This is a genomic window from Lentzea kentuckyensis (assembly GCF_002150765.1).
GTDB classification, from domain to species: Bacteria; Actinomycetota; Actinomycetes; order Mycobacteriales; family Pseudonocardiaceae; genus Lentzea; species Lentzea kentuckyensis.
On the sequence record NZ_MUYM01000136.1, the window covers coordinates 55852 to 113522 of the forward strand.

The window sequence follows — 57671 nt, forward strand, 5'->3', positions numbered from 1 at the left end:
GACGCCGTGGGTGTACGACGCGGCGACGTTCGAACGGTTCCGGCGCGCGGCCGTGCTGCACTACGAGCTGTTCCCGTACCTGTACGCCCAGGCGGTGCGGGCTTCGCGCGACGGCACCCCGATCACGCAACCGATGGCGTTCCGGTTTCCGGGGGAAGAGGCCGCGTGGAGGGCCGACCAGCAGTTCATGGTCGGACCCGACCTGCTCGCGGCCCCGGTCACGGCGGATCGCGCCGAGGCCGACGGTGCCGCCGGGAAGCCGACCCCGGTCGACGTGTGGCTGCCGCGCGGTGAGTGGATCGACCTGTACTCCGGCGAGCGGGTGGCCGGTGGGCGGACTATCACGCGGGAGACCACTGTGGACGAGTCCCCGCTGTACCTGCGGGCGTCGTCCGCGATGCCGTTCAACTTCCGGACGCCGGACATCTGGTCCAAGCCGTGGGGCGTCAACGACCTGGACCGCACGGACCGAGCGGGCTGGCTCGTCTCCCCCACCGCGTCCGGGAGGTTCGGCAACCTCCAGGTCGACTCGTTCGGCAAGCACCTCCTGGTGCGGCTCAGCGGCGCGCCGAAGGAGTCGCAGCTCATGGTGCCGGCAGGGGTGAAACGGGTGGTGATCGACGGCAGGGTGCTCGCACCCTCGACCGTCGAGGAACTGCGCGGGAAGGCGACGGGCTGGGCGGCACTCTCCTCAACGCCCGGCACGTTCGGCGGCACGGTGCTGAAGCTCGAACCCCGACATGGCTCCAGCACCGTGCTGCTATCACTGTGACCGACTCCTCGACGAACTCACCGCCATCTGCGGAGCAGGGGCAATAGAACACTGACAGGATCCGCACAGGCGGCTCACAGGAAATGGCCGCAGTCTTGTGTCCATGACGAACGACCACGACCGCGGCCTCCAGTTCGACCTCGCCACGCTCATCGGGCGCCGACGGGCGTTGTCGCTGCTCGGCGGCGCAGGCCTCACGCTCGTGGCCTGCGCCCCGTCCACCACCACGGCGACTTCGACCACCACGAGCTCAGCGGGGACGACCGCGGCCGGCAGCCCTATGGAGGCGATTCCCGAGGAAACCGCGGGCCCGTTCCCCGGCGACGGCTCCAACGGCCCGAACGCGCTCACCCAGAGCGGCATCGTGCGGTCCGACATCCGGTCCAGCTTCGGATCGTCGACCCGCACGGCCGAGGGCGTGCAGCTCACCGTCGAACTGACCGTCCAGAAGGAGGACGGCAAGCCGTACCCCGGCGCCGCCGTCTACCTGTGGCACTGCGACATCAACGGCGACTACTCGATGTACTCCGACCGCGTGCGGAACGAGAACTTCCTGCGCGGGGTCCAGGAGGCCGACAGCTCCGGGAAGCTGAAGTTCGTCAGCATCTTCCCCGGCGCCTATTCGGGGCGCTGGCCGCACATCCACTTCGAGGTCTACCCGAGCCTCGCCGAGGCCACCAAGGCGGGCAACAAGATCACGACCTCGCAGCTCGCGTTGCCGGAGACGACCTGCAAGGAGGTCTACGGCACGACCGGGTACACGCAGAGCGTCCGGACCATGTCGCAGACGACCTTGAAGCAGGACATGGTGTTCCGCGACGGCACCGAGCACCAGATGGCGACCATGTCGGGCAACGTCTCGTCCGGCTACACCGCTTCACTGGTCTTCGCTGTTGAGGGCTAGCCAGAGTTCCGCGCGCAGGCCGGGTGAGTCCAGCGACCGGTTGAGGGCCTGTTCGGCTTTGCGCACGCGGTTTCGCAACGTGTGCCGGTGCACGCCCAACGCCGTCGCCGCCGGATCCCACGCGCCGTTGTGCCCCAACCAGACCTTCAGCGTCTCGCGGGTTTCCTCGTCCAACGGCCTCAGCAGCGCGTCGGCGAACCCGTCCGGGAGCCGCACCGCGCTTCCGGCGAAGTCCTCGAACGTCCGGATGCCCGCCGCACGCGCCTGGCGGGCCTCGCGGTAACCCCGCGCGACCTCGGTGACGTCCACTTCGGACGATGAAACGCCGTCGAACTCCTTTGCCAGCACGATGATCTGCCCCTCGTACTCGGCCCAGAAGCCGTGGTCCGGTGGCGTGTCGGTGAGGAACACCCGGAAACGCTCTGGCAGGCCGTCGACCGGTTGTCCCGCGAGCAGCAGGCGGAACTGGCAGGTGCGGAGTTCCTTGGCGGTGGTGTCGACGTTCTGCACGAGCGCGAGGGTGAGCAGTGACGCCGCGGTGTTGACGATGCCCGGATCCGGCTTGGCTGCGCCGACCGCGAGCACGCCTCGGGTGCGGCTGCCGAGGACCTGGAGGAACACGTGCACGCCGTCGAGTTCGAACGCGGCGCTGGCCAGGCCACCGGCGGACTTCAGGCGGACGAGCTCGGCCGTCAGGTCCGGGATGAGACGCGGGTTGTGCGCGTGGACCGGAACGCCTGCCTCGTCGAGGAGCACGGCCCAGCCGTCGATCCACTGGCCGAGCCTGCGCACCACTCCCCCGACACCTGCCTGGACGGCGGCCCTCGTGAGTGCGCGCTGGGCCTCGCTCGTCCTGGTCAGCGCCGCGTACTCGTCGGCGGCGAGGGCCTTCGACACCGCCTTGCTGATCGCGATGAACGGCACCTCGCGCGGCACCTCCACGAGTCCCAGACCAGCCTGCTCCGCCACTTCCACCAGCTCGGCCGGCACCACGTCGTGGCCGAGCCCGACGCCGAAGCCGAGCCCGACCACGCCCGCCCGGACGAGCCGGTCCACGTAGTCCCCGTCCAGCGGCCGCAGCCCCGTGGTCAGCAGGAGCTCGCCGCCCTCCAGGAACGGCGTGGGATCCGCGAGCTCGGTGCCGTGCACCCACCCGACCGGCTTCGACAGGTCCCCGGCGAGCACAGGGAGCCGCAACGTCCTGGCGAGTTCGTGCAGCGTGATGGGCATGTGCCAGTTTGTACAACGTGAACCGGGTAGAACGCCATTTCAGACACTGCGCACCGCCGTGACCAGGGCCATGCTGAGCACATGACCCGACTGCGCACCGCGATTCCCGGTCCCAAATCACTGGAGCTCCAGGCGCGGCGCAAGGACGCCGTCGCCGCGGGGGTGGGCTCCACGCTGCCCGTCTACATCGACTCGGCCGACGACGGCCTGCTGATCGACGTCGACGGCAACCAGCTCATCGACCTCGGCTCCGGTATCGCCGTGACGAACGTCGGCAACCCCGCGCCCGCCGTCGCCGAGGCGGTGCACGCGCAGATCGACAGGTTCAGCCACACCTGCTTCATGATCACGCCGTACGAGGGCTACCTCGAGGTGTGCGAGGAGCTGAACAGGCTCACCCCCGGCGACCACGAGAAGCGCTCGGTGCTGTTCAACTCCGGCGCCGAGGCCGTGGAGAACGCGGTCAAGATCGCCCGGCACGTCACCGGCAGGCAGGCCGTCGTGGTGTTCGACCACGGCTATCACGGCCGCACGAACCTCACGATGGCGTTGACCGCCAAGAACATGCCGTACAAGCACCGGTTCGGGCCGTTCGCGCCCGAGGTCTACCGGGTGCCGGCGTCCTACCCGCTGCACGACGGCCTCAGCGGTGCCGAATCAGCTCGGAAAGCGATCGCGGCGATCGAGAAGCAGGTCGGCGGGGACAACACCGCCGCTGTGGTGATCGAGCCGGTCCAGGGCGAGGGCGGGTTCATCGCGCCCGCTCCCGGTTTCCTGCCCGCGATCGCCGAGTGGTGCCGCGAGCGCGGTGTGCTGTTCGTCGCCGACGAGATCCAGACCGGCTTCTGCCGCACCGGTTCGTGGTTCGCCTCCGACCACGAGGGCGTGGTGCCGGACCTGATCACCACGGCCAAGGGCATCGCCGGCGGACTGCCGCTGGCCGCCGTGACGGGCCGCGCCGAGATCATGGACGCCGTGCACGTCGGCGGGCTCGGCGGCACCTACGGCGGCAACCCGGTCGCGTGCGCCGCCGCACTCGGTGCCATCCGCACCATGCGCGAGCGCGACCTCAACGCCGCCGCGCGCCGTATCGAGGAAACGGTCGTCAGCCGGCTCAAGGCCGTTGCCGAGAAGACCGACATCATCGCGGAAATCCGCGGCCGTGGCGCGATGCTCGCCATCGAGTTCACCGAACGCACGCCCGATGTCGCCGCACGCGTGGCAAAGGCGTGCCACGACCAGGGTGTCGTCGTGCTGACGTGCGGCACTTACGGCAACGTGATCCGTCTGCTGCCCCCGCTGGTCATCCCGGACGACCTGCTCGCCGAAGGCCTCGACGTGCTCGAAGGAGCTCTGCTCGCATGATTCCCTTCCACACCGCCGAAGACGTCGAACGCGCGGTTGCCGCTGCCGCAGCTGTTGCGCCCGAACTCGCCGCGTTGCCCGCACACCGCCGTGCCGCCGCGTTGGACCACGTGTCGCGCCGGCTGGCCGAGCGCGCCGAGGAGTTCGCGCAGGCCATCAACGACGACTCGGGCAAGCCGCTGAAGTGGGCGCGCATCGAGGTGACCCGCGCGATCTCCACGTTCCGCTGGGCCGCCGAGGAGGCCCGCCGGTTCTCCGGTGAGCTGCAGCGCCTCGACACCGACCCGTCCGCAGAGGGCCGCCTGGCGCTGGTCCGCCGGATGGCGCGCGGTCCGGTGCTCGGCATCGCGCCGTTCAACTTCCCGCTGAACCTGGTGGCGCACAAGGTCGCCCCGGCCCTGGCCGTCGGCGCGCCGATCGTGCTGAAGCCCGCGCCCGCCACCCCGAAGGTCGCGTTCCTGCTGGGCGAACTGCTGGCCGAGACCGACCTCCCGGACGGCGCCTGGTCCGTGCTGCACCTGTCCAATGAGGACACCGCCCGTCTGGTCGAGGACCCGCGCCTGCCGGTGGTCTCGTTCACCGGCTCCGGCCCGGTCGGCTGGGGTATCAAGGAACGCGTGCCGCGCAAGCACGTGACCCTCGAACTCGGCGGCAACGCGGCCGTGATCGTCGCCCCCGACTGGCAGGACGTCGAGTACGCCGCGCAGCGCATCGCCACGTTCGCGATGTACCAGGCGGGCCAGTCGTGCATCTCGGTGCAACGCGTCTACGTGCACGCCGACGTGTACGACGCCGTCTCGGAAGCCGTGGTGCAGCACGTGAACAAGCTCGACGTGGCCGGCGACGTCGGTCCGTTGATCAACGACGCCGCCGCCGACCGCGTGGAGGCGTGGGTGCGGGAGGCGTCGGCGACGGTTCTGACCGGCGGCACGCGTGACGGCCGCACCTACGCGCCCACCGTGCTGACCGGCGTGCCCGAGGACGCGAAGGTGAACGCCGAGGAGGTGTTCGGCCCGGTCGTGACGCTGACTCGGGTGGACAGCGTCGAGGAGGCCTTCGACCGCGTGAACGACTCCCGCTACGGCCTGCAGGCCGGCCTGTTCACCAACGACGTGCGACTGGCTTTCCGTGCCTCACAACGGCTCCAGGTCGGTGGCGTGATCATCGGCGACGTGCCGAGCTACCGCGCCGACCAGATGCCGTACGGCGGCGTGAAGGAGTCCGGCATCGGCCGCGAGGGCCTGCGCGCGGCCATGGAGGACCTCACCGAGCCGCGCGTGCTGGTGCTGACCGGATTGGAGCTCTGAACGGGAGTCATCCGATGAATGGGTCGTTCCTGACCTTGCCTGGAATGATTCCCCGGTGGCCGTCACCATCAGGGATGTCGCTCGCCAAGCTCAGGTCTCCGTCTCGACGGTCTCGCGCGCGCTGAGCGCGCCGGGCCTCGTCAAGGAGACCACCCGGCAACGGGTCCTGGACGTCGTGGCGGGACTCGGCTACCAGCCGAACCGCGCGGCGCGCAGCCTGATCACCGGCCGCACCGAGAACCTCGGCATCGTGGTGCCCGACCTCGAGAACCCGTTCTTCCCCGCCGTGTTGCGCGGCGTGCAGACGCGGGCGGGCGAGGCGGGCACCTCGGTGTTCTTCTGCGACAGCAGGGAGGACCCGGACACCGAGGCCGAGCTGGTGCGGACGATGGCCGCGCAGGTCGACGGCGTCGTGCTGTGCGCGTCGCTGATGTCCGACGAGCAGATCGTCGACCTGGCGAACCTCACGCCGTTGGTGCTGATCAACCGCATCGTGCCGGGCGTCTCGTCGGTGCTGATGGACAGCGCCTCCGGCATGGACCAGGTGGTCGCGCACCTGGAGTCGTTGGGCCACAAGCACTACGTCTACCTCGGCGGGCCGGACGCGGCCTGGTCGAACCGCCGCAGGATGCAGGGTTTGCGCGGCCGGGCCCAGCTGCTCGGCTCGTTCGAGGCGAACTTCGGCGGCGGGGTCGCGGCCGCGGAGCAGGCGCTCAGGACCGGCGCCACGGCGTTCATCGCGTACAACGACCTGATGGCGCTGGGCGTGCTGAGCCATCTGGCCGAACAGGACGTCAAGGTGCCACAGCAGATCAGCGTGACCGGCTTCGACGACATCCTGTACGCGGCGATGTGCTCGCCCGCGCTGACGACGGTCCACATGCCGACCGAGGAGGCCGGAAAGGTGGCCGTGGACCTCCTCGCCTCGCGCCTCGACGGTGCCCCGGCCGAGTCCCGGGAACTCCCGACAAAGCTCGTGATCCGCGCAAGCACCCGCAAACATCCGATGTTAGCTTGACATGGTCCAGACCAAGGAGAATGCTCGTCCTCGCTGCCGCCGCCATGCGCTCGTAAAAGGAGCACGTAGTGAGGACAGCACGCTTCCTCGGCATTCTCGCCGTCTCGTTGGCACTCATCGCCCCGGCGAACGCCACCGCCGCCGCGCCGCCGGCGGACTGGTCGAAGGCCGTCGTCGACTCGACCATGAAACGCTTCACGCCGGACAAGCTCGGCGGATGGGGCTACACGCGCGGTCTGTACCTGTACGGCCAGTACCTCGTCTACAAGCGCACTGGCGACAAGAAGTACCTCGACTACATCAAGGCCTGGGTGGACCGCTTCGTCAAGTCCGATGGCAGCATCGACAACAGCTTCACCAACCTCGACGCGATGCGCTCCGCCACCCTGTTCATCATCCTGCACCAGGAAACGGGACAGGCGAAGTACAAGAAGGCGGCTGACAAGGTCCGCGCCAAGTTCGCCTCGTACCCGCGCACGGCCGATGGCGGCATGTTCCACGCCACCAGCAAAGTCGGCCAACTCTGGGCGGACGGCGTGTACATGGCACAGCCGTTCATCGCCATGTACGCCAAGGCCTACAACCAGTCGTACGGCTACGACGAAGCCGTACGCAACATGAAGACCTACTTCGCACACCTGAAGTCGGACGACGGTCTGCTGTGGCACGCCTACGACGCCGACGGCTCCGAATCGTGGGCGAAGAACCCCGGCAAGCACTCGGCCGAACACTGGGCCCGCGCCATCGGCTGGTTCGGCATGACCGCGATCGACCTGCTGGAGATCCTGCCCGCCGACCACCCCGGTAGGACGGACCTCATCACCATCGTGAAGCACCTGGCCGTCGGCTACACCCGCTACCAGGACGCCGCGACGGGCCGCTGGTGCCAGATCGTCGACAAGTGCTCGAACTCCAAGAACTGGACCGAGACCTCAGCGTCGTCGATGTACACCTTCATGCTCTCGCGCGGCGTGGAACGCGGCTACCTCGACGCGTCCTACCAGGCCGTGGCGGCCAAGGGCTACCAGGGCGTCCTGGCGAAGGCCTCCGTCGGCTCGGACGGCCTGACCAACATCAAGGACATCTCCGAGGGCACCAACGTCGGCAATGCCGACTACTACTACGGCCGCCCGCGAAACACGAACGATTTCCACGGTCTGGGCGCGTTCCTCATCATGAACGAACAACTGGCGCGAACCAGCTAGTCACTCGGGCCGCGAGGGAGTCCTCGTCGACTCCCTCGCGCGGCCAGTTCGAGTGCGCTCTAGTCGTACCCGCGAATGTGGCCATCCTCGTCGGCGAGAATCTCGTGGCGGTCCATGTCCGTCTCCTTCCGAAGCACTTCCGTGGTGGCTGACATCACAAACCGTAGAGGCTCAGCCGCGTCCTGTGGAGTGAATTTCCACCGCAACCGGGGTAGTCGCCGCTAACCCAAGGGGGTCGTAGGGGTGTCCCAGATCACTTCGCCACCTTGTGTCCTGCATCACACACTTGGACGATGTCACGGCTACGCAGCGCCTATCAAGACGCCCCATTCACCCCAAGGTCTTGCCCCGCATAGCCCATTTGGGGGACAAAACCTGTCATGCGAACGATGCTCACCGTAATCGCCGTGACGACCGCTCTACTGGTCCCGGCCACCCCCGCACTGGCCGCTGACCCCGTCGCAATGACGGTGGAACTTCTCAACTCCTACCGCGCAAAGCACGGCGCCGACCCTCTCTCCCTCGATTCCGAAGTGACTCATACCGCTCAGGAATGGGCAGATCACCTCCACGAGACAGACGGTTTCGAACACCGTCCGGACAACCCCTACGGCGAGAACCTCTACTGGGTCAGCAGCCGCACTCGCGCAATCGACGCGGTCGCGACAAAGGCGCTGCAAAGCTGGTACAGCGAATCCAGCGGTTACGACTACACGAAGGAGATGACGCCGTCCAACATCGACTACGGCGTCCTGCACTTCACCGCGATGGTCTGGAAGTCGTCCACGCGCGTGGGTGTGGGCCTGAAGCAGGGCCGCAACGGCACCTACGTAGTCGTGAACTTCGCCGACCGCGGCAACACCCTGAACCACTTCGTGGCGAACGTCCCGCCACCCGTCAGCGCAACCCGGCAGTCTCCGTGACCGCCCGCAACGCCGCCACCACGGCCGAGAACGGCGGCAGGAACGGCTTCTCCGCCGGCACCTCACCGAGCCACCCGACCAGCCCGCGATCGATCCGCGAGGGCGGCAACGGCACCAGCGTGCCCAGCCGGTGCGTCAGAGCGCCCCGAGCCCGCAACCGGATCAGGTTCACCTGCGACGCCTCGTCCGCGGACGACGTGAGGATGAGCCACCTCCTGGGAGCGCCGGGCAACACCACCACCGGGCCGCCGAGCATCCGGACCGACAGGTAGTGCCGCACCTCCTCGCCGATCCCTGCCCCGAGCTCCACGGCGGACACCTGGTGGTCCGTGGTCAGCAGGAGGCGGTTCTCCGAGCGCAGGACCAGCCATCCCCAGTCCGAGTAACGCTCAAGGGCACTCGAGAACGTGTCGAGTTGCGGCAATACTCCCTTAGGCGAGTTCATCGATCTCACCCTCACTTTTTCCGTGCGATGTAACTCCGATCACACGATTTGACTCTCCGCCGTTATGAACTCACTATCGGGCCGCCATCGGCACACTCGAACGGGGCTGGAGAGAGTGACTCACCTGCGGGAACGGCACGTCACCATGATCGCGCTGGGAGGTGTGATCGGCGCGGGCCTGTTCGTCGGAACGGGCGCGGGCATCGCACTGGCCGGTCCGGCAGTGCTCATCTCATTCGGACTTGCCGGAATTCTGGCGCTGCTCGTCATGCGCATGCTCGGCGAAATGGCCGCCGAGTACCCGAGCGGCGGCGCGTTCTCCGTGCACGCCGAAAAGGCGCTGGGTCCGTGGGCGGGCTTCACCGTCGGCTGGGCCTACTGGGCGACCGTCGGCGTGGTGCTCGCGGTCGAGGCGACCGGCGCCGCGAAGATCGCCGCGGGCTGGGTTCCGTCCGTGCCGCAGTGGGCCTGGGTGCTGATCTTCATGTCGGCCCTCACCGCGGTGAACCTCACCAACGTCCGCAACTTCGGCGAGTTCGAGTTCTGGTTCGCCGGCCTCAAGATCGCGGCGATCGTCCTCTTCCTCGCGCTCGGCGCGGCCGCGATCGCGGGCCTGCTCCCGAACGTCGACTCCCCCGGTCTGAGCAACCTCACCGACTTCATGCCCCACGGCTGGGGCGGCGTCGTCGCGGGCTTCATGGCCGTGGTGTTCGCGTTCGGCGGCCTCGAAGTCGTCACCATCGCCGCGGCCGACGCCGAAGACCCGAAGCACGCCATCGGCAAGGCCGTGCGCACCTCCATGACCCGCCTGCTCGTCTTCTACCTGGGCTCGATGGCCGTGGTCGTCACCCTGCTGCCGTGGAACGACTCCGAGGTGGGTGCCAGCCCGTACGTGGCGGTGCTGAACCGGCTCGGCATCCCGGCGGCCGGGCAGATCATGAACGTGGTCATCTTCGTGGCGCTGCTGAGCGCCATCAACGCCACCCTCTACGGCGCCGCCCGCATGCTCTGCTCGCTGGCCGAACGCGGCGAGGCCCCCAAGGCGTTGCTGAACAGGAAGAACGGCGTCCCCCGCAACGCGGTGCTGGCGTCGGTGGCGTTCGGGTTCTTCTCCGTGCTGCTGAACTACCTGTGGCCGGACACCGTCTTCCTGTTGCTGCTCAACGCCGTCGGCTCCGCCCTTCTGGTCGTCTGGGCGTTCATCGCCGTCTCCCAGATCCGCCTGCGGCGCACGATCGAGAATCCGACGGTCCCGATGTGGGGCTACCCGTACCTCTCCTGGCTGGCCCTGGCCGCGATCGCCGCGATCATCGTGCTGATGCTCAGCGACGAGCAGGCCCGCGGCCAGATCCTGTCCACGGGCGTGCTCGTCGCCGTCATCGCGGCGGTCGGGCTCAGCAGGTCAGCTTTGCGCCGGCGAAGTCTCCCCGATCGAACCTGACCCCGTCACCGCTGTCGTTCACGACCAGCCGCAGGAACTCGGCTCCCTGCAACGAGCCTGAGAGCGACACCGCGTCGTCCTGCCACGTCCGCAGGCCGCTGGAGGCGACCAAGGTGGCGTCCGCCCAGACCTCGAAGATCGCCGAGCCCTGCTTGTTCACGTCGCGCTCGTCGTCGATGCCGACGTCCGACGAGAACGACGTGCACTGTCCGCCCACGTAAAGGATCAGCTCGGCGTTGGCGTGCGCGCCGAGTCCCTTCTCGTACGTCTTCCCGTTGATGGTCAACGTCTTGCCGTCACCGCCGACGTACCCGCCGTTGGACCTGTCCCGCTCGACAGGCCCATAGCCACTGCGTTCGGTGGTGAACTTGACGTCGCTGGCCCACAGCGAGGCACCGGACGGCGGCGCGACCGGCACCAGCACACCGGAGTTCACCGGCCGCGACAGCCTTCCGTGCCCGACCCACGTGGCATTCAGCGCGCCGTTCACCACATGCGCTCCCGGCGTCACCCCAGCGGGCGGCGTCACTCTCCACTTGCCCTGCACCGACTGTGAGGTCAGCAGCACCGGCGCGCGTTCCGAAGACAGCTTCTCGACCTTCCACCCCGCGGGCGCGACGAAAGAAGTGGAAGCGTTCAGCACCGGGATCGGCGCCTGGTTGGTCGCCGTCACGGTGGCCACGAACGGCTCACCGGCCGGGGTGATGGTGCTCGGGATCCCGGGAATCCGAGCGGTGATGTCCAGTTGGGCGTCGATCGCGGGCTCGTACCGGTACCAGTCCTGCGACGCCTTCACCCGGAAGATCGCGGTGCCGTGCGGTGGCAGGGCGGCCGAGATCTGGCCGGCGGACTGGAAGCTCTTGTGCTGCCCCAGGTCCCGCACGGTGTAGCCGACGCTGCGCGGCAGTCCGAGGTCCCGCGCGGAGGTGGAGATCGTCGCGTTCACCTCGGACTCGTTGAACAGCGCCACCGCCTTGTCGCCGTTGGTCAACGGCTTGACGAACACCCAGTGCCCGTCCTTCTGCGAGATCACCTTGCCCTGGACGCCGAGCCGGTCCTGGTTGATCGCGATGATCTCCTTGTTGCGCAGGATGTCGAAGTGCTCCTGCGACACCTTGCGCAGGTCCGCGCCGATCAGCAGCGGTGCCGCCATGATCGACCACAGCGCGAAGTGGCTCTGGTACTCCACCGTCGTCTGCTGGCCGTTGCCGACCTCCAGCATGTCGGGGTCGTTCCAGTGGCCAGGCCCGGCATAGGAGTCCAGCGGCGCGTTCAGCTTGAGGATCTCGACGGTCTTGGACCAGGTGTCGTTGATGTCACCGGTGGTGCGCCACAGATGCCCGACGCCCTTGCCCCACTCCCACGGCTTGTTCTGGCCCCACTCGCAGATCGAGTAGACGATCGGACGGCCGGTCTTCTTCAGCGCGTCACGCATCTTCGTGTAGCGCTCAAGTGCGGGACGGCCCTCGTTGTTGCAGTTGTCGTACTTGAGGTAGTCGACGCCCCAGTCCGCGAACGTCTGCGCGTCGATCTCCTCGTGGTCCAGTGCGCCCGGCATCGTCTTGGCGCACGTCTGGGTGCCCGCGCTGGTGTAGATGCCGAACTTGAGGCCGCGGGCGTGGATGTAGTCCGCGAGCGCCTTCATGCCGCTGGGGAACCGGGTCGGGTGGTTGCGCAGCCGTCCGGTCGCCGGGTCGCGGGTGGCGTCGGCCCAGCAGTCGTCGACGTTGACGTACTGGTAGCCGGCGTCCTTGAGCCCCTTGGTCACGAAGATGTCCGCCATGTCGCGGATCATCTGCTCGCTGATGTTGCAACCGGTGGTGTTCCAGTTGTTGAACCCCATCGGCGGCGTCAGGGCCAGGGTCGGGTCGGCATCGGCTGTGGCGGATGGGGCGGGGACGACCACGGACGCTGCGACGAGCGCCAGCGCGGTGAGCAGTGATCTCACTTCGGCTTCTCCAGGGTGATCGCGAAGACGTGCAGGCGCGGCCCGCTCGTCCTGGGCAGAGTGACGGCGGAGAGTTCCTGGGCGGGGTCCAGCTCGATGCTCTGGTGGAAGATCGACACCTGCTTGGCGACCGGACCGGCGGGCGTGTGCATCAGCGTCGTGGCAACGGGTTCCGACTCGCCGAACTGCGGCCGCTGCTGCCACGCCGTCACCCGGAACCTGGCGGGCACCGCGCCGCCGGCGTACGTGACCGCGCCGTCCGCCTCGACGTTGCCGGTGTCCGCGGCCGCGAGCAGGTGCAGCTTCACGTACTTCCCGGCCGGCACGGCGAGTGTCTGCCCGTTGGCGATGATGTTGTTCTTGCTCGCCTCGTCGCCGTTGTGGAACTCGAACAGGATGCTGTCGTCCGTCACCGACCCGGTCTGCGGCAGCTGGGCGGCCGGGTAGGTGTCGCCCAGCCCGTCGAAGTCGCCGTCACGGCTGGTGAACTCGTTGGACAGCCCGTCGTTGTCGAGCGCCGCGCTGATGTCCACCGGCACCGCGCTGCCACCGGGCGGCAACGCGGGCAGGCCCCAGCGCCTGGCCGGCTCGGTGATCCGCACCGGCGCGATGGTGAAGTCGCGTTCGCCCCGCGCGTGGATCAGCGCTTCCTGACCACGCCGCAGCTCCAGCTCGACCACACCGTCGCGGACGCTCCACCGGGAGCAGCCCCGCACGGTCAGCGGCCCCTCGATGCCCGTGCGGACGCGGCACGGCTCGCCCGCCTCGCTGCGCACCCGGACGAACCGCGTCCTGCCGCCCCTGCGCACCGCGCTGACCAGGAACGCACCCTCGGTCCGAGTGTCGTGGATGGTCACGTCCCGCCAGCCGGCGGGCACGGCCGGGAAGATCCGAATCAGCCCGCCCCAGCTCTGGATCAGCATGTCCTGCAACGACTTCGCCGCGGAGAGGGGCGTTTCGATCACCGGGCCCGCCTCGAAGTACATGGTGTTCGGCTGGGCGAACCGGGTGACGAACTCGCGCAGGTAGCGCAGCGCGTCGTCGCCGCGGGTCATCTGGGCCGCGATCGAGGCGGCGCCGGTGAACGTGAAGCCGCGCAACGACCCCTCGAAGCTCAGCCAGTGCTTCAGCGAGCGTTCGATCAGGTCGCGGCGTTCCGGCTGCTCCCAGTTGACCTCGTGCAACGGGTAGACCGCGAGCATGTGCGAGTAGTGCCGGTGCGACTTCGCGAACGGCACCCCGGCGCCGATCATGAACCCGCCCGCGTCGGCCGGGTACTCGACGAGCTGGTCGAGCACCTCCCGCCACTTCGGCGCGAGCGGATCGTCGATCTTGAGCAGCCGGGCGCTGTCGATCAACGTCCGGCACGACCACCGCAGCAGCGCGAGGTCGAAGTTGCAGTCCGGCGCGACGCCGTACTCGGGCGAGTAGGTCGGCAGCAGGTGCAGCCTGCCGTCGTTGCCCTTGCGGAGGAAGTGCAGGTAGTAGTTGGTCGACCGGCGCAGCACCGGGAAGACCGTGTCGCGCAGGATCCGCTCGTCCATGGTGTGGCGGTAGTTCAGCCACGCGTTGTGCAGCAACCACGGCAGGTTGCCGATCTCCGGGTCCGGCGACGGGTGCAACGGCGAGCCGACGAACCCGGCGTCCTGGAACGTCGGGTCGGTGCTGCGCCGCAACCCCATCGAGTCCGCGCGGAACTCCGGTCTGAGCGCGTCGACCAGGATCTGCTGGTTCTGCGCGATCGTGCGCGGAATCGGGTCCAGTTCCAGGTGGTTCGACGCCAGCACGGCCCAGTACTCCAGCTGGGCGTTGAGGTTGAACCACACCGACGGCCACGGCGTCGGTTCCAGCCACGGCCCGGTGGTGGGCATGATCGGGGCTTCTCCGCGCGCACCTGAGGCGAGCTTGTACAGCTGGATCCAGTAGAAGCTCTGCATCAGCGCGTCCGGCACGGATACGAAGCTCTTGCGGTAGAAGGCATGCCACCACTTCTGGTGCTGGTGGCGCAGCAACTCCGGGACAGGCGCTGTGGTGATCGCGTCCCTGACCGTCGCCTCGGCGGTGCGATCGGGGAACGAGTGGTCGACGGACAGCAGGAAGTCCGTGCGGCCGTGGAACTTCCTGACGCGACAGGCCGTCGCCGTCTGGCCGCCCGCGACCATCTCCTGGGTGACGAGCGTGAGCCCGTTCTCGGTGCGGGTGACCGGCTTGGGGTTGAGCGGGAACGTCGCGGGCGGTGGTTCCCTGATCGTGCGCGGGCTCAGCGCGTCGAGGGCCAGGAACTCCAGCGTGGCGCCGTTTTCCCCGCCGCTCGGCCGTACTTCCAGGTGCAGCAACGACTTCTCGGCGTGCACGAACAGCCTGAGCGCGAGCTCGCCCCGGTCGGTGATGACCTTGCCGCGCAGCTCCGCGTTCCACAGGTCGAGCCTGAGGTCGACCCCGGTGATCCGGCCGACCGGCGTCAGCAGCAGGCGCCCGACCGGCAGCCGTGCCACTCCCCACTCGTTGCCGAACTGCGGCCGGTGGTCCTGCACCTTCGCGTGGTCGACCGTGAACCGGACGGCGTTCGCGCCGGGCTCGCGGTAGCAGGCGGTGGCGAGAAAACCGTTGCCCAGAAAGGGACCCTCGTACCAGGCGCGCGGAATCCGTTGCCAGACCAGGTCCTGCTGACCGAGGAACCGCTCCCAGTCGATCCTCGTGGCGCACCCGGTGATCCCCGGATCCGCACTCGCCGTGATCGGCAACGCCGTGAGCGCCGCCCCTGCCACCACTCCACCGAGCAACCCGCGCCGCGACAGATCCACAGAACACCCTTCGGGCCTGCGGCGGCAGCGACCAAAGATCGGAGGTGTAACTACGACCGCAGCCTATGACGCCCCTCAGAGTGGGTCAAGCTTAGTCAGCCGTCGGATGAAAGCGTTTTCCGCGCGATTCAAGACGGACCTGTGGTGTTCACGCTCTCCCAGCGCGCATCATGACTGCGCCGCCCAAGTTCTGGAGGATGCCATGTCTGTGCGTTCCTACCCGTTCGGTCCGGTGGACGGGCTCGAGATCGACCCGCTGTACGGACGACTGCGCGACGAAGAACCGCTGGCCCGCGTCAAACTCCCTTACGGGGAAGAGGGTTGGCTGCTCACCAGATACGACGACGTGCGATTAGCGCTCAGCGACCCGCGGTTCAGCCTCGCGCAGGCCGCGGTGCGGGACACCCCTCGGATGGGCCCGCAGCGAATGGGCGCGATCCTGACCGACCTCGACCCGCCGGACCACACCCGGTTGCGCCGGTTGCTGGCGCACGCGTTCACCGTGCGCCGCGTCGAACAGCTGCGGGCGAACGCACAACGGCTGGCCGGCGACCTGCTGGACGAGATCGAGAAGGCGGGCCCGCCGGCGGACCTGGTGACGGCGTACGCGGTGCCGTTGCCAGGACTGATGGTCTGCGACCTGCTCGGCGTGCCGTACGCCGACCGCGACCACTTCCAGGACCTGGCCGCCGCGTTCATGTCGATCACCGCGATGTCCGACGAGGAGAAGCTGGCGAAGGTCGGCGAACTCGCGGCCTACCTCGCCGGGCTCGCCGACCAACGCCGTGAGCACCAGGAAGACGACCTGATCAGTGCGTTGGTGGTGGCGCAGGAGGAAGGCGACCGGCTGACCGCCGAAGAACTGGTGCAGCTGACGGTGTTGCTGCTCGGCGCGGGCTACGACTCCACCGCCGCGCACATCGCCAACTCGGTCCACACACTGCTGCGGTTCCCCGACCAGGCCCGGTTGCTGCGGGAGAACCCGGAGCTGATGCCCGGCGCCGTCGAGGAGTTGCTGCGCTGGATCCCGGCCCAGGAGATCTCCGACATCCTGCCCCGGTACGCGCTGGAGGACGTGGAACTCAGCGGCGGCACCGTGAAAGCCGGCGAGGCGGTGCTGCTCGCGAAACACGCCGCCAACCGGGACCCGCGCCAGTACGCCGACGCCGACCGGTTCGACGTGACGCGCAACGCCAAGGGACACCTGACGTTCGGGCACGGACCGCACCACTGCATCGGCGCGCAGCTGGCACGGATGGACCTGCAGGTCGCACTGACGGCGATCCTCGACCGGTTCCCAGGACTGCGCCTGGCCGAGGACGTGCGGTGGCGGACCGGCTTGGCCATGAGGGGCCCGCTGGCGCTGCTGGTCACGTGGTGAGGCCGCTCAGGCCGAGCGGCTCTGCGGCGCCAGCAGTTCGTTGATGGAGTCCAGCGAGATGCCGAGCGCACCGGCGAGCGCGGCGATGGTGAAGAACGACGGCGTGGGAGCACGTCCGGTCTCGATCTTGCGCACCGTCTCGGCCGACAACCCGGCGCGGGCCGCGATCTCGACCATGCTCTCCTCGCCGCGGGCGTCCCGCAGCAACTGACCGAGCCGCCTGCCGCGCTCCCGCTCCGTCGACGTCAGGGGAATGCGCACCATGACTGCGGATTCTACGCGAATCACGCAAGTCGGCATGCGTGAGGAAAAGTCCGTTGCGACGCCAGCCGATCCCGACATAGGTTCGACGTACACAAGAGAGGAGGTGGTCCAAAGTTGTATAGCTACAGGACTCGTGAGGTGGCTGTCCGCTAGGACCGCCTTTGGTGACGCCTAGTCGTAAACCCAGGCAGCCACCCGACCCCCGGACTTCGAGCGCTGGTCCCGCTCGGCCTGCTCGCGCAGGAGCCGTCCGGGGGTTGTCCCGTTTCCGGCCCCTCAAGGACCGCTTCGGGACCGCTTCAGGACTTCTTCAGGGCCGTCAGATCGGCCACGAACGCGTCGAACGCCTCGCTGAAGTTCTCGGCCCGCACCACCGCCGACGGGTGTACGGTCACCCCGACCCGCAGCCCCTCGTGCTCCAGCACCTCACCGCGGTGCTCGGTCAGCTTGAACGACGGCCCCAGCAACGCCTTCGCCGCCACGGAACCCAGCGCGACGATCAGCTCCGGCCGCACGACCCGGATCTCCTCGCGCAGCCACGGGAAGCACGCCACGACCTCACCCCGTCGTGGCGTCTGGTGGATCCTGCGCTTGCCTCGCTCGGTGAACCTGAAGTGCTTCACCGCGTTCGTGAGGTAGACCTCGTCGCGGGAGATTCGAGCGGCGGCGAACGCCTTGTCGAGCAACCGCCCGGCCGGGCCCACGAACACGTGACCCTCGGTGTCCTCGCGGTCACCGGGGCACTCGCCCACCATCATCAGCCGCGCGGGCACCGGTCCCTCGCCGAAAACGGTCTGCGTGGCGTCCTGGTAGAGGTCACAGCCACGGCATTCGCGCGACGCAGAACGCAACGCCGCCCAGTTCCTCCCCTCGGGGACGAACTGGGCGGCGTCAGCGGTCTTACTTGTCCGAGCGGAAGGCATCCTTGACCTTCTCGCCGGCCTGCTTGATGTCGGCCTTCGCGCGCTCGGCGCGGCCCTCTGCCTGCCACTGCTCGTTGTCCGTGGCGTCGCCGACAGCTTCCTTCGCGCGGCCCTTCATCTCTTCTGCCTTGTTGCTGAACTTGTCGTCGGCACCCATGGATCAGGCTCCTTAAGTACGTGGTCAGCTACGTCGATTGGTTACCCGGCGAGCACCGTCCGAAACAGTTGATAAGGTGATCACTCGCGGTTGAGAACCCAGCCGCAAGCCGATGAGACGGCTTGCTCTGGGTGTGTCCCGCCTTGTCGAGAGCTCCCGAGCGCCGTCGTCCCACCGGCATGCCGCTGTGACACGACGACGCGAAAGGAGCAGGCGGTGCCGTCCGCGAGAATCACCGCCCTCGAGGCCGAGGTGGCGGGGCTGCGCAAAGCTCTGGTGTCCCGGACTGTCATCGGGCAGGCCACGGGCCTGATCGCCGCACGCAAACCCTGCACACCCCAGCAGGCGTTCCAGCTGCTGGTGCACATCTCTCAGCACCACAACATCAAGCTGCACGTCGCCGCCGACCGGCTGGTCATGGCGTTCGTGCACGCGCATCTGGGACGGCCCGTCAACGTGGCCGACCAGATGCTGTGGGATCACGTCGACGCGACCACCGCGAACGACTCCGGTGACAGCGACGACGGGTTCGCCGAGGAGGTCAGCAGCACGTCTCCCTGAGGCAGCGGGACGGGGGTCGTGCCGAGGTTGACCACCACGCGGGTCGTGCCGCGGTGCAGCACCAGGCACTCCCCGTCCTGCTCCACCAGGAACCTGTCCAACCGCGGATCGGCCAGCTCGGGCCGGGAGCGGCGCAACGCGATCAGCGCCCGGTAGGTCTCCAGCACCTTCGCGTGATCCCCCTCGGCCAGTTCGTCCCACTTGAGCCGTGAGTTCTCCACGGTCCGGGGCGACATGGGGTCCGGCACGTCCGACTCGCCCCAGCCGTGCCGGGAGAACTCGCGGCGGCGGCCCGTCCGGACGGCCTCGGCCAGCTGCGGGTCCGGGAAGGACGCGAAGAACTGCCACGGCGTCGAGGCGGCCCACTCCTCCCCCATGAAGATCATCGGCGTGTACGGCGAGCACAGCACGATCGCCGCCGCGCACAACAACTTCCCGGTCGAGACGGTGGCCGGCAGCCGGTCACCCGTGGCGCGGTTGCCCACCTGGTCGTGGTTCTGCGTGTACGCGAGGAACCGGTGACCGGGGATCAGCGCGGTGTCGACCGGCTTGCCGTGGTGCTTCTCCCGGAACGACGACCAGGTCCCGGCGTGGAAGAACACCTTCTCCAGCGTGTTCTTCAACGCCCCCGGCGCCGCGAAGTCCTCGTAGTAGCCGAAAGTCTCGCCCGTCAGTGCCACGTGCAGACAGTGGTGCAGATCATCTGACCACTGCGCGTGCAGCCCGTAACCGCCGCCTTCGCGCGCGGTCACCAGTTTCGCGTCGTTCAGGTCGGACTCGGCGATCAACGTCAACGGCCGCCCGACCCTCGCGGACAGCGCGTCCACCTCGGCCGCGAGCTCTTCGAGCACGTGCACCGCCCGCCGGTCGGCCAGCGCGTGCACGGCGTCGAGCCGCAGCCCGTCGACGTGGAAGTCGCCGAGCCACTGCAGGGCGTTGTCGATCACGTACCGGCGCACCTCGTCGGAGTTCGGCCCGTCGAGGTTCAGCCCGGGGCCCCAGTCGTTGCGCCCGGCGAAGTACGGCCCGAACTTGTCGAGGTACGCACCGGACGGGCCGAGGTGGTTGTAGACCACGTCGAGCAGCACGGCGAGACCACGCGCGTGGCAGGCGTCGACGAACCGCTTGAACCCGTCCGGCCCGCCGTAGGGGCTGTGCACGGCACCCCACAGGACGCCGTCGTAGCCCCAGCCCTCGACGCCGTCGAAGCTGTTGACCGGCATGACCTCGACGAACGTGATGCCGAGGTCCACCAGGTGGTCGAGCTTGGGGATGGCGGCGTCGAACGTGCCCTCCGGCGTGAACGTGCCGATGTGCAGCTCGTAGATCACACCGCCCGGCAACGCACGGCCGGTCCAGCCGCTGTCGGTCCACTCGAAGTCGTGCGTGTACACGCGAGAGGCCTCGTGCACGCCGTTGGGCTGCCACAACGACCGCGGATCCGGGTACGCGTTGCCGTCGATGACGAACGCGTAGTCCGTGCCCTCGGCCGCCAGATCGATCTTGGCGGCGTGCCACCAGTCGCCGTCGCGCTTCATCTCGTGGTCGAAACCGTCGACGCGCACGTGCACCGATTCGGGCGTCGGTGCCCAGACCGAAAAGCTCACGATTCCCCTCGCACCAACAGTGCCACCGGATAGCGGTCGAGCAACGACGCCAGCTCCTCGGCCGCCGGCCGCCCGGTCAGCACGTCCGTCCACTCCGGACCCGGCAACGGCAGAACCGTGTCCTGCCAGCCCTTCTGCTCCAGCCCGACCGGCAGCCGGGTCGCCACCGTGATCACGCCGGACCGTTCGAACGCCAGCACGTGCTCGGCTGCGGGCCCCTCGGCGTGCAGCGGCCGGTAGCCGCGCAGACCGCGCTTGCGCACCTGCAAAGCCTTCCGCACAACGAGAAGCTTCGCCGCACCCGAGTCGTCGACCTCCGGCAGCCAGCCGGAGTCGATGCGCTCCAACAGCTCGCGGCGCACCTGGTAGTCGACCGGCCGGCGGTTGTCCGGGTCGACCAGCGAGAGGTCCCACAGCTCGGTGCCCTGATAGACGTCCGGCACGCCCGGCGCGGTGAGCTGGACCAGCTTCTGCCCCAGCGAGTTCGACCAGCCGGGTGCCTTGATCCGTTCGGCGAACGCGCTCACCTCCGGCTCGTTCACCGCCTTCGCCGGCCACGCGGCCACCTCGGCGTCGAACTCGGCGTTCCGGTCGACCCAGGACGTCCTGATCTTGGCCTCGCGGGAGGCCTTCTCCAGGTACTGCCCCAGCCGTTCCTCGGTGATCGGCCAGGCGCCCACGAGCGACTGCCACGCCAGCCGGTTCAGCGACGGTTCGGAGATGCCGTGCTTCTCGGTCATCGCGGACTCGAACGCCAGGTACTCGTCCGGGATCTCCGCCAGCACGGCCAACCTGGCCCGCACGTCCTCCGAGCGCTTGGTGTCGTGCGTCGACAGCGCGGTCATGGCGTCCGGCTCGGCGGCTTCCCGGTTCGCCGCCCGCTGGTGGAACTCGGTGACGGACAGCCCGAAGCGGTCTGGCGAGCCACCGACCTCGTTGAGCGCCACGAAGTTCGTGTAGCGGTAGAACGCGGTGTCCTCGGTGCCCTTCGCGACGACCATGCCGGACGTCTGCTGAATCCTGGTCGCCAGCTCACCGTGCGGGTCGGCCCGCACCTGCTCGTCCAACGCGCGCACAGCGGGTGATTTCGACAGCGCGACCGCGGTTTCCCAGTACCGTGAGCCTTCCGGCAGGTACGACCGGTACACCGGGAAGTTGACCATGACCTCGGCGACCGCGGCACAGGCGTCCTCGAACGGCACACCCGTGACGAGCCGGGCGATCCGGCGCACCTCGGCCACCAGGATCGAGTCCGCGACCTGCCGCCGTGACGAACGCTCGACCTCGTGGAAGTCGCCGTCGAACCGATCGGTCGGCGCGATGAACACACCGCAGATCTCGCGCAACGCGTCGTAACCCGTGGTGCCGTCGACCGGCCAGCTCTGCGGCAGCGACTCGTCCGGCCCGAGGATCTTCTCCACGACCAGCCAGCCGTCGAAGTGCTCGCGCAGCCGCCGGAAGTAACCGCCGGGATCAGCCAGCCCGTCCGGGTGGTCGATCCGCAAACCCGTGACGCCCCAGGACAACACCTCGCGGTGGGTCGCCTCGAACACCTCGGGATCCTCGACCCGGACCGCCGCGAGCTCGGTGATGTCGAAGAACCGCCGGTAGTTCAGCTCGGTGTTGCCACGCCGCCAGTTCGCCTTGAGGTAGTGCTCGTGCACCTCGTCTTCGGCGTCCTCCGCGAGCACCGGCAGCAGGACCTTGCCCTCCGACCAGTCGATGTCGAAGTACCGCGCGTACTTCGACTCCTGGCCGTGCGCGAGCACGTCCTCCCACCACGGGTTCGGCACGACCATGTGGTTCGGCACGATGTCGACGACCAGGCCGAGCCGGAGTTCCTCCAGCCGCTGCTGCAGAGCCCGGCGCCCGTCGTCGCCCCCGAGCTCCGGCCGTGCACGGGTCGGGTCCACGACGTCGTAGCCGTGCGTGGAACCCTCCCGCGCGTCGAGCATCGGCGACCCGTACAACGCGCCAACACCCAGGCGCGCCAGGTAGTCCGCGATCGCGGCGGCGTCGGCGAAGGTGAAGGACGGGGTGAACTGGACGCGGTACGTGGAGGAGGGCGCGCCCATCAGCCCACCCGCTGCAGCACGACGAGCGACCGCGCGATGAGGGTGAGCTGCCCGCTCGCGGCGATCGCTTTCTCGCTGTTGCCGACCTGCCCGGTCGCCGTGTCGACCACGACCCTCCACTCAGGACCGTACTCGGAGTCCGGCAGCGTCACCTGGATGTCCTCGTAGTGGCCGTTGAACCCCATCAGGAACGAGTCGTCGACCACCCGCATGCCGCGCGAGTCGAGGTCGGGGATGCCCTCGCCGTTGAGGAAGACGACGATGCACTTGCCGAAGTCGTCCTCCCAGTTCTGCTCGGTCATCTCCTCGCCGGACGGGGTGAACCACGCGATGTCGCGCAGCTCCTCGCCCTTGCGGATCGGCCGGCCCGCGAAGAAGCGCTTGCGCCGGAACACCGGGTGCGCCTTGCGGAACGCCGCCAGCGCCGAGGTGAACTCGACCAGCTCGGCGTTGCTCTCCAGCAGCGACCAGTCGACCCACGAAACCTCGTTGTCCTGGCAGTACGCGTTGTTGTTGCCGTGCTGCGTGCGCCCGAACTCGTCGCCGTTCACGATCATCGGCACACCCTGCGACAACAACATGGTCGCCATCAGGTTCCGCCGCTGCCGAGCTCGCAGCGTGCGGACCTCCGGATCGTCCGTCGGCCCCTCGACACCGCAGTTCCACGACCGGTTGTGGCTCTCGCCGTCCTGGTTGTCCTCGCCGTTGGCCTCGTTGTGCTTCTCGTTGTACGACACCAGGTCGTTGAGCGTGAAGCCGTCGTGCGCCGTCACGAAGTTGATCGACGCGTACGGCCGGCGCCCGTCGTCCTGGTAGAGGTCGCTGCTGCCGGTGATGCGCGACGCGAACTCGCCCAGCGTCGCCGGCTCCCCGCGCCAGAAGTCGCGGACGGTGTCGCGGAACTTGCCGTTCCACTCCGTCCACAGTGGGGGGAAGTTGCCGACCTGGTACCCACCGGGCCCGACGTCCCACGGCTCCGCGATCAGCTTGACCTGCGACACCACCGGATCCTGCTGCACGACCTCGAAGAACGTCGCCAGCCGGTCGACGTCGTAGAACTCGCGGGCCAGCGCCGCCGCGAGGTCGAACCGGAACCCGTCGACGTGCATCTCGGTGACCCAGTACCGCAGCGAGTCCATGATGAGCTGCAACGTGTGCGGCGTGCGCACGTTCAGCGAGTTACCGGTGCCCGTGTAGTCCGTGTAGAACTTCGGGTCGTCCTCGACCAAACGGTAGTACGCCTCGTTGTCGATACCGCGCATCGACAGCGTGGGCCCGAGGTGGTTGCCCTCCGCCGTGTGGTTGTAGACGACGTCGAGAATGATCTCGATCCCGGCCTCGTGCAGCGCCCGGACCATGCCTTTGAACTCCTGCACCTGGTTCAACGGCAACGCCGAGTAACCGTCGTGCGGCGCGAAGAACCCGATGGTGTTGTAACCCCAGTAGTTGCTGAGCCTGCGCTCGGCCAGCGTGTGATCGCTGATGAACTGGTGCACCGGCATGAGCTCGACCGCGGTGACCCCGAGCTTGATCAGGTGATCGATCATCACCGGGTGCGCGAGGCCCGCGTAGGTGCCCCGCAGCCGCGGCGGGATCTCGGGGTGGTCGATCGTGAGGCCGCGCACGTGCGCCTCGTAGATGACGCTCTCGTTGTACGGCGTCCGCGGCAACCTGTCGTTCGTCCAGTCGAAGAACGGGTTCACCACCACGGACTTCGGCACGTGCGGCGCGGAGTCGGCGTCGTTGCGCTCGTCCGGCGATCCGAACTTGTACCCGTACAACGCCTCGTCCCACGACAGGCCGTTGGAGATGGCCTTCGCGTACGGGTCGATGAGCAACTTGTTCGGGTTGCACCGCAGGCCTCGTGCGGGATCGTACGGGCCGTGCACGCGGTATCCGTACTTCTGCCCAGGTCCGACGCCCAGCAGATAGCCGTGGTGGACGAAACCGTCCACCTCCGGCAGCCTCACGCGTGTCTCGGTGCCGTCGTCGTCGAAGAGACAGAGTTCGACGTACTCGGCGACCTCGGAGAACAGGGCGAAATTCGTACCAACGCCGTCGTAACCAGCGCCGAGCGGGTAGGGCCTTCCGGGCCAGGGTCGCACGATGCTCCTCGTCACAAGCAACAGCTACCCAGCGACCCTATCCGCCTAACCCGTACCCGGCATCACACTCCTTCGTGTGCCAGCACCAGCTGCCCACGTGCGGCCGTGAGCAACGTGCGTGCTTCCTGGATCTCGCAGTACTTCAGGTGTTCACAAGCGGCCTCCGCACACGCCAGCGCGTGCTGCAGGGCGATGTTGTCCTCCACGGGACCTGCGTCCCGCAGCGCGTCACGCAGGGACTCTTCCGCGCGCCGTGCCCCGACCACCGGGTCGCCGAGTGCAGCGGGTCTCACCGAAGCGAGGACCTGCTCGACGGCCAGTTCAAGCACGCCGGTTGGTGTCCGCGTGCTCACGGCTGAGCTCATCTGGTACGCCACCTCCAAAACGTTCGTCGTCCGCCGTCGGGTGACGGCCTTACAGTACTCCGCAGGCACGTGACCTGCCGTTACGTGGAAGTTTCATCTATCGCGGCCGCGCAGCGGCCGGGTGATCTCCCGGACGCGCGGGAAGAAGTCGTCCAGTGCCACCGGCAGGGGGATTCTCCAGTTCGGGTGCTCGTCGATCGTGCCCGGCACGTTGGGCTGCCGGGTTTCCCTCAGAGCGTCCTGAGGTGAAGTCAGGACCAACGCGCAGGGCGCCTGCGCGAGCAGCTCGTGGGCGCCCGCCACCCGGTCACGCGGGTCGATGCCCTCCTGGCGCATCAACTCGTCGAAATCCGGGCCGTCCTGCCCCGCGAAGAAGGTCGCCGCGGTCGGCAGGTCGTGTGTGGAGATGCTGGCCATCTGGTTCGGGTTCCACTGCGACGGCGGGATCAGCGGGTGGCCGGGGGCGTAGTAGTCGCGCTGGAAGTAGAGGACGGCGCTGGTGAGCATGCCGTTCTCCTGCAACGTCTTCGTGACGACCGGCTCGACCGTGCCGAGGTCCTCGCCGACCACGACCGCGCCGGCCCGGTACGCCTCCAGCGCGAGCACGCCGAGCATCGCGTCGGCGTCGTAGTAGACGTAGGTGCCGCGCGACGGCGGCTCGCCCGGCGGGATCCACCACAGCCGCCAGAGCCCGGCGACGTGGTCGATGCGGATGCCGTCGGCGTGCTGCAGGACGCTGCGCAGCACCTGCCGGAACGGCCGGTAGCCGGACTCGGCGAGCTTGTCCGGGCGCCACGGCGGCAGGCCCCAGCCCTGGCCGTCCGCGCTGAACGCGTCCGGCGGCGCACCGACCGTGACGTCGATGGCGAACGCCTCCGGGTCGGCGAACGTGTCCGCGCCGCCCGGATCGACTCCCACCGGGAGGTCGTGGATGACGCCGATGGCCATGCCGGCCTCGTGCGCGGCCAGCCGGACGTCCTGGAGCTGGCGGGTGCAGAGGTGCTGGAGCCAGGCGTAGAACGCCACCCGTTCTCCAGGCGGATCCTCGCGATCCTCCGGCCACTTGCGCCAGTCCTTGCCGTGGATCTCGGCGAGGGCGCAGTAGGTGGCGAACTTCTCCAGCTCGGCGTCCATCTCGACGTCGCCGCCGGGGAAGAGCAGCTCCAGCGCCTGCTTCTTGGCGTCCCAGATCGCGTCGTAGTCGATCAGGTCCTGGTTGTCGGGCCGGAGGCCGCGGATGAGCTGCCGGGTGCGCGGGCGGGCCTGCAGGAACTCGGCGGTGTCGGTGACGCGCAGGTACAGCGGGTTCGCGAACCGGCGGCTGGTCGGCGAGTACGGCGAGCGTTCGACGGGATGCGTCGGCGACGGCGCCTGCACCGGGTTGACCAGCACGACGCCGGCGTCCAGCTCCAGACTGCTGCGCCGCGCGATGGTGGCGAGGTCGGCGAAGTCGCCCATCCCCCACGAGTCCTTCGACCGCGCCGCGTAGAGCTGCAGCATCCAGCCCCAGGTGTGCGGCACGTCCGGCAGCGTGCGCGGCGCGACGGCCAGCGTGATGGTCTGCGTCTCGGTGCGGATCCGGTGCCAGCCGAGCGGCAGCGAGTCCGGCAGGTGACGTTCGGTGTCGAAGCTGGTGCCGTCCTCCAGCTCGATCGTCGCGGGGCCGCGCAGGTCGTACGTCTCGTACTCGCGGATCACGATCGTGGGCGGCAGCGCCCGCTCGGCCCGCTTCGCCTCGATCTCGGCGAGCGCGCGGGCCACGGAGTCCTCAGTGGACGCGTCGACGCCGAACTGGGCGAGGATCTTGACGACGACCTCGGTGTCGACGGTGACCTCTTGCTGGTCCGAGTTCTCGTACCGAGTGGCAACGCCCCAGGCGTCCGCCAGCCGCGCCACCAACTCCTCCACAACTACAAGCTATGTCACAGCTCGGTGCGTATTACCAGAGCAAATGGTCCCTGGTCACCCGAAGGGTGCAGGCCAGTTGGGACACATACCGAGAGATGCATTTGGTTAAACATCCGATGCTTCGCCGGGAATCGCCACGACGGCCTCGACCTCGACCAGAAAATCGGGCCCGAACAACGCAGCCACCTGAACCAGCGTGCTGGCCGGGTTGTGCACTTCGCCGAGCGCGGGCCGCAGAATCTCGTCCCGCACGTCACGAATGGTCTGAACCTCACGAGCATCCAGCACGAACCACGTGAACTTGATGACATCCGACCAGTCGGCGCCAAGATTTTCGATCACGTGATGAAGATTGCTCAACGCCTGCCGCGTCTGGGCGGCCAGGTCGTCCACCCCGACCACGCACCCGGCGGCGTCGACCGCCACCTGCCCGGAGATGAACGCGAGCTTCCCGCTCACCGCCACCGCGTGGGCGTAGCCGGGGGTGGTCGGCAGCGCGGGCAGCTCGGTCAAACGCTCTTCGGCGGGCATGACGCCACCGTACTCAGGAGACCGGCCCGCTCGAGTTCCGCACGACCAGCCGGACGTGGTGTTCGGCCGGTTCGATCTCCCCGCCCCGGATCAGCGTGAACAGGTCCGCGACCGCGCGCTCCCCCTGTTCCTTCGCCGCGCCCTCGACCGCGGTCAGCCCGACCACGCGGGTGAGCTCCTGCCCGTCCAGCGACACGATGGAGAGCTCGTCCGGCACCGCGCGTCCGTCCCGCTGCATGCGCAGGTAGATGCCCAGCGCGGCGGCGCCGTTCGAGCTGATCACCGCGGTGGGCAGGCGTTCGCCGTCGAGCAGCACGTCGACCACCTGCTCGCCGCCGTCGACGGTCGGCGAGCACCACACCGTCCACTCCGGACGCACCTCCAGGCCCGCCGACGCCAGGATCTCGTCGTACGACTCGTCGACCCCGTCGGACAGCACCAAAGCCACGTCGCGGTGGCCCAGCGCCATCAGGTGCGACACCGCGGTCCGCAGGGCGTGCCGGAGATCGGCGTCGTCGACCTTGATGTGCGGGACCTCGAGTGACGCCAGCACGGCCTGTTCGGCCGGGGTCGTGGTGATCGAGAGCAACAACACACCGTCCACCCGGCGCCCCAGCGGCAGTTCGTCGAAGAACTTCGCCCGTGAGGCAGCATCCCCGAGCACGTAGAGCAGCACGTCGTAACCGGCCTGCCGCAACGCGCCCTCCGCGCCCGCCAGCACCGGGCTGACCTCGGACGTCAGCACCGCGATCGCGTACCGGCGCCCGCCGGCGAGCGACGAGGCGTCGCGCGCGATGGCGTACTTCATGCGCCGCGCGACCTCGCTCACGTGCTGCCGCGTCGCCTCGGACACGCCCGGTTCGCCGCGCAGGGCCCGCGATACGGTCGCAGCGGACACCCCTGCGGCCTTGGCCACATCGGACATGCTGGTCACGGCCCGAGCGTATTGGAGATCCATGAAGCCAGGCGACCTCGCCCCCGACTTCTCCCTGCCCGACCAGGACGGCACCGAGCGCAAGCTGTCCGATCTCCTGAACGACGGCCCGGTCGTGCTCTTCTTCTACCCCGCCGCGATGACGACCGGCTGCACCGCGCAGAGCTGCCACTTCCGCGACCTCGCCAAGGAGTTCGAGGAAGCCGGGGCCCAGCGCGTCGGCATCTCGCGCGACGACGTGGCGACGCAGAAGAAGTTCGCGGAGCTGAACGACTTCGACTACCCGCTGCTGGCCGACGTCGACGGCGAGGTCGGCGAGCAGTTCGGCGTGAAGCGCAGGTTCGGGCCGATCCCGGTCAAGCGGCACACGTTCGTCATCGGCACCGACCGCCGGATCATCGAGGTGATCAAGAGCGAGTTCTCCATGAACTCGCACGCGGACAAGGCGCTGGAGGCGCTCAGGAGTCGGTGATCGTCAGCACGCCGTAGGGCCCGGAAGCCTTGCCCTCCCGGACGGTTCGGCCGTCGATCGTGTACTTGCCGTGCACCTCGGCGCCGTCCGGGCCCGCCACCACCACGAGCATCACCGACGCGGACGGCTCGCCGGCGGGCACCTCGATGGTGTGCGTCCACGGCAACGGCACGTTCATCGGGTTCTGCACCGACGAACCGACCGTCGCGGTGATGGTGAACGCCTTGCCGGTGCCGGTCACCTCGAAGACCACGGACTTCTTGGCGGCACCGGGAGCAGTGGGCGGAGAGGGCTGAGGCCGCACCGACAACACCGGATCCTCGGCTGATTCGGAAAGCTGCCGCTGCACCGCGTCCACCACCCGCGGGCCGTAGACAGCACCACCCACGGCCAGCAGCGCGACGATCAGGAACAGCACCCACGGCCACTTCGGCGCCCGAGGCACCTCGTGCAGCGGTGGCGCGAGCCCGTACTCCGGTGGCATACCTGACGACATGGCGACCCCCCTACCAGGGAAGTCGATCTCGTCACACCCGGTGTTACCGCAGGCCCGCCAGCACGAAGTCGGCGATCTCCCCGGCCAGCTGGACAGGCGGTTTCGGCCCGTCCGGCCGGTACCAGATGGGCAGCTGGTTCACCACGCCCACCGCGATCCGCACCACGGTGTCCGCGGGCACTTCCGAGTTGAACTCCCCGTCCGCCTGTCCCTTCTCGATCACCGCGAGGAACGTGTCGTGGTAGCGGCGGCGCTCGGCGCGGAACTCGGTCATCCGGTCCTCGCCGAGCCGGTGCAGCTCGCGGACGAACACGGCGGTCTCGTCGACCCGTTCGGCCGTCGAGACGACCAGCGACACCAGGATCTCCCGGACCGTGTCGGCCGAGGACAGCCCGAGACCGATGATCCGGTCCATGTCGGCGGACTGGGAGGTGATCAGCAGCCGGTAGATCTCGAAGAGCAGGTCGTCCTTCGCGCGGAAGTAGTGGTACAGCGCGCCTTTGGTCACCTCGGCGGCCGCCACGATCTCCTGCACCGAGGTCGCGTCGTAGCCCTGCGCCGCGAACAGGCGGACGGCCGCGTCGATGATCTTCTGCTCGGTCGGGCCGGGCATCGTCAGGCCCGGGGTGCCAGTGCGCGTACCTGCTCGACCTGGTCGCCACCGGTCGGGAGCAGGGCGATGATCGGGGTGTCGACGCCGGCGGTCTGGTACTCGGCGACGCGTGCGCGGCACTCGTCCATCGAACCGTGCACGACCAGCGCGTCCACGACCTCGTCCGGGATCGACTTCGACGCCGCCTTGCGGTCGCCGGCCGCCCACGCCTCGTGCATCGGGCGCAGCACCTCGCCGCGGCCCAGCCAGTCGTGGAACGCCGCATAGGCCGGCACGGTCAGGTAGGTGCTGATCAGCATGCGTCCCAACGCCCGTGCGGCGTCGGCGTCCTCGGTCGGGCACACGAAGATCCGCGCGGCCAGCTCGGCGTCCCCGAGCTCGGCACGCACCTGCGCAACGTCGGTCGCGGCCAGCCAGTTCGTGATCGCGCCGTCGGCCTCGCGACCGGCCAGGCGCAGCATGTTCGGGCGCAGCGCCGCGAGCATGATCGGCACCTTCTCGGCCGGCGGGCGCTCCAGCTTGAAGCCCTTCACCGAGAACGTGTCGTAGTCGGCGCTGACCTTCTCGCCCGCCAGCGCGGCCTTGAGGAAGCGCAGCGTGTCGCGGGTCCGCTTGAACGGCTCCTCGAACGGGATCGCGTTCCAGCGCTGCACGATCGCGGGCGACGACGAGCCGATGCCCAGCACGAACCGGCCGCCGGTCACCTCGGCGAGCGTCGCCGCGGTCATCGCGAGCGTCGCCGGGCCGCGCGTGTAGACGGGCGCGATCGCCGGGCCGAAGCGCAGCTCGGAGGACCACTGCGCCGCGAGCGCGAGCGGCGTGAACGCGTCCGTGCCGGTCGTCTCGGCCGACCACACGTCCGTGTAGCCGAGCCCGGCCAGCTCGGACACCAGCGCGCGGTGCTCCAGCACCGGCACGCCGATCAGCGGCAGCGTGATTCCCCAACGAGCCATGAACGCCTCCAGGTCAGCGACTGGAGACCACCCTACCGACCGGTCGGTATGCCCACAACCGGACCTCTATTTCTTGCGGGCCATCGTCAGGCCGTCCGCGATCGGCACGAGCACCGACTCGACGCGCGAGTCGGTGCGCACGAACCTGTTGAACGCGTCGATGGCGGCGGCGTTGCCCTCCGGCTGTTCGTCCGCGGCCTCGCCGTAGTAGAGCGTGTTGTCCGCGAGCAGCAGGCCGCCCTGACGGACCCGCGGCACCAGCAGGTCCCAGTAGTGCACGTACCCGACCTTGTCCGCGTCGATGAACACCAGGTCGATGACCGGCTCGTCCGGCAGTTCGGCGAGCGTCTGCGCGGCCGCGCCGAGGCGCAGGTCGATCCGGTCGCGCACACCGGCGGCCTGCCAGGCCTCCTCGGCGATCGCGGTCCACTCGGTGGAGAGGTCGCAGGTGATGACCTTGCCGGACGGGGGCAGCGCCTGCGCGAACGCCAGCGTGGAGTAGCCGGTGTACGTGCCGACCTCGACCACGGTCTGCGCGCCGGTGAGCTTGACCAGCAGGGACAGCAGCACCGCCTGCTCGTGCGGGATCTGCATCTCCGCCGAGTCGCCGAGCTCCAGCGTCCGCGCGATCAGCTTCTCCTGCACCGCGCTGGGCCGGCCTGCCTGTTCGCGCACGTAGCGGTAGATCTGCGGGGTCATGACCACGGCCTTGAAGTCGTTCACGCGCGGCCTTCTCTCATAGTCGGGTGACGAACGTCCTGAGTGTCTCTCCGTACTCGGGCCGCAGCGGGTGTTTCGCGAGGTCACGACCGATAGCGGACAGAACGGCGGCGCGGTGCGCGTGATAGCGGCTCACGCACACGTTCTCCCGGCTGACGAGGAAGAACTCGTCGAACCGGGCGCGCTCGGCGTCGGTGGTGTGCACGCGCGTTCGCCCCGACTCGCGCAGCAGCGAGTTGCCGCCGGGCACGAGTCTGCGCATGACCTCCATGTGTGCCAACAGGTTCGCCTTGCTCGCGGTGGAGAGCGGCGCGGCCGCCACGGGCCCCAGTGCGGTACGGGCCCGGCGCAGCAGACCGGGCACGGGCTCGTAGTCACGTGCCCACCGCCCGCTGAACGCCGGGTCGAACGCCACCATCATCGGCCGGATGACGTCCTCGTACACCTCACGGGAACAACTGCCCGAATAGGCAAGCATCACCGAGTACGCGTCATATCCAAGCGCAGCGAGGCGGACTAGTTGCGAATCAGGCTCGCGTATCAACCGATCGAGTGAATCCGAAAGAAACCTCCAGACCAGAAATGCGCCGTGATGACCGAGAAACCACCGGTGCACGGCAAGATCGACCGGGTCTTCGGGGGCGTTGATCCCGATCGGAATCTGATAGCAGCCGGTCGAGCACGGAATCAATTCCGCACCCGGCATCGGCATCCGCAACACGGGCAGATCGACCCACGTGTGCCCCCACGCGGGCAGGCAGACCGGAGCACTCATCGCACACCCTCCACTTCGGACACGACGGCGTCCAGCAGGTCCGCGACCCGGCCGAGGGCGGTGTCGAGCGGTCGGTCCTCCACGATCGGCGGCACCTCCGCGGCCAACCGGTCGAACACCGCCGCGAGCCGTGGCGCCCGCGGGCGGCGGGCGCCGACGTGCACCGCCTGGCGCAGCGCCACCGCGAGCCCGGCGTGCAGGTACCGCAACAGGTTCGCCTGGTCGAGCGCGGTGAACGCGGCCTGCGTGCCGAACGGGACGACGTCCTGGTTGTGCAGGTTCGTCGGCAGGCTCTGCGCCGACGCCGGAACGGCGGCGCGGCGCATCGCGGCCACGGTCGCCGTCGCGGAGATCTGCACGCCCTGCAGCGCGTGCTGCCGGCCGGGCTCGGGACTGAGCATCGGCGGCAACCCTCCGCTGCGGTGCGGATCGACCAGCAGGTCGAGCTGGCGTTCGGCCAGGTTGCCCAGCTGCACAAGCGCGACGTTGAGCTGGTCGGCCGCGAAAGCACTGGGCTGACTGAAGAAGTTGCCGCCGTGCACGACCTCCTTGGTCTCCGGGAAGAACAACGGGTTGTCGCTCACGCCGTTGAGGTCGCGGCGCACCACCTCCTCGGCGTGCCGCACGCTCGTGCCGGCCGCGCCGATCAGCTGCGGCGTGCAGCGGATGCTGTAGGCCTCCTGCAGCGGGCGCGCACCGGAGGGTGTGCTGCCCTCCAGCCAGGTCCTGATCGCGGCACCGGTGTCGGCGACGTCCGGATGGCCGAACGCGGCCAGTAGTCCAACCGACGTGAACTCCAGCCCGCACCCCAGGACGTCGGTCATCAAGGCGGACAACAACTCCGCGGTCCGGCGCGCGCGGATGGCCTGTGCGACAGCGAGTCCGAGTGCTGCGGCGGTCACCGAAACACCGTTGACCAACGCGAGCGCGTCCCGGCCGCCCAGCTCCAGTTTCGTGAGCCCGGCACGGGCAAGCGCTTCCTCCGCGAGCATGAGCCGCCCTTGGAACAACGCGTTTCCGTTGCCTCGCAGCGCATGCGCGACATAGGCGAGCGGCTGGAGATCCCCACTCGCGCCGAGCGAGCCGAGTCTGGGCACCGCCGGGGCGAACTCGGTGTCCAGCATGGCGCACAGCGAGTCCACGACCAGATCCGACACCCCGGATCTCCCCTGCGCCAACGAGAACAGCCGCGCCAGCACGGCCGCGCGGGCGACGGCGGGCGGCAGCAGTTCACCGTGGCCGACGATGTGGTGAATGATCGTGTTGTCGCTCTGACCGGCGCCGTCGGCTCTGCCCTCGAACTCCACGAGTGGCCCGAAACCCGTTGTGACACCGTAGATCGCGCGTCCGGAGCCGCTGACCTCGAGCACGAACTCGTGGCACCGCGCGACCCGATCTCTCACCGCACCGGGAAGTTCGACGTGCAACGGATCGCGCGCCAGTTCGAGGTGGGCTGGTTCGAGAGCCGCGGCCAGGTTGACGGCAGCGGAAGAAGTTCCGACAGGCACGACGCCTCCTGTGGACGACATGGGGAGCCACTCGCGACGATCCCCGTTGACCTGTCGTCGAGGAAGGGCCTTAGGTACGCACTACCCGAGGAAATTTCTCAGCGGTCCGCCGGCGTGATCAAGCCACCGGAGAGGTGATCGAACTCTCCGCTCACGATTCGGGCCAAAAGACCGGCCGACTGCTCCACCGGGGTGAACCTGCCCTGCACGCACTGAGATCTTGCCCACCGTGAGATCCGCTGCTGGTGCGGATCATCGGACTCCATGGTGGCGCCGCGGCGCATCAGGCCCACGTCCACCATTCCCGGGTCGTAGTTCAGGATCGCGATCGGCTGGTCCTTCAGCTCGATCGCGAGGTTCTCGGCCAGCTTGATCACGGCGGCCTTCGACACCGAATACGCCGTGACGTAAGGCCATCGGTGCACACCGGCGTTGCTGACCACGTTGATGATCCGCCCGCTCGTCATCGTGCGGATCGCGGCGTTCGTGGCCGCCGCGGTGCCGCGCAGGTTCACCTCGAACGTCTGCCACCACTCGTTGTCGTCGACCTGCCAGCTGGGCCCGACCGGTCCGCCGAGCGCGCCGTTGTTCACCAGCACGTCGATCCCGCCGAGGCTCTCGATGAGCTTCGGCGTCGCGTCGGGGTCGCCGAGGTCCGCGACGTGTGCTTCGACGTCGACGCCTTTGGCCCTGAGCTCGGCTTCCGCGGTCTCGAGCGCCTGGTCGTCGCGCCCGGTGATGATGAGCCGATGTCCTTGCGCGCCAACGGCTTCGCTGAACGCCCTACCGAGTTCCTTGGCGCCACCGGTGATGAGCACCCTCACCGGTGTGATTCCTTGAGCAGCCGTCGCAGGATCTTGCCGGAAACGGACTTCGGTATCTCGTGCACGAACTCAACCTGGCGCACCTTCTTGAAAGGCGCTACCTCCGCCGCCACGAACGCCATCAGTTCCTCCGCGGTGACGTCGCCTTGAGTCACCACAAAGGCCTTGGGCACCTCGCCGTTAACCCGATCGGGCGCACCGACCACGGCGGCGTCGCTCACCGCGGGATGCCGCCGCAACAACGCCTCCAGCTCGGCGGGCGCGACCTGGTACCCCTTGTACTTGATCATTTCCTTGATCCGGTCGACCACGTGGAACCGGCCGTTGTGGACTCGCACGAGGTCGCCGGTGCGCAGCCATCCGTCCACGAAGGCCTGTCGCGTGGCCTCCTCGTCGTTCAGGTAGCCGTCCATGACCTGCGGACCGCGGATCAGCAACTCGCCTTCGGCGGCGTCGTCGCCGGTGCCCGGTTCGACGATGCGCGCCTCGGTGCCGGGGCAGAGCACGCCGACGCTAGTGGGATCGCTGTCCAGGTCACCATCGATCGTCTGGTGCGTGCCGCCCGCCTCGGTCAGGCCGTAGCCCTGCCGGATGGGTGCCCCCAGTTTCCGTTCGGCCTCCTGGCGGATGCCCTCGTCGAGCGGGGCGGCGCCGCAGAGCACGAGCTTGAGGTGGAGGCCGGGAAGCGGGCCGTCGTGGTCCGCGATCGCGGCGGCGAGCGGCGGAACGAGGAACGCGCGCGTGACGCGGTGGTCGGCGAGGCGCCGCAAGTAGGTACCGGCGTCGCTGCGAGGCAGGGTCACGAGCGTGGCGCCGCCGAGCAGGCCGGAGTTGAGGATGATCGTGAAGCCGTAGACGTGGAAGAACGGCAGGTTCGCGGCGAGGACGTCCGTCTCGTCGATGCGCCAGCCGGGCCGGTGCTGCTCCAGGTTGGCGACGATCGCCCGGTGACTGAGCTTGACGGCCTTGGTGAGACCGGTCGTGCCGCTGGAGAAGAGGACGACGGCGATCGCGGCGGGGTCGCCCGGCGGGAGCGTTTCGGTGTCACCTTCGGGAAGGTCGTCGAGGTCGAGCGTGCGCGTGACGTTCGCGAGGCCCTTGAGCCGTTCGGTCTCGCCCGGCGTGAGCATCGGGTTGAGCAACGCCGCGGTCGCGCCGGCCGCCATCACCGCGAGCAGCCCGACCGCGTACCTCGGCCGGTTCAGGCTGGCGATCGCGACCGTGTCACCGGGCTTGATCCCCGCTCCGACCAGGCCTTTCGCGGTCCGCTCGACCTGGGTCCTGAGCTCCGCGTAGGTAAGTCGTTCGCCCGTGACAGCGTCGAGGAGCGCCGGCTTGTCGTGACGCGGCGCGAGAACGTGCTCGGGCACGGTGGCTTCGGGAACGACCACCGCCGGCAGGGGGCTGCGGTAGATCACGTGCGCGACTCCGTTGTCCACGCCGCCGCGCCTCATGCCCGGCGGCGTGGCCGGAGACTATCCGCACTCTTCGACGCCTACTAAGCACCTGACCAGAAGTCTTGTCCGAAACCTCACGACTCGTTGATGCCGAGCGCGTCTGCAAGTACTACCAACTCTTGATCGAATCGCCCTCAACTACACCCAACCGGTTCGTCACCCGACGAACCGTCGCCGTGTCCTCCGTCCAGAACCGCCCTGTTGGTAGTAGAAAAATGCCTGTTGATGTTGAGTTGGCGGTACTTGCAGACGCNNACTTCTGGCAGCCTGCTTAGAGCGTCACACCGCGCTCGGCGAGCCAGCCCACCGGGTTGATCTTCTGCGAGCCGTTGATCCAGACCTCGAAGTGCAGGTGCGGCCCGGTCGACTGGCCGCGGTTGCCGATCGTCGCGATCTGCTGGCCGGCCTTGACCTGCGCACCCTGCGGCACGTCGATGGTGTTCATGTGCCCGTAGACGGTGATCGTGCCGTCCGCGTGCTGGACGCGAACCCACAACCCGAACCCGGACGCGGGCCCCGCCTCGATGACGGTGCCGTCCATCGCCGCCACGATCGGAGTGCCGATGGCGTTCGCGATGTCGACGCCGTTGTGACTGGTCCCCCACCGCGCACCGAACCCGGACGTGAACGTCCCCTGGGCGGGCCGGACGACCTTGGGCCGCTTGGCCTCAGCCTCGGCCGCGAGGCGAGCCTGCTCGGCCTTGGCGGCCTCCTGGCGCTTGACGTAGGCGCCCTCCGCGGACTTGAGCGCCTCGCGAACGTGGAACTGCGCCTGAAGCTCCTCGGCCTGCAACAGCTTGCGCGTCTCGGCACCGGTGTCCAGCGAGTGGATCGTCTGAACGCTCTGCTCCCGCGGCTGGGCCGTCATCGCCGCGGCGAGATCCTTGGTGGCCGCAACGGGGACGATGCGGTCGACCGGCGTGACCGTGGCCATCGCCTGGGTGAAACCGGCGCCGGCAAGGGCGCCCGCGGCGACAACTGCCGCAACGGCCTTCTTGCGGTCCAGGTCCACTCTGCCGACGAAGTCGACGAGAGCCTCCTTCGCCCGCGCTCGATGCCGTGCCAAACCTGCCTCCATGCACTCGGGGGAGTTCGACGACCGCGCTTCGCCGGGCTTCGGGGGGCCTGGCTGCGGGCTTCGGGGCCCGGTGTCGGACTGGACCGCTTCGGGGGCGGATCCGTGTCCTTGCGGTTATCGAACCGTGACATGCGGCGCAGAACGTAACCTCGCGTCACCGGCGCGGGCAAGCCATGTGGGCGTTTGGGTGATGAGGCCCACTGTTGGTGACTGCGTGTAGTTGAGCGGCGGAGGCGATGGTTAACGCGCTTTAGACCAATCCAGGTCTTGGTGTTTGTACTGGTCAGTCGCTTTATCGTGAAAGGGTCACGGGCGGGTTTTGGGGCGCGCTTGGCTGGGGATGGTCACCAGGCGTGTGCGGGTGGGTTTGGAGCCCTTGCGGGGGCTGGTGGCGTTCCGCAAAGCAAAGGGCCGCCGGACGCGGCAGGCGTCCGGCGGCCCCTCAGGCCGAGCAGGTCCGAGCTGGACCCACTCCTACTTGTACTTGGCGGAGGCGGGCGGCAGCTGTGCCACCGGCAGGCCCGCGCCGTCGTGGATCGCCTTCATGGTGTTGAACCACGTCGGTGCCGCGCCCTGGCCACCGAACACGCCCTGCGAGCTGCCTGGGCAGAGGCGCATCGGGTTCGCGCAGATCACCTGGGGCGCGTTGCCGTCGGCGTAGGTCATGGCGGCGCCGGCGTACTGCGGGGTCGCGGCCAGGAAGGCCACCGACTTGTGCTCCTCGGTGGTGCCGGTCTTGCCGATGGCCGGGCGGGTCCAGCCGGCGTCGCGGGCCGCTTCGGCCGCGGTGCCCGAGCCGTTGGTGTCGTGCGACATGGCCTGGGCCAGCGAGTTGGCCAGTTCTGGTTCGACGGCCTGCTCGCAGGGCTTTTCCTTGAGCGGGATGTCCTTGCCGTAGCGGTCGATGACCTTTTCCACCGGGGTCGGCGGGCACCAGTTACCGCCGGAGACGATGGTGGCGGCCACGTTCGCCAGTTCCAGGACGCTGGTGGCGCCGGGGCCGAGGGTGTAGGAGCCCGCGTTGTTCTGCTTCGTCCAGTCGCCCTGGGACGGGCCGTTCGACTTGTCGGCCTTGAGCGGCTCGCCGCCGCGGTTCACGCCCTGCAGGGTCTCGCGCATGCCCAGGCGGTAGGCCATGTCGACGACGCGGTCCAGGCCGGCCTTCTCCTGCAGGATGACGAAGCCGGTGTTCGGCGAGGTCGCGAGGGCCTGGGTCAGCGACATCTTGTCGTTGTACTTGCCCGCGTTGTGCACGACCCACGGCTGGTTGCCGTTCGGGTAGACCTTCGAGGCGTAGGTGGCGGGCACGTCGATCGTCTTGTCGATGCCCGTGACGTGCTGTTCGAGCGCCGCGGCGGCGGTGAAGACCTTGTTCACCGAGCCGGGGCCGAACGGGAGGACCTCGGCGGGCACCGGGCGGGCGACCTGGCCGAGGTCGGCGCTGTTGCCGTAGTCACGGGAGGCGACGAGGGCGCGCACCTTGTGCTTGCCCCCGATCGGCTGCACGACGGACATGACGTTCGAGATGCCGTTCGTGGTCTTCGGGACCTGCTGCTCGGCCGCCGCCTTCGCGGCCTTGGTGGCGTTCGGGTCCATCGTGGTCTTGATGGTGAGGCCACCGCGCTGCAGCTGCCTGTCCGTGATGCCGGCCTCGCGCAGGTAGTCGAGCAGGTAGGAGCAGAAGAAGCCGTAGATCGGGCCGTCACCGGCGCCGACGCAGCCCTTGGGCAGGATCTTCAGGTCGTCGACGACGCCCAGCGGCGCGGCCTTGTACTCGTTGGCCTTCTTCTCGGCCTCGCCCTGGTCGGTGCCGAACGCGTTGTTGTCGCGCATCTTGTCGATGACGAGGTTGCGGCGCTCCAGCGCCTTCTCCGGCGAGGCGCCGGGGTTCAGCGACGACGGCCGGTTCGCGATCGCGGCCAGCAGCGCGGCCTGCGGGACGGTCAGCTTGTCGGCGGTCGTGTTGAAGTACGCCTTGGCGGCCGCACCGACGCCGTAGGTCTGGTTGCCCAGCGGCACGATGTTCAGGTAGCCGGTGAGGATCTCTTCCTTCGACATCTGCTGCTCGAGCTGCAAGGCGACCCGCGCCTCGCGCATCTTGCGGCCGATGGTCGCCTCGGTGGCCTTCTCCCAGGCCTCCTGCTCGTTGTCCGCGCCGAGCACGAAAGCCATGTAGTTCTTCACGTACTGCTGGGTGAGCGTCGACGCGCCCTGACTCGCCCCACCGTCCACACCGGCCTTGGCGGCGGCACGGGCGATGCCCTGCCAGTCGACGCCTCGGTGCGCGTAGAAGCGCTTGTCCTCGATCGCGAGGATCGCGGCCTTCATCGTGTCGGAGATCTGCGCGGACTCCAGCGGAATCCGGTACTGGTCGTACAGGTAGGCGATCGGGGCGCCGTTCATGTCCTCGATGGTGGTGACGAGCGGAAGCTCGCCCTTCGCGAGATCACCCGACGTCTGGTCGACCGTGTCGGCCGCGCGGTTGGACGCGAGCCCGAGGCCTCCGACGAACGGGAACACCATCGCGGCGAGGAGCACGCCCGCCGTCAGGCACAACCCCAGCAATTTGACCAAGCCTGACGCACGTGCGGCGAACAACCCGCAACTCCTTCCGAACCAAATCCCCAGAGAGTCTCTATACGTATAAGTCGCGCGGGAGGCCCATGAGGTTGCGTCCGCTGATCGACTGTTTTAAACCTACCGGAGCAACCGCAGTCCGATCGTCGGACTAGCCCTGCGGACCTCCACACCGGAGTGGTCGGGCAGCAGGTCGTCGAGGAACCCGTAGCGCGCCAGCTCCTCGTCGGGCCGCCTGCTCACCGTCCGCCACCAGACCGCGATGTCCCCCCAGCCGGGAGACGACAGCGAGCCGCCGAAATGTTGCACGGACAGCGCGGCGCACAGGTTCGCGAACCGGACCCGGTGCTCCAACGGCCACCCGGCCAGAGTGCCCATCACGAACCCGGCGCCAAACACGTCACCGGCCCCCGTCGCGTCGAGCTGCGCGACGTTCAGTCCCGGCACGTCGACGACCTCGCCGGTCGACCCGTCCACCGCGACCGCGCCGCCTCCCCCGCGCGTGACGACCACCACCGGCACGTGCTCGGCGAGCCGGCGCGCCGCAGCCTCCGGAGTGTCGGTGCGCGTGTAGCCCTGCGCCTCGACGTGGTTGGGCAGGAACACGTCGTACCCGTCGAGCCGGCGCAGCAGCTCCGGCGACCACGCCCCGGTGCGGTCCCAGCCGATGTCGGCGAAGAGCTTCGCGCCGTTCTCCTTGGCCGTGCGCACCCACTGCTCGTCCTCGGCCTGGATGTGCACGAAGCACGCCCGCGTCGACGGCGGCGGGCAGAAGAGGTCGTCCGCGACCACCGGCGCCTTGTGCCCGTGCGTGACCATGCTGCGGTCCCGTTCCATCGCCATGGACACGGTCACCGGCGAATGCCACCCGTAGAAGCGACGACAGTAAGAAAGGTCGACGCCCTCCTGGTCGGCCAGCACGTCCCAGCAGAAGTCGCCGTACGCGTCCTCACCGAACGCCGCCGCCAGCGCGGTCTTCAACTCCAGCCGGCGCAACGCCACCGCGAGGTTCGCGATCCCGCCGGGACACGACCCGAGGCCCTCGGCCCACACCTCCGTGCCCGCGGCGGGTGGGCGGGGCAGGCCGGTGAAGATGATGTCGAGGAACACGGTGCCGGTGAGCAGCACGTCGAAGTCCGGCACAGCCGCGGGATCAGCCATGCGTAGACCTTGCCACCCAACCCTGACACTCATGCGTTAGAAACGACGGTCATGGGGGTTCCGCTCAGGAAAAACGTTCAGTTCCAGCTGCTGTGGTTCGGCGGCGCCGTCTCGCAACTGGGCTCGCAGCTCACGACCTACGCGATGCCGCTGCTGATCTTCGCGGTCACCGGCTCGTTCTTCTGGGCTGGCGTGATCGCGGGCGTGCGGGCGACGACGCTGATCCTCGCCCAGATGCCCGCGGGCGTGTGGGTGGACCGCTGGGACCGCGGCAAGATCCTCGTCTGGAGCCAGACGACGCAGGCCGTGACCGTCGCGGCGATGGCGGCGAACGTCGTCGCCGGCCTCGACTCGATCCCGCTGTTCATCGCCCTGGCCGCCGTCGACGGCGTCTGCACCGCGTTCACCGGCCCGGCCAGGACGACCGCGATCAAGTCCGTCGTGCACCCCGGCCAGCTGAAGACCGCCTTCGCTCAGGAGGAGGCGCGCGGCCACGTGGCGTGGCTGGCCGGCCCGTCGCTCGGCGCACTGCTCTACGGCTTCGGCCGCGCGGTCCCGTTCGTCGCGGACGCCCTCTCGTTCCTGGTCGCCGCCGTCTGCGCCTGGTTCGCCAAGATCCCGGTGCGGACCGACCAGCGGCCACGGCAGCGGATGCGTCACGACCTGCGAGAAACCTGGTCCTGGCTCTGGCGGGAACGCGGGCTGCGCAACCTGGTCGCGATCTTCCTCACGCTGAACCTGCTCGGCGTGGCCTCGATGATCCCGGTCGTCGCGCTGGTCAAGGAGCGCGGCGGCTCCGACTGGCTCGTGGGTCTGGTGCTCACCGGCATCGGCGTCGGCGGCGTGCTCGGCGCCCTGATCTCGCCCAGGATCACCGTGACCCCCGACCGGCTCGTGGTCGCGGTGCTCTTCCTGTTCGGCGGCAGCAACCTCGCGATGGCGCTCCCGTTCGGCGCGTGGTGGCCGTTCGTGCCCCTCATGGTCACAGCTATCGCCACGCCGTTGCTCAACGTCTCCGTGAGCGCGGTCTTCACGGCGATGGTCCCCGACGACCTGATGGGCCGGATGGACGCCGTCCTGAACGTCGCCGCTCGCGCGCTCACACCTCTCGCACCGGTGCTCGGCGCGTTCGCCGCCGACCTGATCGGCGGCGCAACGGCGTTGCTCGTGTTCGGCGCGTTGATTCTGGTGACAGCGGTGGTGGCGATGTTCACGGATCTGAAGACGCCTCAGCTGCTTTCTTGAGGTGCTCCAGAGCAGCAGCCCACGGGTACGAATCCAAGGCCTGTCCACCGGTTCGAGGTGGATGGGGCACGAACCCGCCCTCGCCGAACAACACTGCCACGGCGGATTCACGCAGCTCATCGACGCTGCGACGGAACGGGCGGTTGTTCGCGAGCGCCGTGTTGACGAACGGCAGCACCGCGATCGGCAGACCGAGCCCGGTCAGATACAACATGCCGTGCAGCGGCAGCAGTTCGGCCGCGTTGCTGTTGACCTCGACCGCCGAGCGGTGAGCACACGTTCCTCAAGCTTCAGGAGATGGCGCTGCCCGAGGCCGAGTCAGTGGACTTCGTGGCGGAACGACTGGCGGTGATCAGCCGGCCCGGCTGATCACCGCCACATCTCAGCCCTCTTCCGCGATCATCTCCCGCATCCGGGTGAGCGCGCGGTGCTGTGCCACCCGCACCGCACCAGGCGTCGACTCCACGGCCAGCGCGACCTCCTCGGCCGAGAGCCCGACGGCCACCCGCAGCACCAGGATCTCGCGCTGGCGGGCCGGCAGCTTGTGCAGCAGCCGGGTGACCTGGGCCATCATCTCGCCGTTGACCGCGTGCTGCTCCGGGCCGTCCTCCAGGGAGGGGCAGTCCGGCAGCTCCGGCACGACCTCCGCGCGGTTGCGGACCGCGCGGCGGCGGGCGTCGGCGACCTTGTGCGCGGCGATGCCGTAGACGAACGCGAGGAACGAGCCCGGCTCGTAGCGGTACTTGGACAGGGCGCCCAGCACCGCCACGCAGACCTCCTGCGCGATGTCCTCGGCCGAGACGAGCGTCCGTTCGCGGCCGCCGACGCGGGCGCGGCAGTAGCGCACGATCAGCGGTTGGATTCGGCCGAGCAGATGCTCGACCGCCCGTCTGTCTCCGTCCAGCGCGGCGTCGACCAGGTCGGTGAACTCGGCTTCGGCGAGCCACTGATTGGAGACCGGTGCCTGGCGCACCCGACGGCGCATGGGCACCGTTGGCTGGTTCCACGAGTCCTCTGGTGAGAGGACGCCGACACCGCCACCGGTCCGCACGGCTGTGGGTTGAACCATCCCGGCGACCTCCTCACTACAGCGACACTCGGGGCTTCACTGAAGAAGAGAACGCAGCGAGCCGTTTGATACCGCCTGCTTCCAAGAGGACCACGAAGTCCAGCCGGACGGGACAACCAGCACCCTTTTGGGGTAGAACATGGTCCTAATGGCCCAGCCTTTCGGCCATGGCAAATTGTTGTACGCCGAGGTAGCCGACGCGGAATCCGGCCTCCGAGTAGGCCAGGTAGAACTCCCACATCCGGCGGAACGTGTCGTCGAAGCCGAGCTGTTCCACCTGGTCCCAACGGGTGAGGAAGGTGTCGCGCCAGCGGCGGAGGGTCGCGGCGTAGTCGTGGCCGAACGAGCGCATCTCGACGATCCGCAGCCGGGTGTGATCGCGCACCGACTCCTCGATCGAGCGGACCGACGGGATGAGCCCGCCGGGGAAGATGTACTTGTGAATCCAGCTGTAGGTGGCCTTGCTGGCGATCATGCGGTCGTGCGGCATGGTGATCGCCTGCAGCCCAGCCCGGCCGCCCGGCGCGAGCACGCGGTCGAGCATCGAGAAGTACTCCGGCCAATATTCGGCACCGACTGCCTCGATCATCTCGACGCTGACGACGGCGTCGTACTGACCGTGCTCCTCTCGGTAGTCACGCAGCTCGACCGTCACTCGATCGTGGAGCCCCGCGTCCCTCACCCGGTCCAACGCCAACGTGCGCTGCTCCGCCGAGATCGTCAGTGACGTGACGGTGGCACCCCGCTCGGCCGCCCGGATGGCCAGCGCGCCCCAGCCCGTGCCGATCTCGAGGACCCGCGAGCCGGAACGGACACCGGCGTAGTCGAGCACGCCGTCGATCTTGCGCAGCTGGGCGGTGCGCAGGTCGACGTCCTTGTTCTCGAACAACGCCGCCGAGTACGTCATCGTCTCGTCCAGGAAGGCGGCGAACAGCTCGTTCGACAGGTCGTAGTGCCGGTGGATGTTCTGCCGCGACCCGGCTACGTCGTTGACCTCGGTCTGCCGCCGCTCCGCCATCCGCCGCAGCCGCTGCAGGCCGGGCGGGATCAGCGTCGAGAGCCGGGCGGCGAACGCCGCCAGCACGTCCGCGAGCTCGTCGGACTCCCAGTCCCCCACCATGTACGCCTCGCCGAAGCCGATCTTGGCGTCGGCGCCGAGCCGGTGGAAGAACTGCGCCGGCCGCACCAGCCGCATGACCGGGCCGCCGGCGCCCCAGCTGCGACCGTCGGGCAGCCGCACGGTCACCGGCAGCGTGCGCACGGCGTTGCGGAACAGCGACTCGGCGATCCGCGCGCGCAACGGCGACCGCGGCGCGGTGAAGAGTCCCGGCCAAATGCCCTGGTCTGGACGTGGCAAAGACAACGTGCTCATCCATCACTCCTGGGGATGATCGGCAGGCGCCTGAAGTACAGGGCGATGCCATGACGGCGGATCAACGCGGACACGCGCTGGGGCATCAGCGGACGGCGAAGGAGCATTCGCAGCGCCGTGCTGCGGGTTCCCTTCATCGTCGCGCTGAAGGTGGTCTTCCCGTTCTGCCGCAACGCGATGGTCACGGACAGCTGGTCTCCCGGCTTCGGCAGCCTCATCACGTAGTGGCCGTCGACCTCGAGGAACGGGGAGACGTAGAACTCCTTGTCCACCGACGCCCTACCGTGGTCGTCGGTGCGCAACAGATAGAGGTGCCGCCCGCCGTAGGTGTTGTGCACCTCCGCGACCACACACACGAGCTCTCCGGAAGCGTCGTGGCACCAGTACACGGACAGCGGGTTGAATACGTAGCCGAGCACACGGGCGTTGGCGAGCATCAGGATCTGTCCGCCGCCGAGGTCAATCCCGCGATCGGCCAGCCACGAGTCCAGGTTGTCCCGAATGGACCTGTCCGGCGATCCGACGTGGTCGCGCGCCTCGAACCGCGCGAACGGCCTCGCCCACCACGGCAGGTGCGGCAGCTCGTCCAGGTCGACGAGCCACATGTACGCGCGGTGGCTGAACGCCCGATCGATCAGCTCACGGCGGGCGTGCGTGATGACGACGTCATAAATCACCACTCCACTCCGAAGTGCCGTGCAGCGCGCACGCCCGATGCGCAGCCGTCCTCGTGGAATCCCCAACCGTGATATGCACCGGCATACGCTGTGGTACCGCTGTTGATCTCAGACAGACGGCGTTGCGCCGCAACGGATTCCGGCGTGTAGATCGGGTGCTCGTACGTCATCCGCGCGAGCACCTTGTCCGGGTTCACGTCGTGCGGGTTCAACGTCACGACGAAGTCGCGCGGCTCGTTGAGGCGCATCAGGCGGTTCATGTGGTAGCTGACCAGCACTTGGTCGCCGGCTTCCCGGCACGCGCGCTTGTAGAGGTTCCACGACGCCTTCGCGCCGCTCGTGCGCGGCAGGATCGACGCGTCGGTGTGCAGCCAAGTCTCGTTGCGCGAGTACCGGAACGCGCCGAGCACCTCCTTCTCCTCGCGCGTCGGATCGGCGAGCAGGCCGAGCGCCTGGTCCGGATGCGTGGCGATGACGACGTGGTCCGCGGTGTGCAGCACGTTGCCGTCGTCGCGGATCTCAACACCGGAACCGGTGCGGGCCACCGCCCTGACCGGCGTGCCCACGTGCACCGCCTTGAGGCCTTTGACCGCGCGATCGACGTACGTGCGAGACCCGCCGACGACGGTCTTCCACTGCGGGGTGCCGCCGATCGTGAGCATCCCGTGGTTGCCGAGGAACTCGAACAGGTACCAGGCCGGGTACTTCATGCTCAGCGCCGCTCCGGACGACCACACCGCGCTGACCAGCGGAATGATGAAGTGGTCGACGAAGTACCGGCTGTACCCGCCGATCGCCAGGAACGCGCCGAGCGTGACGTCGTGCGCCTCCTCGTGGTCGAGCACGCGCTGCGCGTGCCGGTAGAAGCGGGTGATCTCGCCGAGCATCCGCAGGTATCGGACGTTGGCCGCGTTCCGCGGCTGCGCGAACAGCCCGGGCAGCTTCCGCGCGCCCGCGTACTCCAGCCCGCAGCCGTCGCACCGGACGCTCATCGACATCTCGGAGTCCTGAGTGGACACGCCGAGTTCACGAAAGAGCCGGATCAGGTTCGGATACGTCCGTTCGTTGTGGACGATGAACCCGCTGTCGACGGCCACGCCGTTCAGGTCGTGGGTGTGCGCGTGGCCGCCGAGCCGGTCGTCGGCCTCGAACAGCGTGACGTCGTGTTTGTGTTGCAGCACATAGGCGGCGGTGAGTCCGGCGACGCCCGCTCCGATGACGGCGACCTCAGCCACGCGAACCTCCCAATGGCACGTCGAGGCCACGCGGCGAGGCCTCCCGCATGGCATTCGAGATGTCCGGCGCCACCGGTTCGAGCCCGAGTTCACCGTGCACGAAGTCGACGACCAGCCGCGTCCAGTCCTTCGCCCGGCGGAGCATCGCGTGCCCGTCGCCCTGCACGCTGAACCGCGCGACGCGGTCCGTCACGGTCTTGGCCTGCCGCGCGAACCACAGCGACTTCGCCGGGTCCGTCATCCGCTCCTGGTCGCCGTGCGCGATCAGCAGGGCCTTGCCCCTCAGTTGCTCGAACGGCTCTCCGGGCACGATCCACGGCGCGAGCGCACACACCGCGACCACACTCGGATGCCCGGCAACGCGCAGCGCGGTCCGGCCGCCCATCGAATGCCCCACGAGCACGACCGGCCTGCCCGGATGCAGCTCGGTGATCTTGTCGAGCGCCCACCGCGCGTCCCGGACGGGGTCGAGACTCGACGCGTTCCAGCCGCGGACCCGGTAGCGGAGGTTCCAGACCTCGACGCCCGGTGCGCGCAGGGCGCGGGCCAGCGGCACCATTCGCAGGTACGCGAGGTTGTGGCGCCGGACAGGTTCGGTGCCGTGTTCCCGTCCGCCGTGCAGCACGAGCACGACGGCGTTCGTATCGCCCGGTGGTTTCAGCACGTCGACATGCGGATGCACATCTGCTTGTTCGTGAGACCACGTCCTTCGGCTCGCCCACTGAGAGCCAGGTCACACAGGTAGTGTCCGATCGGTGATCGAACACCTCAGCATCGAAACCGAGGCCGGCAGCTTCGACGCCATCGCGTCCGGCCCCGAAGACGGCCGCCCGGTCCTGCTGCTGCACGGGTTCCCCGAGGCCGCGATCGAGTGGGAGCACCAGGTCGCGGTGCTCGGCGTGAACGGCTTCCGCGCGGTCGCCCCCGACCAGCGCGGCTACTCCCCCGGCGTCCGGCCGGAGCAGGTGAACGAGTACACGGTCACGCACCTCGTCGGCGACGTGATCGCGATGGCCGACGCGCTGGGCTGGACCACGTTCGACCTGGTCGGCCACGACTGGGGCGGCGCCGTCGCGTGGTGGACCGCGATCGAGCACCCGGACCGTCTCCGCACGCTGTCGGTGTTCTCCACGCCGCACCCCGGTGCGCTCAGGACCGCGCTGCAGACCGACGAAGAGCAGCGGATGCGCTCGCAGTACATGTTGGACTGGCGCGAACGCAGCACCGAACGCCGGATGCTCGACAACAACGCCCACGCCCTCAGGTCGATGTTCGAGTGGCGGATCCGGCAGTCGCACGTCGACGAGTACGTCCAGCGCCTGAGCGAGGAGGGCGCGCTGACGGCGGCGTTGAACTGGTACCGCGCCGGCAAGCCGTCCGGAGCCGCGGACAAGGTCAGCGTCAGGACCATGTACGTCTGGAGCACCGAGGACGTGGCGTTCGGGTCGGTGGCCGCGTTCGAGACCGAGAAGTGGTGCACGGGCGGGTACCGGTTCGAGATGGTCGAGGACGTCAGCCACTGGATTCCCGAGGAGATCCCGGAGGCGGCGAGCTCGCTGCTCCTCGAACACCTCTCCTAAACCTCGATTTCCGCTTGCGGCAACTGCCGGAAGCGGAAGCCGTTCTGCCTGGTCAGTGGCTCAGCCCCCTCGTTACGTTCAGTTTGCGCGCGCTGAATCGAAGTTCTCGACGAGGAGAGGTGCGAACCATGTACGAGACGCCGCAGCTGATCGACCTCGGTTCCTTCGAGGAGCAGACGGGCCTGCTCGCGAGGCACGGCAACGACCGGCTGATCTTCAGCAAGAACTGACGCGACCCCACCGCGAATGCCTGAACCGGGCTCGCGGGGTCACGGCGAGTCGCACTTCGTGGTCCTCCCCGACCACGAGGCCGCGCTCGTCGTGGCCCGTCGCAGTGGTGCGCGCAGGACGCTCACGCACGCGTCGGGACGGCCGTGGCTCGTCGGGCAGTGGCACGACGACGAGATCACCGCCGCCGAGGCGGGTGACGTCCGGCTGGCGGTGATCGGCTGGTGCCCGGTCAGCGTCGCGGAACTGGAACGCGCGGCTTCCGGCCTGCGCGACCTCGCTCATCTCGACGACCTCGCCCGGCGGCTACCGGGCAGCTTCCACCTCGTGGCGTCACTCGGTGGGCGGTGCCGCGTGCAGGGCACGGCCTCCGGTCTGCGGCTGGTGTTCCACCGCCGAATCGACGGCGTCGTGGTCGCCGCCGATCGGGCCGACGTGCTGGGCGGGACCGACGTCGACGAACGGTCCCTCGCCGTCCGGTTGCTGTTCCCCGCACCGCACCCGCTGCTGGAGCGGACGATGTGGCGTGACGTGGAGTGCGTGCCGCCCGGCAGCGCGCTGCTGATCGACGGTGACCGGGCACGGCCGCACCGCTGGTGGCAGAACCCCGAACCGATGCGCGGCATCGCGGAGTCCGCCCCGCTGATCAGGGACGCGCTCGCGCAGGCCGTCGACGTGCGCACCCGCCGGGGTGGAACGGTCGCGTGCGACCTGTCCGGCGGGCTCGACTCCACCTCGATCACGTTCCTCGCCGCCCGGTCGGACGCGCGGATCGTCGCCAGCACGTGGCCCGCACTCGACCCGGCCGACGAGGACGTCGCGTGGGCACGGCGGGCCGCGGCGCACCTGCCCGAGGTCGAGCACGTCGTGTGGCCTCCCGAACGCATCCCGCTGGTGTACGACAACCTGCTCGGCATCGACGACCCGATGGACGAGCCGACCATCGGCATGATGGACCGCCAACGGCTGCTTGAAGACCTGAAAGGCTTGGCGGACAAGGATTGCCGCGTCAGGTTGACCGGTATTGGCGGTGATCACGTCGCCTGGTGCTCCGAGGCGCACTACCACTCCTTGCTGCGCCGGCGGCCGTTGTTCGCGATCCGGCAGCTGCGCGCGTTCCGCGCGTTGTTCCACTGGCCGCTGCGGCCGATGATCGCGGCGCTCGCCGACTCCCGGTCCTACGGTGCCTGGCTCGCGGACGAGGCGGACAACCTGCGGGCGAGGCGGGAGCCGAACGTGACCGGGACGCTCGGCTGGGGGACCGGGCCGCGGCTGTTCGACTGGATCACGCCGGAGGCGCACGCGCTGGCCCGCGACGCGCTGCGCGAGGCCGCGGTGACGGCGGAACCGTTGGGACGCGACAGAGGTGAGCACGGCGACCTGGAACCGATCCTGTCCTGCTCGCGGATCATCCGGCAGTGGGAGCAGATGAGCACGCGAGCAGGACTTCCGATCCAGTCGCCGTTCCTGGACGACCGGGTGATCGAGGCGTGCTTCGCGGTGCGGCCGGAGGAACGCGTCACGCCGTGGCGCTACAAACCCGTGCTCACCGAGGCGATGCGCGGCATCGTGCCGGACGAGTGCCTGGCCCGCACGAACAAGGCGCAGGCGTCGCTCGAAGCGTCGGCGGGACTTCGCCGGCACCGCGGCGACCTCGTCGAGCTCTGGGAGAGCTCGAAACTCGCCGCCCTCGGACTGGTCGACCGGCGCAGGCTGACCGAGCTCGCGTTGCGGCCGGACACCCCCGAGCTCCGCACGGGGATCTTGTACTCGACGATCGGCTGCGAGGTGTGGCTGCGCAGCCTGGACCAGGGAGCGGACCATGCGACTGCGCGCTGATGTCTCCGTGGCGGACACCGACTACGGCCAAGTGCTGCTCGACGAACGCACCGGGCACTACTGGCAACTCAACCCGACCGGTGTGGTCGTGGTGCGGGCACTGCTCGACGGGGCCGACGAGAACGCCGCGGTCGCCGCGCTGACCTCCGCGTACGAGGTCGGCGAAGCGCAGGCACGGCAGGACGTGTCCGCGCTGGTGGAGGGATTGCGCGGCGCGGGACTGGTGACGGCGTGACCACCCCGAGCTCGTTGAGCCGCCCGACCGATGTCCCGTTCGGACTCCGGATCGCCGCCCGGTTCGCCGTCGCCGTCGCGACACCGCTGGTGAAGCTCAAGCCGCGCAGGCTCCGCCGGGTGCTCGGCGTCGTGCACCGCGGCGCCCGGCCGGCCGGCTACGAGACGGCCAAGGCGGCACGGGACGCGGTGCTCGCGGTGAGTCTGCGTTGCCTTGGCCCGCAAGGATGTCTGCCCCGCTCGGTGGCAGTGGTGCTGCTGTGCCGGATGTCCGGAACCTGGCCGACGTGGTGCGCGGGCGTGCGAATCATGCCGCCGTTCGGTGCGCACGCGTGGGTCGAGGCGGACGGTGTGCCGGTCGACGAGAACGTGCCCGCGCAGTACTTCCGGCCGCTGATGACGGTATGAGGACCGTCGACCTGTTCCGCCTGGCCGCCGGGCACGCTCGCGCACTCGCCCTGGCCGTGACGGCGACGCTGGTGGCGTCCGGGCTCGGCCTGCTGCAACCCCAGCTGGTGCGCGAGGCCGTCGACGCGGCCGCGACGACGTCGGTGCCGTGGCCGCTGCTGGTGGCGATGGCGGCGCTGTTCGCGGTGCAGGCGTGCGTCGACGGTGTCGGACTGTTCCTGTTGGAGCGCACCGGGGAACGGGTCGTGCTCGGTGTCCGCCGGCGGCTGGTGGCCCGGTTGCTGCGGCTGCGCATGAAGGAGTTCGACGAGCACCGGGTGGGCGACCTGATGTCGCGGGTCGGCACGGACACGACGGTGTTGCGCGAGGTGGTCTCCACCGCCTCGGTCCAGCTGATCACCGGCACGCTGACAGGGGCGGGCACCGTCGTGCTGATGCTGCTGATCGATCCCGTGCTGTTCGGCTGGGTGCTGGCGACCGTCGTCGTCGCCGCGGTGGTCGTCTACTCCCTCGTCGGCAGGCTCCGGGCGGCGGGCGAGCAGATGCAGCGCGGGGTCGGCGACATGACAGCGGACCTGGAGCGCGCGCTCGGCGCGTTGCGCACCGTACGCGCATGTCGAGCTGAGGAACGCGAGGAGGAACTGATCGGGCAACGCGCCGAGCAGGCGTGTGCCGCCGGGGTCCGGGCCGCGCGGATCACGTCGGTGATGAGCCCCGCGGTCGAGCTGGCGATGCGCGGGTCGTTGCTCGTCGTGCTGCTGGTCGGTGGGGCGCGCGTGGCGAGGGACGCGGCATCGGTGGGCGACCTGATGGCGTTCCTGCTCTACGCCACCTACCTGGTGATCCCCTTCACCTCGGTGCTGCAGGGCGTCGGCCTGCTCCAGAAGGGCATGGGCGCGCTCGGCAGGGTCGCCGAGGTGCAGTCGTTGCCGGTCGAGGACGACTCGGGCATGACGGTGCCGAACCGACCTGGAATCGCACTGGAATTTCGCGATGTCTGGTTCCGCTATCGCGAACGCCCGGTGTTGCGCGGTGTGTCGTTCACCGTCGAGCCGCGCTCACATGTCGCACTGGCCGGCCTGTCCGGAGCCGGCAAGTCGACGCTGTTCTCGCTGATCGAACGGTTCTACGAGCCCGATTCCGGAGCACTGCTCGCAAACGGCACGGACATCCGAAACTTTTCGAGCCGTGATTGGCGAGGACGAATCGCACTGGTCGACCAGGACTGCCCCGTGCTGAACGGCACACTCCGTGACAATCTTCGTTACTCGGCGCCGAACGCAAGCGATTGCGATCTTCACGAAGTACTGGAACTCGCAAATCTCGACGAACTCGTGGCGCGGCTTCCCGAAGGACTGGACACCCCGCTCGGCGAACGCGGCCGCGCCCTCTCCGGCGGCGAACGCCAGCGCATCGCACTGGCCCGCGCCCTGCTCACCCGCCCTGAGCTGCTACTTCTCGACGAGCCGACGGCACACCTCGACCCGGTGAACGAACGTGCGCTGCACCGCGCGATCGCCCGTGCCGCACAGGAGTGCGCATTGCTGGTCATCGCACACCGGTTGTCCACAATTCGCGAGGCCGATCGGATCGTGGTATTGCACGCGGGTGAAGTGCTCGCCCAGGGCACACACGACGAGCTGCTCGCCATTAATGATTTCTATGGCAGTCTCACGGCGGGTGACTTCGTCGACAATTCGAAGTCGTTCGATACCGAAATATCGCCTGGATGGAGGTAGAGAAACCACTACGACGAATGCCAGCATGACTACGCCGGTCAGCACACGGAAGAGAGGCGAGTCGTGTTGCGACGATCTCCAGCAGTCCGCACCGAATTCGTCGAGCTTCTGCACGATCGCTCTGCCGCCATGCGCACGGCGGAGAACCTGGTGGTTCGCTCCACTTCGGTTCGCGGTGTGCTGTCGAGCCAGGGCGGTGTCGACAACGCCCTCCTCCACCTGGTGACGGACACCGTCGAACGCGGGCGCCTGCTGCTCGACCCCGCCCTCGCCGGTCACCTCAGGTCGAGACACCAGGTGCCGATCCGCGTGCTCACCAAACCCGCCCGGTGCATGCTCGTCTTCGACGATCGCTGCGCCGTGTTACCCCTCGACGCGGGCGACCTCAACGTGGGCGCGATGTTGCTGCGCAGCCCGCTCGCCGTCACCTACGGGGAACTCTTCGAGCTCATGTGGTCCGATGCCCGCAGCCCGGACGGCGCGCCGGCCGAGACAGGTCTGTCCAGCCGCGAAACCCAGGTCGTCGGACTCCTGCTGGACGGCGCCACCGACCACCAGGTCGCCGCCCGCCTCGGCATGAGCAGCCGCACAGTGCGTTCCGTGGTGGCACAGCTGCAACATCGCTACGGGACACGATCGCGCATGGCCCTGGGATTCCAGCTCGCCCGGCTCACCGACTAGTAGTGCTTTGTCGGGTCCGGAGGGACGGACTTGCGCGACAGCGGGCACAGGCGACCCCGGTGGTCGCGTTCTCACGATGCTGCACCTGCANNACTACCACCAACTGCGCTGGTAGTGGCCATGGGAGCGCAAGGCCCGCTGCGCAGGTCCAGGCAACCCGACAAAGCACTACTAGCTAGTGACGCTGGCGGTAGGTTCGAGGCATGCGCGTGGCCGGCCTACTGCTAGCTGCGGGGGCCGGCCGCCGGTTCGGCTCCCCCAAAGCCCTCGTTCCGCTGCACGGCAGGCTGTTCGTCGAGAGCGCCGCCGAGCTCCTCAAGACCGCCGGCTGCGATCCGGTCGTCGTCGTCCTCGGCGCCCAGGCCGACGTCGTGCGCGCCAAGGCCTCGTTGGACGGCGTGACCGTCGTCGACAACCCGCACTGGGACACCGGCATGGGCTCGTCGCTGCGGACCGGCCTGCACGCCATCGGCACGGCGGACGCGGTCGTGGTGCTGCCCGTGGACACACCGGGTGTCACCGTCGCCGCGCTGCACCGCCTGATGGCCCTCGCCTCGCCGGACACCCTGGCGCGCGCGGTCTACCACGGCGAGATCGGGCACCCGGTCCTGATCGGATCCGGCCACTTCGCGGGCGTGATGGCGTCGGCGGCGGGCGACCAGGGCGCGCGGGACTACCTGAAAGCCAACACCGTCCGCCACGTCGAATGCTCTGACGTGGCGGACGGTGCCGACGTGGACCTGCCAGACGATCTCAGGCGACGTAACGGCGGAGCTTGATGCCCGACGACACGTTGGACGCGCTCAGCCAGTGCAGCGCACCGCCCGCGTAGGCCGGATCGGCGACCGCGAACTCGTTGCCACCGGCGCGGTAACCGACGATCGTGGCGTAGTGGCCGCCGGAGTAGTTGCGGCCGTTCAGGCGGATCACGTTGATGACGACGGCGTGGCCGCGGTCGGCGTTGTAGACGACGTCCGCCTTGAGCTTCTGCAGCAGCTGCGCGTCCGTCGACCACTGCTTGACCTGGTAGTAGGTCGAGCCGGTGTAGTGGTCGAGGGCGTTCTCCAGGTTCTTGATGTTCGGCAGGCCGTTGGCCGTGACCTTCATGAAGCTCGCCAGCGTGGACTGCTCGACGTACTTGCCGCGCGCGGTCAGCGCGATGCGGGCGGCGGCAGCGGAGCACCAGTAGCCCGTCTTCTGCACCTGGAACTGGTGCGGCAGCACGCCTTCACCCTGGATGCCGAGCTCGGCGGCGGCCGGGATGACGGTCTCGCCGGGCGCCGCGAACGCGACCGGTGCGGTCAGAATGGTCATCGCGACGCCGGCCGCCGCTATCGCCCCAGTGATCTTCGCAAGCTTCATCGTTCGATCCCCTCAGTGGTGGCGCCTGCCCCTGGCGTGGCGCTCGGCGAAAGCTTGCTGGCAGCCCGCGAACACCCGCCACCACATTCGGCCAAGCCCTAAAAAGCCAGGTAGAAGCACGCACGGCCGCGTCAGGACCCACTCTGGGTGGGTGCGATGCACCGTTCGGCTGAGTCGTCTCGAATCCGGTACAGGCCCCGGATCGCTGTGCCACTCTGCTTGCCGTGCTGCGTGTCCACTTCACGGCGGAAGACCTGACGAGGGTGCGTGTCGCCGCTGGTCCCGACCCGATGTGGGAGATCCTGCTGAGCCTGCACGTACTGCGGCAGCGCTCGGCGACGCCCGTGTTCGGCACGTGGCGCGCGAACGTGCGGACGACGCTGCCCGACGACGCGCGCTGGCTCATGCAGCTGGCACCGCCCGTCGGCTACTCCCCCGACTTCCTGACCCCCACCGCGGGCTCGTGCGCGCTGGACGCGGGCATCAGCGCGGTGCTGTCGACACCGGTGGAGTCGTTGCGCGCGGACCTCGCCCAACTGGACCAGCAGCACCGCCTCGACCCGCGCACGCACCTGCTGGCCAGCGGCGACCAGGCCACTTTGGACTCGCTCGGCGAGGCGTTGCGCGCCTACCACCAGCACGCCCTCGCCCCGATCTGGGACGAGATCCGCGCCGTCGTGGACGCCGAACGCGCGGTCCGGGCCCGCTCGTTTCTGAACGGCGGCTGCGAGGGCATGCTCGCGGCGCTGCACCCGACCATCTCGTGGGCACCGCCCGTGCTGTCGATCGAGTCCCGTTTCCCGCACCGCGACGTGCACCTGCACGGCCAAGGCCTGGTCCTCGTGCCGTCGTACTTCTGCTGGGAACGCCCGATCATGCTCCGCGACCAGAGCCGCGCACCCGTGCTCGTCTACCCGGTCGCACGCGACCTGCACGTGGCGAGCGCCGGCAAACGTTCGCTGGAAGCGCTTCTGGGACGTACCCGCGCGGCCGCCCTGGAGGTCATCGCGGGCGGCTGCACCACCACCGAACTGGCCAGACGGCTCGGCATCTCCGCCGCCTCGGCCAGCGCCCACGCCACGGTCCTGCGCGACGCGGGCCTGGCCGTGGCCCAGCGGCACCGCAACTCCGTCCTGCACACCGCGTCGGCGTTGGGCGTGGAACTGCTGGCCTAAGGCCGCGCGTGCACCGCCGCACGAGCGCACCCACCGGCGACGACGAGCAAGCCGGACGCCACCCACACCGGCCACAGCTCGGAGTAGGTGACCGCCAGCGCGATGTTCGTGGCACCCGCAGCCGTGAAGACCGCAGCCAGCACGACCCAGAAGTAGAAGTACCGTCTGATCCAACCCACCCCCTTGCCCACACGAGTCCCGTTATCGCGCGTATCGAGGTTTGTGGTGCTCGGGTTACTGGTGAGGTCACCAGCGATCCGGTACTACTGACCCGCATGACGACCGACACCGTGACCGGCTCCGACTACGGCAACCTCGTGCGGACGCACCTGACGCGCGTCGAGCAGCAGAACGCCGCCGCACTCGACGACGTGGCCGAGCTCGTGCTCGCCGCCGTGCAGGCCGACGGAACCATCCTCACCGCAGGCGCGGGCCACTCACTGGCGGCGGTCGCCGAAACCTTCTACCGGGCAGGCGGCCTGGCCTGCGTCCGTCCGATCTACCACCCAGAACTGCTCCCGATGCACGGCGCCATCAGCAGCACCGCGGCCGAACGCCGCTCCGGCCTCGCCGGCGAGGTCCTGCGCGAAGCGGGTCTGGCCCCGCACGACGTCCTGTTCGTCTTCTCGACCTCGGGCGTCAACCACTACCCGGTAGAACTGGCCCAGGAAGCCGCCAACGCGGGCTGCCCGGTAGTAGCCGTCACCTCGGTCGCCGCCAGCGCCCAGGCCCCGCGCCGCGCGGGCGTCACCCTCGCCGAGGTGGCCACCGTCGTCCTGGACAACCTCGTCCCACCCGGCGACTCGACCTACCCGGAACACGCCCCGGTCACCGCGGCCATCTCCACCGTCGCGACCGCGTTCCTCTGGAACCTGCTGATGGTCCGCCTGGTCGACAAGGCCGCCGAGACCGGCGTGCAACTGCCGCTGTGGCGCAGCGCCAACGTGGAAGGCGGCGACGCGGCCAACGCCGACCTGCTCAGGCACTACCAAACCCGCATCCCACAGCTCGGCTAGGTAGCAATACTCACGACCTCCACGCTCTCCTGGCGTTAATCTCCCACCGGGGAAAGCACTTACCTGGGGGGACTTGACGTGGAACAAAAGACTCGCAGATGGATCCTGATCGGCGGCGCGCTCGCCACGGCCACCACGGTGGGCGTGGCGAGCGTCCTGCTGTTCAACAGCGACGACCCAGCCGCCTCAACCGAACGACCAAGACAAACACAGGAACAAGCAAAGCAGCCGTACGTCATGAAGGCCTCCGACGTGGCCCTCGCGTTCGTCAGCAACATGTTCAGGGAGCCAACATCGGCAGCCCCGTACACCGACGCGCCAAACCCGGCCGTGAACGCACTGGTAGCCACCAAGACGGCCATGGGCGCCTCCACCTACCAGGCCACCGTCGCACCACAAACCACCGGCGACGCCACCACAGCGGACTTCCCGGCCACCGTGACGTGGACCCTGCCCAGCCAAGCCACCATGAAGTACGACATCGCGCTCAACCTGCGCCGCACCGGTGACGAGTGGAAGATCCACTGGACCCCCACCCTGATCCACCCACAACTAACCGAAGGCGGTGCCCTCACCTACCGCCCAGCCCTGGCCGACGGCGCACTCCTCGGCCGCGACGGCAAACCGCTGACCCAAGGCACCATCCCAGACGGCCTGTACAAAACCATCACGGGCCTGACCGGCGACATCAAGGGCACCGACGGCTGGGAAGTGGGCATCGCCAACGGCACCGCCTTCACCCCGCTGGACGGCAAAAAACCGGACTCCGGCGAAAAAATCACCGTGACCATCGACCCGGCCCGCCAAGCAGCGGCCCAAGCAGCGGTGGACGCCCTCCCCCAAGGCGCGGCAATCGTCGCCATCGAGGCCTCCACCAGCGAAATCCTGGCAGTGGCCCAAAACAAGTCCCTATCGGGCACCAACCCGTTCGTAGGCCGCTACGCCCCAGGCTCAACGATGAAAATCGTCACCGCGGCCGCCGCCCTGAACGCGGGCCTGACCGC

General features: G+C 68.7%; 56 protein-coding genes (2 of these 56 only partly in view). 23 read left to right on the top strand and 33 right to left on the bottom strand.

Translation table 11 applies throughout. From position 1 onward, the window contains the following. Positions 1-772 carry the 3' end of a TIM-barrel domain-containing protein gene (locus B0F77_RS42265; protein WP_086668698.1) on the top strand. It extends 1604 nt beyond the left edge of the window, so the window shows 772 of its 2376 coding nt (coding positions 1605-2376); its start codon lies beyond the left edge, outside the window; it ends in the stop codon at positions 770-772. Between the two features lie 103 nt (positions 773-875). Continuing rightward, positions 876-1676 carry an intradiol ring-cleavage dioxygenase gene (locus B0F77_RS42270; RefSeq protein WP_086668699.1) on the top strand — a complete coding sequence of 267 codons (801 nt, stop codon included), beginning with the start codon at positions 876-878 and terminating at the stop codon, positions 1674-1676. Here B0F77_RS42270 and B0F77_RS42275 read toward each other — a convergent pair. After that, the gene (locus B0F77_RS42275) at positions 1650-2906 is read right to left on the bottom strand and encodes a PucR family transcriptional regulator (protein ID WP_086668700.1); all 1257 of its coding nucleotides are present in this window, start codon (positions 2904-2906) and stop codon (positions 1650-1652) included. The genes B0F77_RS42270 and B0F77_RS42275 overlap by 27 nt on opposite strands. Positions 2907-2987: 81 nt before the next feature. On the opposite strand from B0F77_RS42275, the gene gabT reads away from it, so the two are divergent. The 5 genes from gabT (at position 2988) to B0F77_RS42300 (ending at position 8724) form a co-directional block, all read left to right on the top strand. Continuing rightward, a complete protein-coding gene (gabT, locus tag B0F77_RS42280) occupies positions 2988-4271 on the top strand; it encodes a 4-aminobutyrate--2-oxoglutarate transaminase (protein ID WP_086668701.1) in 1284 nt (427 codons plus the stop codon). After that, positions 4166-5578 carry an aldehyde dehydrogenase family protein gene (locus B0F77_RS42285; RefSeq protein WP_425435809.1) on the top strand — a complete coding sequence of 471 codons (1413 nt, stop codon included), beginning with the start codon at positions 4166-4168 and terminating at the stop codon, positions 5576-5578. The genes gabT and B0F77_RS42285 overlap by 106 nt, the downstream gene beginning before the upstream one ends. A 55-nt stretch (positions 5579-5633) precedes the next feature. Next, on the top strand, positions 5634-6596 hold the full coding sequence (locus B0F77_RS42290) for a LacI family DNA-binding transcriptional regulator (protein WP_086668703.1): 963 nt from the start codon (positions 5634-5636) through the stop codon (positions 6594-6596). A 68-nt stretch (positions 6597-6664) separates the two neighbouring features. After that, positions 6665-7801: a glycoside hydrolase family 88/105 protein gene (locus tag B0F77_RS42295; protein WP_425435810.1), complete on the top strand. Its 1137-nt coding sequence runs from the start codon at positions 6665-6667 to the stop codon at positions 7799-7801. Between the two features lie 389 nt (positions 7802-8190). Then, entirely contained in the window at positions 8191-8724 is a 534-nt protein-coding gene (locus B0F77_RS42300; RefSeq protein ID WP_158102984.1) for a CAP family protein, read from the top strand. Here the strand turns inward: B0F77_RS42300 and B0F77_RS42305 are convergent. Beyond that, complete coding sequence (locus tag B0F77_RS42305) at positions 8699-9169, bottom strand: hypothetical protein (RefSeq protein ID WP_143467207.1); 471 nt, start codon at positions 9167-9169, stop codon at positions 8699-8701. The genes B0F77_RS42300 and B0F77_RS42305 overlap by 26 nt on opposite strands. A gap of 115 nt (positions 9170-9284) precedes the next feature. Here B0F77_RS42305 and B0F77_RS42310 point away from each other — a divergent pair, with 115 nt between their 5' ends. Next, complete coding sequence (locus tag B0F77_RS42310) at positions 9285-10610, top strand: amino acid permease (protein WP_245849370.1); 1326 nt, start codon at positions 9285-9287, stop codon at positions 10608-10610. Here the strand turns inward: B0F77_RS42310 and B0F77_RS42315 are convergent. Together B0F77_RS42315 and B0F77_RS42320 are read right to left on the bottom strand one after the other, a co-directional pair. After that, complete coding sequence (locus B0F77_RS42315) at positions 10564-12558, bottom strand: NPCBM/NEW2 domain-containing protein (protein ID WP_245849371.1); 1995 nt, start codon at positions 12556-12558, stop codon at positions 10564-10566. The genes B0F77_RS42310 and B0F77_RS42315 overlap by 47 nt on opposite strands. Continuing rightward, complete coding sequence (locus tag B0F77_RS42320) at positions 12555-15362, bottom strand: glycosyl hydrolase family 95 catalytic domain-containing protein (RefSeq protein ID WP_086668707.1); 2808 nt, start codon at positions 15360-15362, stop codon at positions 12555-12557. The genes B0F77_RS42315 and B0F77_RS42320 overlap by 4 nt, the downstream gene beginning before the upstream one ends. A 202-nt stretch (positions 15363-15564) precedes the next feature. Between B0F77_RS42320 and B0F77_RS42325 the strand changes: the two genes are divergently transcribed. Next, positions 15565-16743 (top strand): cytochrome P450, encoded by a 1179-nt coding sequence (locus B0F77_RS42325; RefSeq protein WP_086668708.1) that lies wholly within the window; start codon positions 15565-15567, stop codon positions 16741-16743. Positions 16744-16749: 6 nt separating this feature from the next. Here B0F77_RS42325 and B0F77_RS42330 read toward each other — a convergent pair whose 3' ends face one another. The 3 genes from B0F77_RS42330 to B0F77_RS42340 all read right to left on the bottom strand — a co-directional run bounded on the left by B0F77_RS42330 (position 16750) and on the right by B0F77_RS42340 (position 18087). Next, positions 16750-17007, bottom strand: a complete 258-nt coding sequence (locus B0F77_RS42330) for a helix-turn-helix domain-containing protein (protein ID WP_086668709.1) — start codon at positions 17005-17007, stop codon at positions 16750-16752. A 299-nt stretch (positions 17008-17306) separates the two neighbouring features. After that, positions 17307-17930 carry a UdgX family uracil-DNA binding protein gene (locus B0F77_RS42335; protein ID WP_086668710.1) on the bottom strand — a complete coding sequence of 208 codons (624 nt, stop codon included), beginning with the start codon at positions 17928-17930 and terminating at the stop codon, positions 17307-17309. Next, on the bottom strand, positions 17908-18087 hold the full coding sequence (locus tag B0F77_RS42340; RefSeq protein ID WP_030473283.1) for a CsbD family protein: 180 nt from the start codon (positions 18085-18087) through the stop codon (positions 17908-17910). The genes B0F77_RS42335 and B0F77_RS42340 overlap by 23 nt, the downstream gene beginning before the upstream one ends. A 216-nt stretch (positions 18088-18303) precedes the next feature. On the opposite strand from B0F77_RS42340, the gene B0F77_RS42345 reads away from it, so the two are divergent. Then, complete coding sequence (locus B0F77_RS42345; protein ID WP_086668711.1) at positions 18304-18648, top strand: ANTAR domain-containing protein; 345 nt, start codon at positions 18304-18306, stop codon at positions 18646-18648. Here B0F77_RS42345 and treZ read toward each other — a convergent pair. From treZ to B0F77_RS42380, 7 genes are all read right to left on the bottom strand, one after another. Beyond that, on the bottom strand, positions 18567-20255 hold the full coding sequence (gene treZ / locus B0F77_RS42350; RefSeq protein ID WP_086668712.1) for a malto-oligosyltrehalose trehalohydrolase: 1689 nt from the start codon (positions 20253-20255) through the stop codon (positions 18567-18569). The genes B0F77_RS42345 and treZ overlap by 82 nt on opposite strands. Continuing rightward, positions 20252-22330, bottom strand: a complete 2079-nt coding sequence (gene treY / locus B0F77_RS42355; RefSeq protein WP_086668713.1) for a malto-oligosyltrehalose synthase — start codon at positions 22328-22330, stop codon at positions 20252-20254. The genes treZ and treY overlap by 4 nt, the downstream gene beginning before the upstream one ends. Further along, entirely contained in the window at positions 22330-24435 is a 2106-nt protein-coding gene (gene glgX / locus B0F77_RS42360) for a glycogen debranching protein GlgX (protein WP_086668714.1), read from the bottom strand. The genes treY and glgX overlap by 1 nt, the downstream gene beginning before the upstream one ends. 62 nt (positions 24436-24497) lie before the next feature. Continuing rightward, a complete protein-coding gene (locus B0F77_RS42365; protein WP_086668764.1) occupies positions 24498-24800 on the bottom strand; it encodes a hypothetical protein in 303 nt (100 codons plus the stop codon). Positions 24801-24893: 93 nt separating this feature from the next. After that, complete coding sequence (locus B0F77_RS42370; protein ID WP_086668715.1) at positions 24894-26708, bottom strand: 4-alpha-glucanotransferase; 1815 nt, start codon at positions 26706-26708, stop codon at positions 24894-24896. 105 nt (positions 26709-26813) lie between these two features. Further along, positions 26814-27239, bottom strand: coding sequence for a RidA family protein (locus B0F77_RS42375; protein ID WP_086668716.1), 426 nt, complete (start codon positions 27237-27239; stop codon positions 26814-26816). A gap of 13 nt (positions 27240-27252) precedes the next feature. Then, positions 27253-28164 carry a LacI family DNA-binding transcriptional regulator gene (locus tag B0F77_RS42380; protein WP_086668717.1) on the bottom strand — a complete coding sequence of 304 codons (912 nt, stop codon included), beginning with the start codon at positions 28162-28164 and terminating at the stop codon, positions 27253-27255. Between the two features lie 31 nt (positions 28165-28195). Between B0F77_RS42380 and B0F77_RS42385 the strand changes: the two genes are divergently transcribed. After that, on the top strand, positions 28196-28645 hold the full coding sequence (locus B0F77_RS42385) for a peroxiredoxin (RefSeq protein WP_086668718.1): 450 nt from the start codon (positions 28196-28198) through the stop codon (positions 28643-28645). On the opposite strand, the gene B0F77_RS42390 is transcribed toward B0F77_RS42385, so the two are convergent. From B0F77_RS42390 to B0F77_RS42440, 11 genes are all read right to left on the bottom strand, one after another. Next, positions 28632-29141 carry an MmpS family transport accessory protein gene (locus tag B0F77_RS42390; protein ID WP_143467208.1) on the bottom strand — a complete coding sequence of 170 codons (510 nt, stop codon included), beginning with the start codon at positions 29139-29141 and terminating at the stop codon, positions 28632-28634. The genes B0F77_RS42385 and B0F77_RS42390 overlap by 14 nt on opposite strands. A gap of 43 nt (positions 29142-29184) precedes the next feature. Further along, positions 29185-29754 carry a TetR/AcrR family transcriptional regulator gene (locus B0F77_RS42395; protein ID WP_086668720.1) on the bottom strand — a complete coding sequence of 190 codons (570 nt, stop codon included), beginning with the start codon at positions 29752-29754 and terminating at the stop codon, positions 29185-29187. 2 nt (positions 29755-29756) lie between these two features. Further along, positions 29757-30707 (bottom strand): LLM class F420-dependent oxidoreductase, encoded by a 951-nt coding sequence (locus tag B0F77_RS42400; RefSeq protein ID WP_086668721.1) that lies wholly within the window; start codon positions 30705-30707, stop codon positions 29757-29759. A 66-nt stretch (positions 30708-30773) separates the two neighbouring features. Next, positions 30774-31430, bottom strand: coding sequence for an O-methyltransferase (locus B0F77_RS42405; RefSeq protein WP_245849376.1), 657 nt, complete (start codon positions 31428-31430; stop codon positions 30774-30776). Between the two features lie 13 nt (positions 31431-31443). Continuing rightward, positions 31444-32148, bottom strand: coding sequence for an L-tyrosine 3-hydroxylase (locus tag B0F77_RS47465; RefSeq protein ID WP_143467209.1), 705 nt, complete (start codon positions 32146-32148; stop codon positions 31444-31446). A gap of 50 nt (positions 32149-32198) precedes the next feature. Next, the gene (locus tag B0F77_RS42415; protein ID WP_245849378.1) at positions 32199-33710 is read right to left on the bottom strand and encodes an HAL/PAL/TAL family ammonia-lyase; all 1512 of its coding nucleotides are present in this window, start codon (positions 33708-33710) and stop codon (positions 32199-32201) included. 98 nt (positions 33711-33808) lie between these two features. Next, on the bottom strand, positions 33809-34534 hold the full coding sequence (locus B0F77_RS42420; protein WP_158102985.1) for an SDR family NAD(P)-dependent oxidoreductase: 726 nt from the start codon (positions 34532-34534) through the stop codon (positions 33809-33811). Continuing rightward, positions 34531-35973, bottom strand: coding sequence for an AMP-binding protein (locus tag B0F77_RS42425; RefSeq protein WP_245849384.1), 1443 nt, complete (start codon positions 35971-35973; stop codon positions 34531-34533). The genes B0F77_RS42420 and B0F77_RS42425 overlap by 4 nt, the downstream gene beginning before the upstream one ends. Before the next feature lie 289 nt (positions 35974-36262). Next, on the bottom strand, positions 36263-37057 hold the full coding sequence (locus tag B0F77_RS42430; RefSeq protein WP_245849387.1) for a M23 family metallopeptidase: 795 nt from the start codon (positions 37055-37057) through the stop codon (positions 36263-36265). A gap of 486 nt (positions 37058-37543) precedes the next feature. Beyond that, on the bottom strand, positions 37544-39643 hold the full coding sequence (locus tag B0F77_RS42435) for a transglycosylase domain-containing protein (protein ID WP_245849390.1): 2100 nt from the start codon (positions 39641-39643) through the stop codon (positions 37544-37546). 123 nt (positions 39644-39766) lie between these two features. Further along, the gene (locus B0F77_RS42440) at positions 39767-40807 is read right to left on the bottom strand and encodes a carbohydrate kinase family protein (RefSeq protein ID WP_086668726.1); all 1041 of its coding nucleotides are present in this window, start codon (positions 40805-40807) and stop codon (positions 39767-39769) included. A gap of 51 nt (positions 40808-40858) precedes the next feature. Here B0F77_RS42440 and B0F77_RS42445 point away from each other — a divergent pair, with 51 nt between their 5' ends. Continuing rightward, positions 40859-42052 (top strand): MFS transporter, encoded by a 1194-nt coding sequence (locus B0F77_RS42445; RefSeq protein ID WP_086668727.1) that lies wholly within the window; start codon positions 40859-40861, stop codon positions 42050-42052. Here the strand turns inward: B0F77_RS42445 and B0F77_RS42450 are convergent. The 6 genes from B0F77_RS42450 to B0F77_RS42475 all read right to left on the bottom strand — a co-directional run bounded on the left by B0F77_RS42450 (position 42018) and on the right by B0F77_RS42475 (position 47069). Next, entirely contained in the window at positions 42018-42266 is a 249-nt protein-coding gene (locus tag B0F77_RS42450) for a hypothetical protein (protein WP_211294304.1), read from the bottom strand. The two genes, B0F77_RS42445 and B0F77_RS42450, sit on opposite strands and share 35 nt — an antisense overlap. Before the next feature lie 168 nt (positions 42267-42434). Next, positions 42435-43121: an RNA polymerase sigma factor ShbA gene (gene shbA / locus B0F77_RS42455; protein ID WP_245849393.1), complete on the bottom strand. Its 687-nt coding sequence runs from the start codon at positions 43119-43121 to the stop codon at positions 42435-42437. Positions 43122-43266: 145 nt separating this feature from the next. After that, positions 43267-44493, bottom strand: a complete 1227-nt coding sequence (locus tag B0F77_RS42460) for an SAM-dependent methyltransferase (RefSeq protein WP_086668728.1) — start codon at positions 44491-44493, stop codon at positions 43267-43269. Continuing rightward, entirely contained in the window at positions 44490-45170 is a 681-nt protein-coding gene (locus tag B0F77_RS42465) for a DUF1365 domain-containing protein (RefSeq protein WP_245849395.1), read from the bottom strand. The genes B0F77_RS42460 and B0F77_RS42465 overlap by 4 nt, the downstream gene beginning before the upstream one ends. Beyond that, positions 45167-46459, bottom strand: coding sequence for an NAD(P)/FAD-dependent oxidoreductase (locus tag B0F77_RS42470; RefSeq protein ID WP_086668730.1), 1293 nt, complete (start codon positions 46457-46459; stop codon positions 45167-45169). Before B0F77_RS42470 ends, B0F77_RS42465 begins: the two co-directional genes overlap by 4 nt. Next, positions 46398-47069, bottom strand: a complete 672-nt coding sequence (locus tag B0F77_RS42475) for an alpha/beta hydrolase (RefSeq protein WP_245849402.1) — start codon at positions 47067-47069, stop codon at positions 46398-46400. The genes B0F77_RS42470 and B0F77_RS42475 overlap by 62 nt, the downstream gene beginning before the upstream one ends. A 91-nt stretch (positions 47070-47160) precedes the next feature. Between B0F77_RS42475 and B0F77_RS42480 the strand changes: the two genes are divergently transcribed. The 8 genes from B0F77_RS42480 to B0F77_RS42510 all read left to right on the top strand — a co-directional run bounded on the left by B0F77_RS42480 (position 47161) and on the right by B0F77_RS42510 (position 53893). Further along, on the top strand, positions 47161-47985 hold the full coding sequence (locus tag B0F77_RS42480; RefSeq protein WP_086668732.1) for an alpha/beta fold hydrolase: 825 nt from the start codon (positions 47161-47163) through the stop codon (positions 47983-47985). Between the two features lie 128 nt (positions 47986-48113). After that, positions 48114-48215, top strand: a complete 102-nt coding sequence (locus tag B0F77_RS47470; RefSeq protein ID WP_211294305.1) for a keywimysin-related RiPP — start codon at positions 48114-48116, stop codon at positions 48213-48215. A gap of 16 nt (positions 48216-48231) precedes the next feature. Continuing rightward, positions 48232-50052, top strand: a complete 1821-nt coding sequence (locus B0F77_RS42485; protein WP_086668733.1) for a lasso peptide isopeptide bond-forming cyclase — start codon at positions 48232-48234, stop codon at positions 50050-50052. After that, on the top strand, positions 50036-50287 hold the full coding sequence (locus B0F77_RS42490) for a lasso peptide biosynthesis PqqD family chaperone (RefSeq protein WP_086668734.1): 252 nt from the start codon (positions 50036-50038) through the stop codon (positions 50285-50287). The genes B0F77_RS42485 and B0F77_RS42490 overlap by 17 nt, the downstream gene beginning before the upstream one ends. After that, complete coding sequence (locus B0F77_RS42495; RefSeq protein ID WP_086668735.1) at positions 50284-50694, top strand: lasso peptide biosynthesis B2 protein; 411 nt, start codon at positions 50284-50286, stop codon at positions 50692-50694. Before B0F77_RS42490 ends, B0F77_RS42495 begins: the two co-directional genes overlap by 4 nt. Next, positions 50691-52433: an ABC transporter ATP-binding protein gene (locus B0F77_RS42500; RefSeq protein WP_086668736.1), complete on the top strand. Its 1743-nt coding sequence runs from the start codon at positions 50691-50693 to the stop codon at positions 52431-52433. Before B0F77_RS42495 ends, B0F77_RS42500 begins: the two co-directional genes overlap by 4 nt. 129 nt (positions 52434-52562) lie before the next feature. Then, a complete protein-coding gene (locus tag B0F77_RS42505) occupies positions 52563-53114 on the top strand; it encodes a helix-turn-helix transcriptional regulator (protein ID WP_086668737.1) in 552 nt (183 codons plus the stop codon). Positions 53115-53317: 203 nt separating this feature from the next. Next, entirely contained in the window at positions 53318-53893 is a 576-nt protein-coding gene (locus B0F77_RS42510; protein WP_086668738.1) for a nucleotidyltransferase family protein, read from the top strand. Here the strand turns inward: B0F77_RS42510 and B0F77_RS42515 are convergent. After that, positions 53868-54476: a C39 family peptidase gene (locus B0F77_RS42515; protein WP_086668739.1), complete on the bottom strand. Its 609-nt coding sequence runs from the start codon at positions 54474-54476 to the stop codon at positions 53868-53870. The genes B0F77_RS42510 and B0F77_RS42515 overlap by 26 nt on opposite strands. A gap of 224 nt (positions 54477-54700) precedes the next feature. Between B0F77_RS42515 and B0F77_RS42520 the strand changes: the two genes are divergently transcribed. Continuing rightward, positions 54701-55651: a MarR family transcriptional regulator gene (locus tag B0F77_RS42520; RefSeq protein ID WP_086668740.1), complete on the top strand. Its 951-nt coding sequence runs from the start codon at positions 54701-54703 to the stop codon at positions 55649-55651. Here B0F77_RS42520 and B0F77_RS42525 read toward each other — a convergent pair. Beyond that, complete coding sequence (locus B0F77_RS42525; protein ID WP_143467211.1) at positions 55648-55830, bottom strand: hypothetical protein; 183 nt, start codon at positions 55828-55830, stop codon at positions 55648-55650. The genes B0F77_RS42520 and B0F77_RS42525 overlap by 4 nt on opposite strands. Before the next feature lie 96 nt (positions 55831-55926). Between B0F77_RS42525 and B0F77_RS42530 the strand changes: the two genes are divergently transcribed. Next, a complete protein-coding gene (locus B0F77_RS42530; RefSeq protein ID WP_086668742.1) occupies positions 55927-56667 on the top strand; it encodes an SIS domain-containing protein in 741 nt (246 codons plus the stop codon). Positions 56668-56745: 78 nt separating this feature from the next. Further along, positions 56746-57671 carry the 5' portion of a penicillin-binding transpeptidase domain-containing protein gene (locus B0F77_RS42535; RefSeq protein WP_086668743.1) on the top strand. It continues 652 nt past the right edge of the window, so 926 of the gene's 1578 nt are visible here — the first part of the coding sequence; it begins with the start codon at positions 56746-56748; its stop codon lies off the right edge, out of view.

Bases quoted from the DNA above. Each gene is read 5' to 3' on its own strand.
- B0F77_RS42335 (WP_086668710.1), bottom strand. From the start codon at position 17,930: ATGCCTTCCGCTCGGACAAGTAAGACCGCTGACGCCGCCCAGTTCGTC.
- B0F77_RS42400 (WP_086668721.1), bottom strand. From the start codon at position 30,707: ATGGCTCGTTGGGGAATCACGCTGCCGCTGATCGGCGTGCCGGTGCTG.
- B0F77_RS42365 (WP_086668764.1), bottom strand. From the start codon at position 24,800: ATGAGCTCAGCCGTGAGCACGCGGACACCAACCGGCGTGCTTGAACTG.
- B0F77_RS42340 (WP_030473283.1), bottom strand. From the start codon at position 18,087: ATGGGTGCCGACGACAAGTTCAGCAACAAGGCAGAAGAGATGAAGGGC.
- B0F77_RS42325 (WP_086668708.1), top strand. From the start codon at position 15,565: ATGTCTGTGCGTTCCTACCCGTTCGGTCCGGTGGACGGGCTCGAGATC.
- B0F77_RS42460 (WP_086668728.1), bottom strand. From the start codon at position 44,493: ATGAGCACGTTGTCTTTGCCACGTCCAGACCAGGGCATTTGGCCGGGA.
- B0F77_RS42470 (WP_086668730.1), bottom strand. From the start codon at position 46,459: ATGCCATGCGGGAGGCCTCGCCGCGTGGCCTCGACGTGCCATTGGGAG.
- B0F77_RS42500 (WP_086668736.1), top strand. From the start codon at position 50,691: ATGAGGACCGTCGACCTGTTCCGCCTGGCCGCCGGGCACGCTCGCGCA.
- B0F77_RS42330 (WP_086668709.1), bottom strand. From the start codon at position 17,007: ATGGTGCGCATTCCCCTGACGTCGACGGAGCGGGAGCGCGGCAGGCGG.
- B0F77_RS42505 (WP_086668737.1), top strand. From the start codon at position 52,563: ATGCGCACGGCGGAGAACCTGGTGGTTCGCTCCACTTCGGTTCGCGGT.
- B0F77_RS42275 (WP_086668700.1), bottom strand. From the start codon at position 2,906: ATGCCCATCACGCTGCACGAACTCGCCAGGACGTTGCGGCTCCCTGTG.
- B0F77_RS42485 (WP_086668733.1), top strand. From the start codon at position 48,232: ATGCCTGAACCGGGCTCGCGGGGTCACGGCGAGTCGCACTTCGTGGTC.
- B0F77_RS42490 (WP_086668734.1), top strand. From the start codon at position 50,036: ATGCGACTGCGCGCTGATGTCTCCGTGGCGGACACCGACTACGGCCAA.
- B0F77_RS42390 (WP_143467208.1), bottom strand. From the start codon at position 29,141: ATGTCGTCAGGTATGCCACCGGAGTACGGGCTCGCGCCACCGCTGCAC.
- B0F77_RS42305 (WP_143467207.1), bottom strand. From the start codon at position 9,169: ATGAACTCGCCTAAGGGAGTATTGCCGCAACTCGACACGTTCTCGAGT.
- B0F77_RS42450 (WP_211294304.1), bottom strand. From the start codon at position 42,266: ATGTTGTATCTGACCGGGCTCGGTCTGCCGATCGCGGTGCTGCCGTTC.
- B0F77_RS42300 (WP_158102984.1), top strand. From the start codon at position 8,191: ATGCTCACCGTAATCGCCGTGACGACCGCTCTACTGGTCCCGGCCACC.
- B0F77_RS42270 (WP_086668699.1), top strand. From the start codon at position 876: ATGACGAACGACCACGACCGCGGCCTCCAGTTCGACCTCGCCACGCTC.
- B0F77_RS42395 (WP_086668720.1), bottom strand. From the start codon at position 29,754: ATGCCCGGCCCGACCGAGCAGAAGATCATCGACGCGGCCGTCCGCCTG.
- shbA (WP_245849393.1), bottom strand. From the start codon at position 43,121: ATGGTTCAACCCACAGCCGTGCGGACCGGTGGCGGTGTCGGCGTCCTC.
- B0F77_RS42375 (WP_086668716.1), bottom strand. From the start codon at position 27,239: ATGCCCGCCGAAGAGCGTTTGACCGAGCTGCCCGCGCTGCCGACCACC.
- B0F77_RS42530 (WP_086668742.1), top strand. From the start codon at position 55,927: ATGACGACCGACACCGTGACCGGCTCCGACTACGGCAACCTCGTGCGG.
- B0F77_RS42385 (WP_086668718.1), top strand. From the start codon at position 28,196: ATGAAGCCAGGCGACCTCGCCCCCGACTTCTCCCTGCCCGACCAGGAC.
- B0F77_RS42380 (WP_086668717.1), bottom strand. From the start codon at position 28,164: ATGTCCGATGTGGCCAAGGCCGCAGGGGTGTCCGCTGCGACCGTATCG.
- B0F77_RS47470 (WP_211294305.1), top strand. From the start codon at position 48,114: ATGTACGAGACGCCGCAGCTGATCGACCTCGGTTCCTTCGAGGAGCAG.
- B0F77_RS42515 (WP_086668739.1), bottom strand. From the start codon at position 54,476: ATGAAGCTTGCGAAGATCACTGGGGCGATAGCGGCGGCCGGCGTCGCG.
- treY (WP_086668713.1), bottom strand. From the start codon at position 22,330: ATGGGCGCGCCCTCCTCCACGTACCGCGTCCAGTTCACCCCGTCCTTC.
- B0F77_RS42510 (WP_086668738.1), top strand. From the start codon at position 53,318: ATGCGCGTGGCCGGCCTACTGCTAGCTGCGGGGGCCGGCCGCCGGTTC.
- B0F77_RS42440 (WP_086668726.1), bottom strand. From the start codon at position 40,807: ATGGCTGATCCCGCGGCTGTGCCGGACTTCGACGTGCTGCTCACCGGC.
- gabT (WP_086668701.1), top strand. From the start codon at position 2,988: ATGACCCGACTGCGCACCGCGATTCCCGGTCCCAAATCACTGGAGCTC.
- B0F77_RS42445 (WP_086668727.1), top strand. From the start codon at position 40,859: ATGGGGGTTCCGCTCAGGAAAAACGTTCAGTTCCAGCTGCTGTGGTTC.